This window comes from Bradyrhizobium sp. Cp5.3, from assembly GCF_000426265.1.
Lineage (GTDB): Bacteria > Pseudomonadota > Alphaproteobacteria > Rhizobiales > Xanthobacteraceae > Bradyrhizobium > Bradyrhizobium neotropicale.
Map to the genome: position 1 here is coordinate 1 of NZ_AUFA01000023.1, position 55,250 is coordinate 55,250.

Genomic DNA, 55,250 nt, shown 5'->3' on the forward strand with positions numbered 1-55,250 from the left:
GAATGGCCCTTGTTGGTCGACCATTCCGGACCCGGATTGATCGAGACCCCCGCGGCAAGCGCGGCCTGGTATAGTTTCAGCGTATCGACCTGATCGGGCAGTTTCACCCACAGGAAGATGCCGCCCTTCGGTTCCTCGAATTCCGCGGCCGTCCCGAACTGCTCGTTCAGGGCTTCCATCAGCGTATCGAGCTTGGTGCGCAGCGCTCTCGTCAGCGCCGGCACGTGGGTTGCGAAATGCGGCCTGCAATATTCGGCGAGCACCATCTGCTCCAGCGCGCCGGAGCCGGCATCCGTCTTCAACGACAGCATCCGCGACATCACCTCCCAGGGGGCGACGATGAAGCCGACGCGCAGCGCCGGTGCGATCGATTTCGAGAACGAGCCGATGTGGATCACCCCGCCCTTGGGGCTCATCGCGTAGATCGCCGGCGGGCGCTCTCCGGACCAGACGAGGTCGGCGTAGCAATCATCCTCGAAGATCGGCACGCCGTATTCGGCCGATAGCCGCAGCAGTTCGGCACGCCGGCTCTCCGGCATGATGCTGCCGGTCGGGTTCTGCACGGTCGGGATGGTGTAGATGTATTTCGGCCGGATGCCGCGGCTCTTCAAATCGGCCAACGTCGTCGCCAGCACGTCCATGCGCATGCCGTCTTCGTCGAGGGGGATGCCGATGGTGTTGACCCCGAGCCGGGTCAGGCGGTTGAGCGAGCCCTGATAAGTCTCCTGTTCGACGATCACGGTGTCATCACGTGCCAGCAGCGTGTGGTTGACGAGGTCGAGCGCCTGCAGCGAGCCGGAGACAATCAGGAGATCGTCGACAGTGCAAGCGATGCCGGCATCGCGCTTGAGTTTTGCGACGAGGAATTCGCGGAGCGGCAAATAGCCTTGCGGCCCGTGCGCCAGGCCGTAGGTCGCGAGCGTCCGGCCCTCGCGCCGCAACACCGCGTCGACCGCTTCGATCAGCCGATCGACGGGCACCTGCTCGGAATCATTGTTGCCGCCGACGAAGCTGTATTTGGCAAGGCCCGTCCAGCGCGTAGTGGGGGCCGGCAACCCCGGCGGAAACAGGGGCGCGAAATCGAAGCTGGACGTCATGGGCGTTCCTCGTTCTGTTCTTGTTGAGCCGGCCGGCATTGCACCGGCTGGCCGGTTACTTCTTGCCGGCCGTCCGAGTCGGACGGCCCTGGCTGATGAAAGCGTAATGCGCGTTGGCGACGCCGCCAACCATCAGGGCTTCGACCACCGGCTCGGCGATTTCGCCCGTGGCGGCCCAGTCGACGATGAAGTTGGCTCCGGTGCCGCCGCGCACATCGTCGGTCGGAATGAAGATCGAGACGGTGGCGAGCGGCTTCAGTGCGACCGGTGCCTTCAGATAGCTCTCCACCTGCTTGCCTGTAGTGTCGAAATAGGCGATGCGTCTGACGACTAGCGGCTGGGTCTCGGACGCGTTGTGGACGCTGAGTGTCACCGAGAAGTCGACGCGCAGCTTGCCCTGGCTCATCGCGACGCTGGAATAGGCCGGCACATAGAAGCCGCCGGAAACGGCAAGTTCCTCCTTCGGCAGCGTGGTGAGCGAATCGACAAAGCCCTGCTCGATATTGACCTTGGGCTGCGCGACCGCGGATGGCATCGAGGCCAGCGGACATAGCAGCATTGCAGCGGCAAGCGCCGCCTGCATGTGACGAATTGCTCGCTTGCCGCGCCGCAACCCGTCTCTAGGGTGCGGCAAAACGGACCAATTTGGCATGCACGAACTCATTCGCGACATCACTCTCTGTATTCTGTTTGCCTGGATGCTGGGCTTGTTCGCCCATTTCTCCCGGCAACCGTTGATCCTGGCCTACCTTATCGCCGGCTTCTGCATAGGTCCATTCGGCGCCGGCTGGGTCAAGTCGCAGGAATCGATCAGCGTCATCTCCGAGCTCGGCCTGATCTTCATGCTGTTCATGATCGGGCTCGAGATCGACCTGAAGAAGATCGTGCGGGCAGGGCGAGTGATCCTGTTCGCGGCCGGGGGCCAGCTCCTCGGCGGCTGCCTGCTCGGCATCCTGTTCTTCGTCGGCATCGGCCTGTCGCTCGGCGGCGGGCACTTCGATGCGCTCTATCTCTGCGTCGCCTGCGCGCTCTCCAGCACCGTCATCATCGTCAAGGTGCTCTACGAGAAGCGCGAGCTCGACACGCTGCCTGGCCGCATCACGCTCGGCGTTCTGGTGCTCCAGGACATCTTCGCCATCCTGTTCCTGGCGGTGCAGCCGAGCCTCGCCAATCTGCAGGTCAGCGTCATCCTGCTCTCGATCGGCCGCGTCGCGGTGCTGGTTGCAGCGGCGCTGCTGGTCAGCCGCTACGTGCTGCCGCGGCTGTTCCACCAGATCGCCCGCCGGCCCGAGCTGATCCTGCTCGGCGCGCTCGCCTGGTGCTTTCTGGTCGCCGAGACCGCCGAGCGGCTGTCGCTGTCAGCGAGATGGGCGCCCTGATCGCCGGCGTCTCGCTGTCGACCTTCCCCTATGCGCTCGACGTCACGGCCAAGGTCACGACCTTGCGCGACTTCTTCATCACGCTGTTCTTCGTCGCCCTCGGTATGACCATTCCGGTGCCGGGCCTCTCCGTCATTGGGCTCGCCCTGATGATTGCGGCCTTCACGGTGGTGAGCCGCGTCGTCACCACCTTCGCGCCCCTCTATCTGATGAAGCAGGGGCTGCGAGCCAGCTTGTTGCCGGCCATCAACCTCGCGCAGATCTCCGAGTTCTCGCTCGTGGTGATCCAGACCGGCGTCGCCGACCACCACATCGCGCCGCAGACGGCGAACGCGGCTTCCTTTGCCTTCGTGGTGCTGGCCGTGCTCTCGACTTTCGTGATGGTGCGCAGCGACGAGATCACGCGCTGGGCGATCGGGCCCCTCAAGCGGATCGGCCTGCGCGACCTCGACCATGGCAACGGCCATGCCGAGAAGGGGGACGAGGGCGGCCATGGCGAGGCCCGCCGCATCGTCATCCTCGGCTTTTTCCGTGCAGCGAGCGCGTTGCTGGCGGAGATCGAGCGACAGGCGCCCGTGTTGCTGGAGCAGATCACGGTCGTTGATTTCAACCCCAATGTGTATCAGACCCTGCTCTCGCGCGGCCTGCACGTGATCTATGGCGACATCAGCAATGTCGATACGCTGGTTCATGCCGGCGTCGGCAAGTCCGAGATGATCATCCTCAGCGTGCCGGATTCGCTCCTGAAGGGCGCCACCAACGAGAAGCTGGTTCGCCACGTCCGCGCGCTCAACCCGAATGCCCTGATCGTCGCGACGGCCGACCTGCTGGCTGATGTCGGCGAGCTCTACAAGGCGGGCGCCAGCTATGTCACGGTGACCCGGCTCGGCGACGCCCATGAGCTGTTCACGGTGATCGAGGCCGCCCAGGCCGGCCTGCTGGCCGACAAGCGCGCGGAGCTCGACCTGCGGCTGAGCGAGCGGCGCGAAGTGCTGCCCTGAGGGCAGCCGGGCATCTTCCGCCTGACCGGACCGCGCCTATATCGCTGGTATCTTCGGTGCAAGCCTGAAACCCCGTAAGCAGGCCAGCCGCCGGGCATATGTGGTTGCGTCCAGGACACTAGCGCGCCGGCCCAAGTCCGGCTAAGCCTCCGGCCATAACCGATAGAGATTGGGAAATGCCCGATACCGTTCAGGAAGTTTTGCAGGCCTTTGCCCGGGGTGAGCTCGTCGTCGTCACCGACGACGAAGACCGCGAGGGCGAGGGCGATCTCATCGTCGCGGCCTCGTTCTGCACGGCCGAGAAGATGGCGTTCATCATCCGCCACACCTCCGGCATCGTCTGTGCGCCGATCACCACCGAGGACGCGCGCCGCCTGCGGCTCGATCCGATGGTCGCCCACAACGACTCCGCCCACACCACCGCCTTCACGGTCTCGATCGACTACAAGCCTGACGGCGGCACCGGCATCTCGGCGGAGGAACGCGCCTCCTGCTGCCGCGCGCTCGCCAATTCCAATGTCGGCGCCGCCGACTTCGCCCGTCCGGGCCACATCTTCCCGCTGATCGCCAAGGACGGCGGCGTGCTCTTGCGCTCCGGCCACACCGAAGCGGCAGTCGATCTCTGCAAGCTTTCGGGGCTGCCGCCGGTCGGCGTGATCAGCGAATTGATGAACGATGACGGCAGCGTGATGAAGGGCGAGCAGGTCGCCCGCTTCGCCGCCCAGAACAAGCTCAAGCATGTCACGATCGCCGATCTGATCGCATATCGCCAGGCGCGCGAAAAACTGATCGAGCGGGTCGCGACCTTCGTCACCGAGAGCCCGATCGGCCCGCTCCAGGGTTATGCCTACCGCTCGCCCTTCGACTCCATCGCCCACGTCGCCTTCGTCTACAACGGGGTCGGCGACGGCAGGAACGTGCTGACGCGCTTCCACAAGCCGAACATCGTCAAGGACACCTTTACCGGCCACAAGCGCATGGCGGCCGTGCTCGAGCACTTCAAGAAATCCGGCCGTGGCGTGCTGGTGTACTTGCGTGACGGCGCGGCCGGCGTGCCGGTGTCGCCGCTGCCGGACGAGACGTCGACCGAGGCCGACCGCAACCGCCAGTGGCGCGAGGTCGGCGTCGGCGCGCAGATCCTGCGCGATCTCGGCGTCACCTCGATCCGGCATCTCACCTCGTCGGTGCACGACTACAAGGGATTGTCGGGTTTCGGCATCGAGATCGTCGCGAACGAACAGCTCGAGACCTGAGGCGTTGTCATTCCGGGATGGCGCAAAGCGCCAGCCCCGGAGCCTCGATGTTGGTTGACGTCGAAAGATGTCGGGGTCGCATTGCGCGTCCCGGAATGACCGAAACCAGGATGCAATTGCACTTGTTGCCCCGGCGCTTTAATTTGTCGGGCAATTTTTAGACGGAACCAGACGCGAAAGGACGTTTCATGAGCGTGCGCCCTCAGGCCAAGGACAAGCCGGCTGCGGCTTCTTTCCAGTGGGACGATCCGTTCCTGCTCGACGAACAGCTCACCGAAGACGAACGCATGGTGCGCGACACCGCGCGCGCCTATGCCCAGGACAAGCTGCTGCCGCGCGTCTCCAAGGCCTATCTGGAAGAGAAGACCGATCGCGAGATCTTCAACGAGATGGGCGAGCTCGGCCTGATCGGCATCACGCTGCCGGAGGAATATGGCTGCGCCAACGCGAGCTATGTCGCCTACGGCCTCGTCGCGCGCGAGATCGAGCGGGTCGATTCCGGCTATCGCTCGATGAATTCGGTGCAGTCCTCGCTGGTGATGTATCCGATCTACGCCTATGGCGACGAGAACCAGCGCAAGAAGTACCTGCCGAAGCTTGCCAGCGGCGAGTGGGTCGGCTGCTTCGGCCTTACCGAGCCCGACGCCGGCTCCGACCCGGCCGGCATGAAGACCCGCGCCGAGAAGGTCTCGGACGGCTATCGCCTGACCGGCAGCAAGATGTGGATCTCGAACGCCCCGATCGCCGACGTCTTCGTGGTCTGGGCCAAGTCGGCCGAGCACGACAACCAGATCCGTGGCTTCGTGCTGGAGAAGGGCATGAAGGGCCTGTCCGCGCCGAAGATCGGCGGCAAGCTGTCCTTGCGCGCCTCGATCACCGGCGAAGTCGTGATGGACGGTGTCGTGGTTCCGGAAGACGCGCTGCTGCCCAACGTTTCCGGCCTGAAAGGTCCGTTCGGCTGTCTCAACCGCGCCCGCTACGGCATCTCCTGGGGCGCGCTTGGCGCCGCCGAGGACTGCATGCACCGCGCTCGCCAGTACACGCTCGACCGCAAGCAGTTCGGCAAGCCGCTCGCCGCGACCCAGCTCGTGCAGAAGAAGCTCGCCGACATGGAGACCGAGATCGCGCTGGGCCTGCAGGCCTCGCTGCGCGTCGGCCGCCTGATGGACGAGGGCAAGTTCGCGCCCGAGATGATCTCGATCGTCAAGCGCAACAATTGCGGCAAGGCGCTCGATATCGCGCGCGTCGCGCGCGACATGCACGGCGGCAACGGCATCTCGATCGAGTACCATGTGATGCGCCACGTCCATAACCTCGAGACGGTCAACACCTATGAGGGCACCCACGACGTCCACGCCCTGATCCTTGGCCGCGCCATCACGGGCATCCAGGCGTTCTTCTAAGTACGTCTTCCGTCATTTCGGGGCGCGCAAAGCGCGCCCCCGGAATCTCGGGCCGCATCATCCTGTTCAATCGAGATTCCGGGTCTGGCCCTGACGGGCCGTCCCGGAATGACGTCAAAGAACAAAGAAGAAGCCATGTCCGACAACGACGACGTCCCGTTCAACCGCAATTTCCCGCTGAAGCCTGGAATCGTCGAGGAAGTCCGTCCCGGCGTGCGGCGCGTGCTGTGCGACAATCCGAGCCCGTTCACCTTCACCGGTACGGTCAGCTACATCGTCGGCAAGGGTAACGTCGCGATCGTCGATCCCGGTCCGGACAGCGGGGCGCATGCGGCCGCGCTGCTCGATGCCGTTCGCGGCGAGACCGTGAGCCACATCCTTGTCACCCATACCCACCGCGATCACTCGCCCAACACGGGGCGGATCAAGCAGGCGACCGGTGCGACCGTCTACGCCGAGGGGCCGCACCGCGCCTCGCGACCGCGCTTCGAGAGCGAGAAGCACAATCCGGAGTCCGGTGCCGACCGCGACTTCGCGCCCGACGTCAGGATCGCTGATGGCGACGTCATCGAAGGCGCCGGCTGGCGGCTCGAGGCCGTGGCGACGCCCGGCCATACCGCCAATCATCTGGCGTTCGCCTGGCCCGAGCGAAAGTTCAACTTCGTCGGCGATCACGTGATGGGCTGGTCGACCTCGATCGTGGCGCCGCCCGACGGCTCGATGATCGACTACATGGACTCGCTCGATCGGCTGGCTGCGCGCGAGGAGGATCTCTATTTTTCCGGCCATGGACCGGAGATCCCGGATGGGCCGCGCTTCGTGCGCTTTCTGATCCGCCACCGCAAGGCGCGCGAGGCGTCAATCCTGCACCGCCTCGCCAAGGGCGAGGCCGATATCCCTACCATGGTGCGGGCGATCTATATCGGCATCGATCCGCGGCTGACGACGGCCGCCGGCTATTCCGTGCTGGCGCATCTGGAGGATCTGGTCGCCCGCGGCGTGGTCGCGACGGACGGCGATCCCGTGATTTCCGGGACGTACAGGATGGCGAGCATCTAGCTCCACCCGTCATTCCGGGGCGATGCGCAGCATCGAGCCCGGAATCCATTCATCCACCAACCCTGCTGCCCGATGGATTCCGGGTTCGGTCCTGCGGACCGCCCCGGAATGACGCTAGCGCGTCACTTCTTCACCGTTTTCGCCGGCGCCTTCGGCGGGATGACCGGCGTCTTCTTCACCGGCTTCAGCGCGTCGGCATCGGCCGCGGTGTTGAGATCGTCGATGAACTTGGTGACGCGCGCGGCGTTGCTGCCGAGGTCGCTGTCGAAATAACGCGAGGCGGAGCGGATATCGACGCGGGAATCGTCGCCATCAGGCGCGACCCGGATCGAGACATCCTCGCGGAACCCCATGATCGGCGTGCGCGCCACCGCCTCGATGCGGCCGATGCGGCGCGGCGGCTGCGGCGCGCGCTCGTCGATAACGAGCCATTTGCGCTTGTTGACGAGCTGAAGCGCCAGCGCATAGGCGCGCTCGGCGGTGATTTCCAGCTCGATCGGCTCGATGTCGGGATAGAAGTGGCGCTGCTGCTCGGCCGAGTAGAGGCCGGCATACACCGCTGGGTTGGTGCCGTCGCCGGTGCGCAGGCGCGCCAGCGCGTCGAAGCGCGGCGGGTCGATCGGATCGGTGGTGATGTCGTGGATCGCCGGCAGCCTGCGGTATTGAAGGGCGAGATAGGCAGGATAAGCGAGGATCAGCGCGTTGATCAGGAAGGCGAGCAGGATGCGCCCCATCCCGCGCGAGCCGTTCTGCCAGATCGCCGCAAAGCCGGCGAGCCCGAACAGGAACGAGAGCCCGGCGATCGCGAGCCCGCCGAAGAAGGTGGCGAGCGCCGGCTTCGGCTCCAAGAAGCCGAAGCGGACGACGATGATCGACACCACCACCGCCACCACAGCGAACACAGCCAGATTGCGCGCCCAGCTCGCGAGGCTGGACACGGGCTCCGACTGATAGGGAGCGGAAAACCTGCGGGCCATCGACGAAAACTGCCGGGTTGGAGCTTGGCCCGCCGCCAGGGGGGCCAGTTGGAAACTGGCTGCTTGAGACCACGGCGGCCCGGCAATTTCAAGGTTTGCGGGCGATATGGCACAGAGAACAGGCGGGAATCTGCAACTTAATTGATTAACCATTCAATCGAAATGATCTTTAGTTGTAGATTGACTTGGTCGCAATTTCGCCTCAAGGCTCTACTGCAGGTTGTCGGAACCGCCGAAGCGAGGGACTGTCCCGGCGAGAGGGACATCAGCGAACGGCAGTCAAAAAGGAACAACGGCAGGAACAACGGCGGGCGTCAGCCGGAAACGTTGTAAGAGTGACCTCAGCTCCCGGTTGTGCAGCAAAAGGCTGACCGGATGTGCGCGGTTGCGCTCATGGGCTGCATGGATCGCAAACAGCGTAGCCGGTACCGACCAGCGCGGCTGGCGGCCAGCCCCATCAGGGCGAGTGTTCAGTATGAGTGGTGGACCGCACGAAGGCTATATCGATCCGCACGATCCGATGTACTACGCGCCGCGCAGCTTGCGCGAGCCGACGATGCAGACGGCGGCGCCGAGACGGTCCGCGGAGCATCCATCGTCGACTGCCGATGGTCCGCCCTTGCCATCGCCCGGCAACCCGCGACGTCGTGACCATTCGGACGTGTTCTCCAAAGCCGTCGCCCAAGCCATGCACGAGGCGATGGAGCCCATCGAGGTGCCGGCCGCCCTCCGTAACTCGGGAAGGCGCGCGCTGCTCAGCGTCGTGGTCAGGTTCGCGATCGCGGTAGCAGTTGCGGGGGGCATCGCGCTGATTCTCGTCATGGTCATTCCGGCGTCGCAAAGGCCCGGAGTTCAATCGAACGACGCCACATCGATCTCGTCGCTTTGGCAATCGGTGAAAGCCGCGATCGGTCCGGCACCGCAACGCAAGCAGGTCGCGAGCCTTGCGGTGGAGGACAGCAGCGGGCCTGCCAACGCTCCCTTGCCGCTCGGGATGCGCGTGGGTGCTCCCCCTTCCGGCGCTATCGTTGCCATCAACGGACTGCCAGGCGACGCGCGGTTGACGTCGGGCAAGCGCGTTGCCAACGAGTGGCGCGTGCCGGCGTCGGAAATTTCCGCCGTGTCGGTCATTCCGCCAGATGGTTTCGCCGGTCAGATGGTCGCGATGGCAGAATTGCGTGACAGCAACGGCGCCGTGCTCGTGGTTGGCTCGAGCCGGCTTTCCTGGAAACCCGCAGTCACAGTCGCTCCGCAACCGTCGGCCGCCGTCGCGGCCGTACCGCCGGCGCGCTCCGTGGTGGCCTCCCCACCGCCGCAGACGGACGCCGTGCGCAACCTGGATCCGAAGGAAATTTCTGGCCTCGTCAAACGTGGACAGGATTTGCTCACCAGCGGCGACGTTTCGGCGGCGAGGCTATTGCTGCTGCGCGCGGCCGAAGGAGGAGACGCGCGTGCCGCGCTGCTGGTGGCCAGGACGTACGATCCGACCGTGCTCAAGCAGTTGGGCGCCAGTGGACCGCTTGCGGACCTCGCGCAGGCCCGCAATTGGTACCAGAAAGCTAAAGAATGGGGCGACCCCGAAGCGCAGCGACAGCTTGATACGCTCATGCCCACCCGCTGATCCCGGCACCGTGCGTCGCGCGCCTGTCAATCTCGACCATCCGGAGCTTCACGACATGATCATCCGACGTTTGACCGACTTGGCATTCGGCTGCGCGGCCGGCGTCGGGCTGCTGCTGACGACGCCGGCCTTTTCCCAAGACAGGGGAGGAGAGGTCGATCCGGCCGCAGTGAGCGAGGGCCTGAAGGCGATCTTCAGCTATTCCAGCACCAGCAAGAGCACGCGTGAGCGGCTCAACGCCAACACCGTGACGCTGATGTCAGGCACGATCGGCGGAACCTATGTCCAGTTCGGCGCCGACCTTGCCTCCGCGCTGGATGACGGCGACCGGATGCGCGTGCTGCCGATCATCGGGAGGGGCTCGGTCCAGAGCATCGCGGACATCCTGTTCCTCAAGGGGGTCGATCTCGGCATCGTGCGCGCCGATACGCTCGATTACCTGGAAAGGAAGGGTTACACCGGCAACATCCGCAACCAGTTCGTCTACATCACGAAGCTCTACAATGAGGAGATGCACGTCGTCGCGCGGTCGTCGATCCGCAACCTTGTCGATCTGAACGGCCGGCGTGTTGCCGTCGACTTGCCGAACGGAGGCACTTTCGTCACCGCGATCACGATCTTCGAGAGGCTCGGCATCAAGCCGGTCTACGCCTATATCGAGCAGCGCATCGCCTATGAAAAACTGAAGAACGGCGAGCTCGACGCGGTGATCGCGGTGCAGGGAAGTCCCTCCAAGGCCGTGAGCCAGGTGACTGGAGACGGCCTGCATTTCGTGCCGATCCCGTATAGCGGGCCCTTGCAGAGCGACTATCTTCCATCTGTCCTCAAGGCGGAGGACTATCCTTCACTGATCCCGCCCGGCGGCCGCGTTGACACGATCGCTGTGCCCGCCATCCTTGCGGCCTACAACTGGCCCGCAAAGACCGAGCGATACGGCAAGGTGGAGCATTTCGTTCAGGTCTTCTTCGACAGCCTGAAAGACCTGCAGCGGCCGCCCTTCCATCCGAAGTGGAAGGAGGTGGTGTTGAGCGCGCCACTGAAGGGATGGAATCGCTTTCCGCCGGCGCAGGAGTGGCTGGACCAGCATTCCGGTCCGGCCTCCGACACACGCGCGAGATTCGACCAGTTCCTGGCAGCGCAGACCCGAGAAACCGGTCAGCAGGGCACGCGAACGCCGGAACAGGACGAGGCGCTCTACCAACAATTCCTGAAATGGCAGAAGAGCTCCGGCCAGGCAGAGGCAAAGCACTAGATCCGTCGAAGGTCGGACCAGATCATGATCATTCTGCCTGCCTGACCTCGATACGTCCGGAGGGCCCAGAGGGCGTCACGAGATTGGATCGAGTTGCGTTCGTGATGAGACCGATCTCCCCCGCAAGCGGGGGAGATGAAGCGAATTCGCAACCGCAGGACCGAACGGGTTTTTGGGCAAGCTATTCCGGTCCGCTCACGCCGCCGCGTTGGGGAAGCGGTAGTCCTTGAACTGGTCGCGCAGCGCCGTCTTCAGGATCTTGCCTGTTGCCGTATGCGGGATGCCGTCGACGAAGGCGACGTCGTCGGGCATCCACCATTTGGCGATCTTGCCGTCCATGAACTTCAGGATGTCCTCGCGCGTGGTCTGCTGGCCCTGCTTGAGCTGGACGATCAGGAGCGGTCGCTCGTCCCATTTGGGGTGGAAGATGCCGATCACGGCAGCCTCCGCCACGGCCGGGTGACCCACCGCGAGGTTTTCCAGGTCGATCGAGGAGATCCACTCGCCGCCGGACTTGATCACGTCCTTGGAGCGGTCGGTGATCCGCATGTAGCCGTCCTCGTCGATGGTCGAGACGTCACCGGTGTCGAAGAAGCCCTCCTCGTCGAGGATGTTGGCGTCGACCCGGTAATAGGCCTTGGCCACCGCAGGGCCCGAAACCTTCAGGCGGCCAAACGTCTTGCCGTCCCAAGGCAGTTCCTTGCCGGAATCGTCGGTGATCTTCATCTGCACGGCGAACGGCGCATAGCCCTGCATTTGAAGCACGTCGAGCCGCGCATCGCCGGTCGCGTCGCTGAACGGCGGCTTCAGCGCCGAGACGCTTCCGATCGGGCTCATCTCGGTCATGCCCCAGGCGTGACGCACGTTCGAGCCCATGTCGAGGAAGGCCTTGATCATCGAGCGCGGCATCGCCGAGCCACCGCAGATCACCATCTTCAAATCCGGCAGCTTCAGATTGTTGGCGGCCATGTGCTGGAGCAGCATCAGCCACACTGTCGGCACGCCGGCGGTGTGCGTCACCTTCTCGGTCGAGAGCAGCTCGTAGACCGAAGCGCCGTCGAGCTTGGCGCCTGGCATCACCAGCTTGGTGCCCTGTGAGGGCGCGGAGAAGGCGATGCCCCAGCTGTTGGCATGGAACAGCGGCACCACCGGCAACATTGTCTCGGAGGCGCTGGTGCCGAGCGCGTCGACATTGTTGGCCATCAGCGCGTGCAGCACGTTGGAGCGATGCGAATACAACACACCCTTGGGATCGCCCGTCGTGCCGGACGTGTAGCACATCGCGGCCGCTGTGTTCTCGTCAAAATCCTTCCATTTGAACTTGCCGTCGGCCTCCGCGATCCAGTCCTCGTAGGCGACCACATTCTTCAGCGTGGTCTCGGGCATATGCCCCTTGTCGGTGAGAATGACGTAGCGCTCCACGCTCGGGAGCTTGTCGGCGATCTTCTCCAGGACCGGAACGAAGGTGAGGTCGGTCATCACGATGCGGTCCTGCGCATGGTTGATGATCCAGGCGATCTGCTCGGGGAAAAGGCGGGGATTGACGGTATGGCAGATGGCGCCGATGCCCATGATGCCGTACCAGACTTCGAGGTGGCGCCAGGTGTTCCAGGCGATGGTGGCGATACGGTCACCGAGCTTGATGCCGTCGCGCTCCAGCATCTGCGAGACCTTGAGCGCGCGCTTGTGGATTTCGGCATAGTTGGTGCGATGGATCGGTCCCTCGATCGATCGCGTGACGACCTCCTGCTTGCCATGAATCCTGGCGGCGTGTTCGATGATCCGGTGGCAGAGCAGGGGCCAATCTTGCATCAAACCAAGCATTCCGACGTTCCTCCGAGAATTCGCTGGGCGGGTTATTGCTCTCAGCGCGGGCCAAAGAATTGTCATGAATTTTAGCCTGCAGGACTTTCGCCGCAAATGGTCTTGTCGCGGCTATATGTCCGCCGGTGCGGCAATGGTTACCGCCGCGCTCGGGATGTCGCTCGTTCTGGTGGGGACGGCGGAGGCGCGAAAATTTGCTGCCCCGCTGGATATCTTTGGCATTGGTACACCACGGCCGCGCGGAGCGGTGCATTCGGCTAAAAAAATCTCCCCGCAAATCCCCTTGCCGAGACCGCGTCCGGATGAGGCGCCAAGGGGGTCTGACAAGACCGAGCCGGAGATTCCGGCGGCCGAGGGCAAGCCTTCCCCTGACAAGGCTCCCGCCGAAAAGCCGAGCGAGCCCTCAACGGCGGAGCGCCAGCCGGCGGAGCCCAAGGTCTCGGCCTGCCGGCTCGCGCTGACCGAGGAGATCGCGATCGCGCCGTCCATTCCCGATATCCGCGGCCCCGGCGGCTGCGGCGGCGATGACCTGGTACGACTGGAGGCGATCGTGCTGCCGGACAAGCGCAAGGTGGCGGTGAAGCCGGCCGCGATCCTCCGCTGCACGATGGCGTCCGCGATCGCCGACTGGGTGCGCTCGGACATGGTACCGCTCGCCGCGAGCCTCGGATCCACGATCAGCGATCTCGATAATTTCGACTCCTTCGAGTGCCGTGGCCGCAATCGCATCGTCGGCGCGATGCTGTCCGAGCACGGCAAGGCGAATGCGCTCGACGTGCGTTCGCTCAAGCTCGCCAACGGCCAGTCGATCGGCCTGACCGACCGCGCCGTGTCGCGCGAGGTGCGCGAGCGCGTGCTGCATTCAGTCTGCTCGCGCTTCACCACCGTGCTCGGCCCGGGCTCGGACTGGTACCACGAGGACCACATCCACCTTGATCTCGCGCAGCGGCGCAACGACTACCGGATCTGCCAGTGGAACGTCTGGGATCCCCTGCCGCACGTCGCGCCGTTGCTCCCGGCCGAGCGCCCCGAGGAGGCACCGCCGCGCGAAGTCGCAGCGAAATCCGACAAGGCCAAGGACGGGGCAAAGGACGGGGTCAAGGACGGAGCTGAGAAGGATGGGGCTGAGGAGGGAGATGCGGCCGTAGCGGCGGACAAGCCGTCGCCTGACGCCAAACCCAGCCCGCCGCCGCGCAAGGGCGCAACAAAAAAGCGCCGGTGAAACCGGCGCTTTTGGATCTCAGAGATCAGGAGGCGATCAGTAGCTGCCGGCCTGGCCGGTTTGGCTGCTGCCGAGCGCCAGCCGCGAGTTGTACGGGGAGTCGCCGTGCTTCGGTTCGAGCACGACCACGATGGTGCCGACCTTCACGCGGTTGTAGAGATCGATCGCGTCCTCGTTGGTCAGGCGGATGCAGCCCGAGGAGATCGAGGCGCCGATATATTCCGGCTGGTTGGTGCCGTGGATGCGGAACAGCGTGTCCTTGCCGCCCGAGTAGAGATACATCGCGCGCGAGCCCATCGGATTGTCCGGGCCGGGGGCAACATAGGTCGGCACGCCCAGGCGCGAAATCTCGCCGGGGGTCGGGTGCCAGGCCGGCCACTCGGTCATGCTGCCGACCTTGGCGATGCCGGACCAGGCCATGGCTTCTTCGCCGACGGTGATGCCGTAACGGATCGCCTTGCCACCATCCATCACGTAGTAGAGGTAGTGATTGTCGGAATCGACCACGATCGAGCCCGGGGATTCCTTGCGGTGGTAATCGACGATGGCGCGCCGGAACGGTTCCGCAACGGGGGTGTTCTCGTACCGGACCTTGGCAAGGAGTTCCTTGTCCTTCGGCTTAAAGGCCTTGGTGTCGGTCGCCTCGAAATGTGTCGCCTGCATACAACCAGACAACATCAGACCGGCGGCCAAAATACCGAACTTAACTTTCAGCGACGACATGGTTTGGTTCTTCCAATCAAGCAATACCGCGCAGGACCTGAGCTTACCGCCACAGTTCCCTCGACTCCGTTAATCCCATTATCGTTGAAATCTGCCACAATTCCAGCATTTAGGGCGTTTTCCCGCGCTGCAAGGCCGAAGCTGTGGCTTTTTTGCCGCAAGTTTTGCGGGCTCGGGCGGATTTTTGGGCAAGGCGTGCCCAACTCTCGATCCCGTGTCACGGTTGGGCCACAGGGCGGCCACAAATGCAAAGGCCTCGTTAATGTGCTTGTCATCATGAACTTGTCAGAATCGCGCTAAGGGGGACTTGGTCGCTCTGAGGCCTCATCTGGAGTTGTTGATGTTTTCCGTGTTTGTTCCGTCCGAGTCCTCCCTGAAGAAGGCCGTCATCGACGATCTCTCGGCGCTGCCCGAGACCGCAGTGTGGATCGACCTGTTCAACCCGACCTCCGTCGAGGACAAGGCGGTGGAACGACTGGCGGGGATCGCGATCCCGACCCGGGAAGACATGCAGGAGATCGAGATCTCCAGCCGCCTCTATATCGAGAACGGCGCGCGCTACATGACCGCGACGCTGATGTGCCAGTCCGACACCGACATGCCCCGAACCACGGCGGTGACCTTCATCCTCGGCGACCATCGCCTGGTGACGGTGCGCTACGACCAGCCCAAGCCGTTCTTACTGGTGGAGGCCAAGCTCGCCCGGACCTGCACCCCGGCCATCACCGGCGAGATGGTGCTGATGGAACTCTTGGACGCCGTGATCGACCGCTGCGCCGACATTCTGGAACGCTGCGGCGCCGAGATCGACCAGGTCTCGCACGACATCTTCGAGCCCGAGAGCGAGCGCCACGGCCACGCCAAGCAGTATTCGCAGATCCTGATCGCGATCGGCCGCAAGGGCGATCTGACCTCCAAGGTCCGCGAGAGCCTGGTCTCGATCGGCCGCCTCGTCACCTTCCTCTCCGCGGTGGTCGAAGGCGTCAAATGGTCCAAGGACATGCGCGAGCAACTCAAGACCATGCAGCGCGACGTGGCGTCCCTGACCGATCACGCGTCCTATCTGTCCAACAAGATCACCTTCGTGCTCGACGCCATGCTCGGCGTCGTCAATCTCGAGCAGAACAACATCATCAAGCTGTTTTCGGTCATGGCCGTTGTCCTGATGCCGCCGACGCTGATCGCCTCGATCTACGGCATGAACTTCAAAGTGATGCCGGAGCTCGAATGGGTGCACGGCTATCCCATGGCGCTGGTGATGATGCTGATCGCGGCGATCGTTCCGTACTGGATCTTCAAGTTCAAGAAGTGGCTCTAGCGCACAATACGGACCCGAAGGGCCGTGCGCTGGCACAAAGTGCACAGCGGTTTTCCTTCGCGACAACGCGGAACGCGTTTGCGCGGTGATCATGCTCAAAAAGAGATACCTACCGAGACCTTACGCCGTTCGCAGAGAGGCGGCGCCTAGTGTCGCAGAATAGATCGAGATTCTGGCCGCGAAGTGATGTGTGCGCTCTGCCCCAATTCCTCCGGTAAAATTTGAGCGGTGGGCTGAACGTTTGGGCGAAACTTGTCTGCGATAAGACAGGGGTAGCCGCGAGGAACAGCCATGGTTGAAAAACGCATAACATCGCCCCGCAACGTCATCGATCTGGCGAGCTATCGTCAGGTCCTGGCGAGCGGCATGGTGATGTCGGCACGCCTGTGCCGGCACTGTGGTGCTCCGCTGCTCGATGGCGAAAACGATGACGACTGCTCGACCGCATTCAGCACGGCCGCTCCGCGGCTGCGCGAGAGGTCACGTCGGATTCGAGTCGATTGAGCAACGGAAGGTAAGGGCGATCCAGGTCTTGCGGCGGCCTTGTCTGGATCGCCTTGCTTCCGTCTACGCGCCAAAGATTTCCGCGACATCCTTGATCTGAGACGTCATTCCGGGTTCGTCCTTCGGGCGCCCCGGAATGCCCGCAAGCATCTACACGTGCTGGCCGCCGTTGATGTGGATCTCGGCGCCATTGACGTAGGACGAGGTGTCCGTGCACAGCACGTAGATGATCTTGGCGACCTCGTCCGGCGTGCCGAGCCGGTGCATCGGAATCTGCTGGTCGACGATCTTCTCGGTGCCCGGCGACAGGATAGAGGTGTCGATCTCGCCCGGCGCGATCGCGTTGACGCGCACGCCGACGCGGCCGAAGTCGGACGCCATCTCGCGCGTCAGCGCGGCGAGCGCGGCCTTCGAGGTGGCATAGGCGGCGCCCGCGAAGGGATGCACGCGCGAGCCCGCGATCGAGGTGACGTTCACCACCGATCCCTTGGCCGCCTTCAATTCCTCGATCAATCCGCGCGCCATCATGATCGGCGCGAAGAAGTTGACGTGGAAGACGTGGGTCCAGGTGTCGAGGTCGGTGTCGACCGAGCCGAGCCGGCTGCCGCCCGGGCCCTTCGGCGAGATCGCAGCGTTGTTGACGAGCGCGTGCAGCGTGCCGCCCTCGAGACGGCGGCGGATCTCGCTGATCGCGCGCGCGGTATCCTCGGGGTCGCCGAGGTCGACCTGGATGTGATCCTCAGGGCCTGCATCCCACGGGCAGTCCTCCGGAAACGGATGCCGCGAGCAGGTGATGACGCGCCAGCCCGCCGAGGAGAAGCGGATGACGGTGGCATGGCCGATGCCGCGGCTGGCGCCGGTGAGGAGCAGCGTACGTCGCGGCACGTTGGATGGATGCGGCATGGAGATCTTTCAGGTCAAGGATACATCCGCGTCTTGGACCACGGCTGGCCGACGGCGTCACGACGAAATTCGATGCGGTCGTGCAGGCGGAATGGGCGGTCGTGCCAGAACTCGATGCGCAACGGCGTGATGCGCCAGCCGCTCCAACCCGGCGGCCGCGGTACCTCGCCGATGACGTGTCTGGCGGCGACCTTGGCGATCGCCTGCTCGAAGGCGAAGCGGCTTTCCAGCGCTTCGGACTGTTTGCTGGCCCAGGCGCCGATCTGGGCCTGCTTGGGGCGGGTGGCGAAATAGGCGTCGGCTTCCGCATCGGTCACCGGCGTCACGTTGCCGCGGATGCGGACCTGGCGGCGCAGCGACTTCCAGTGAAAAAGTAACGCTGCTTTAGGGTTTGCGGCGAGTTCGCGGCCCTTCTGGCTCGCGATGTGGCTGTAGAAGACGAAACCGTCGGTATCGAAGCCCTTCATCAGCACCATGCGCACGTCCGGCAGGCCGTCCGGGTCGACGGTTGCGAGCGCCATTGCGTTGGGATCGTTGGGCTCGCTCTTGATCGCTTCGTTCAGCCAGGCCTCGAACAGCACGAACGGCTCGTCGGCGGCGGTGAAATCACCGGATGTTAAGGGTGTCTGGTGTTTCATCGAGGTCGTGTCGGTCATGTCCGGAGTCCGAGTTGCGTCCCGCGGCCCAAAGCGCGTTGTTGTCTGCTCTCGCCCTATATAGGGCATGGGGACCCGTTGGCCTATCGGCGATCCGCCCGTCCGGCCTCGTCATGACAATGATTCTGATCGGCCTCGGTGCCGGCGGCTGCAGCTTCTCCCGCAATGACAGCGGCGGTCCCTTCGCCAAGGCCGACGAAAGCGACCTCACCGGCTCGATCACGCGATCCGCGAAGGATGCCGCGCCGACCGAGACCGATCTCGCCTTTGCCCGCAATGCCGCTTCCGACGTGCTGAGCAAGGGTGACAAGGATTCCAGCCAGCATTGGGAGAATCCGGAGACCGGGGCGCGCGGCTCGGTGACGCCGATCGCGCAATCCTATGCTGCCGAGGATGGCCGCAAGTGCCGCGATTTCCTGGCCAGCTACGTCAACGGCAACACCGAAAGCTGGCTCCAGGGGGCCGGCTGCCAAAGCAGCCATGGTCGCTGGGAGATTCATACGCTAAAGCCGTGGCGGAGCTAGGAATCGTCTCGCGACCCTAGTTGCAAAAATGCCACTCGCCCTCCACATGAAGTGCAGGTGGGGCGGGGAGCCCTTTGAATACATTGATATCCCTTTGAAGGAGACGTGACGGATGCGCGACCCCTATGAGGTCTTGGGGGTGCCGCGGAGCGCCAACGCTGCCGCGATCAAGAGCGCCTATCGCAAGCTTGCGAAAAAGCATCATCCCGACAGCAACAAGGACGACCCCAAGGCCGCCGAGCGCTTCGCCGAGATCAACACCGCCAACGAGATCCTCGGCGATGAGGACAAGCGCAAGCAGTTCGACCGCGGCGAGATCGACGCCGACGGCAAGCCGCGCTTCCAAGGCTTTCCGGGCGGCGGCGGTCCGCGCGGGCGGGCGGGTCCCGGCGGCTTCGAGAGCTATACGTTCCGTAGCGGTGGCACTGGCGGCGGAGCCGGCGCGGGTGCGTTCGAGGATATCCTCAACAGCATGTTCGGCGGCGGAATGCGCGGTGCGCGGCCCGGCGCCGGCGGCGGTGCCCAATTCGAATTCGACACCGGCGGGATCGGGCTCGATCTGGACCTGAACGTCGCCATGACCGTCTCGCTGGAGGAGTCGGTGAAAGGCGGGGATAAGCGCGTCCGGCTGCCGAACGGCAAGGAACTCAACGTCAAGATTCCGGCCGGCGTCACCGAAGGCCAGCAGATTCGGCTGCGGGGGCAGGGCGAGACCGCGCAGGGCCATCCGCCCGGCGATCTCCTGATCACCATCAGCATCGCTCCGCACCCGTTCTTCAAGGTCGAGGGCGCCGACCTGCGGATCGATCTGCCGGTCACGCTCTACGAGGCCGTGCTCGGCGGCAAGGTCCGCGTGCCCACCCTCGGCAATGCCGTGGAGCTGTCGGTCCCGAAAAACACCTCCAGCGGCCGGACCTTCCGCCTCAAGGGCAAGGGCCTGCCGAAGGCGGCAGGAACCGGTGATCTCTTCGTCACCATCAGGATTATGCTACCGGACGGGAACGACGCCGAGCTTGAAGCATTGATGGAGAAGTGGCGGGATCAACACCCCTACAATCCGCGCAGCGGGCTCGGCTAGGGCGCTGGCCGAGACCGTCTTCACATCTCGGACACAATACGCCTGGAGCGCAGTAGCGCTTCGACGCTAAGCGTCCTCGGCGTGTCGGCTGCCCGGCGGGGCAGCCGCCAAAAAGGTGCGGCCTCGAGAGGGGGACCAGCGCGGTACCAAAAACCCCAATCGAGGCCGCCCGCGTCGATCGGCGGATCGAACGCTGCTCATTTTCGCGTGATCATCCGGTGCGATAATGAGACGCACGCATGTCTTGATTCCAAATTTTCAATGTCGGAATCGAGGCACGGCGGTCGTCAGCTGATTACGTGCCGTTTTTCTCGGTTTGGTCGTAGACCGCCTGCGCCACTTTGGTCAGCCGGTCACGGTCGCCGCCGCCGGTGACGACATAGCCGACGCCACCGTCGGCCCAGAACACCGCCCCGTCCCTGTCCGCCTTGGCATAGCGCATTTGCGTCGCGCCGCTCTCGGTTTTGGCGGTGTAGATCGTGAACCGCTCGCCCGAGGGGCTCTCATACATCAGGAATGACGCTGGGCCGTTCGGCCCCGGCAGCAGCCGGCCGCCGACCAGCTTGAGCCCGCTCGCTTCCAGGTTCGGCGCGAACACGGTCCAGCCGCAACGCTTGGTCAGCCAGGCCTGGAGATGGTCGCGCTCGTTGCCGGGGACCTCGACGGGGTGGCGGACCTCGACGACATAGAGGCGGTGAGCGTCGAGCGCGTCCTCCGTGAAGCTCTGGAAGGTCGAGGGCGATTTGGCGGCGCCATGGGCGATCCAGCCGGCCGTGCCGCCGGCAACGAACGCAACCAGGGTGGCCGCGGCGGCGCCAAAGAACCATCGCCTGGGGCGGCGCTCCAGCCGCTCGAGCTCCAGACGCGCCGGCACCGGCTCATGAGCGACGGCGTCGTAGCGGGCGTGCAGCAACTCGGCCATCGCGCGCCAGGATTGCACCCGCTCGGCATCCTCGGGGTTGGCGGCAAGCCAGGCCTCGACGTCGGCGCGGCGCTCGGCCGGCAGCTCGCCATCGACATAAGCGTGCAGTTCGTCCTCGGTCACTGAAGTCTTGCGGTCGTTCATATCGGTCGTCTCTGGCTCTGCGGCCCAAAATATCGTTCGCGACTTACTTGCGCCTTGCGCCTCTGCATGCGGAGGATGCGAGACACGCGATGCATCAATCCCGCCATCATTTCACCCGCCTGAGCGCCGGGCGCTCACCTTCCAGCGATGCTTTAACGTGAGCGCGGGCCCGCGCCAGCCGGGACATTACGGTGCCGATCGGTACGCCCTGGATGTCGGCGACCTCGCGGTAGCTGAGGCCCTCCAGCATCACCAGCAGCAGCACCGAGCGCTGCTCCTCGACGAGCGTTGTCAGCGCCTTCTCGATGTCGCGTCCTTCGGCTTCCGTGCCGCTGGCATCCGGGTTGTTCTCCGTCAGCTGCATGAACTGCGGCCGCCGCGCCAGCGAGCGGCGGCGATTCTTGTTGAGGTTCGTCAGGATGGTGTAGAGCCAGCTCCTGACGTCGCCTCCGAGGAACAGCCGCTCCGAGCGCAGCGCCCGCACCAAGGTGTCCTGCACGAGATCGTCGGCCGCATCCGCATCGCGCGTGAGCGCGCGGGCGTAACGGCGCAACGCCGGGATCATCGCTTCCACACTCTGGCGAAATGCACTCATGCCGTCTTGAAGTCCTGCCGATCGGCGCGAGCGCCTCAACGATCATAACACCCGAGCGGAACGGCTATTCCGGGCTTCGAAACAGCGTTAACGCCGCGGATTAGGACTGTACCGCGAGAGAGGGCTGGTGTACCTCCAGATGTCAACCCCGCTCGATGGAACGATAAGGAAATGGCGCAGAATTCAGGTCTGATGCAGGGCAAGCGCGGGGTGATCCTCGGCGTTGCCAACAACCGCTCGATCGCCTGGGGCATCGCCAAGGCATGCCACGCTGCCGGTGCCGAGCTCGCGTTCACCTATCAGGGCGACGCGCTGAAGAAACGCGTCGAGCCACTCGCTGCCGAGATCGGCGGCCTCGTGCTCGGCCATTGCGACGTCACCGACGCGGCGACCATCGACGCCGCGTTTGCGGTGCTGAAGGAGAAGTGGGGCAAGATCGACTTCCTGGTGCACGCGATCGCTTATGGCGAGCAGCTCGACGGCCGTTACGTCGACACCACCCAGGAGAATTTCAGCAAGTCGATGCTGATCTCCTGCTATTCGTTCACTGCGGTGGCGCAGCGCGCCGAGAAGCTGATGACCGACGGCGGCTCGCTCATCACGCTCAGCTACTACGGCGCCGAGAAGTGGATGCCGCACTACAATGTGATGGGCGTGGCGAAGGCGGCGCTGGAGGCCAGCGTGCGCTACCTCGCCGCCGATCTCGGCGAGAAGAACATCCGCGTCAACGCGATCTCGGCGGGACCGATCAAGACGCTCGCCGCCTCCGGCATCGGCGATTTCCGCTATATCCTGAAGTGGAACGAGTACAACGCGCCGATGCGGCGCAACGTGTCGACCGAGGACGTCGGTGGCAGTGCGCTGTATTTCCTCTCCGACCTGTCGCGCGGCGTCACAGGCGAGGTGCATCACGTCGATTCCGGCTATCACGTGCTTGGCATGAAGCGGCCCGACGCGCCCGACATCGCGCTGGGCGGGAAGGACTAACCTGCCGACCGCATGTCCGTGCCTACGATCTACTATCTTCGCCATGGCGAGACCGAGTGGAATGCGCTCGGGCGGCTGCAGGGCAACAAAGACGTTCCGCTGAATGCGCGCGGCCGTGGCCAGGCCGTGCAGGCCGCCGGCATCCTGGCTGATCTGTTCAAGCGCGATGGCCGCGACAAGGCGGCGCTGCCCTATGTGTCGAGCCCGCTCGGCCGCGCGCGCTCCACCATGGAGCTCGTGCGCGGCAAGCTCGAACTGCCGGCCATGGATTATTCGCTGGATGATCGCCTGCGTGAGATCGGCTATGGCAGCTGGGAAGGGCTGACTCTGGCCGAGAGCGAGGCCTTCGATCCCGAGGTCTATGCCCGCCGCCTTGCCGACAAATGGACGGTGGCCCCCGCGGGAGGCGAGACCTACGCGGCCGTGCAGCAGCGCATGCTCGACTGGTACGAGTCGCGGCTGGTCGACACCGTCGCGGTTGCCCATGGCGGCACCGCACGGGCCCTGATGGTCGCCCTCGGCATCGAGACCCCGGCCAGCGCCGCGGAGCTCTATATCGAGCAGGGCGCCGTCTACGTGTTTCGCGATGGGCGGCTGGAGAAGTATAGTTAACCCCGCACGCCGTCACTCGGGGCGCCCGAAGGGCGAACCTGGAATGACGGGAACAGGGTTGAACGCCGTGTCCCTGGGCGCTACCACAAGTCAGAACTGACTTACGAGCTAGAGACGGATGTCCTTCAACACCTTCGGCCACATGTTTCGCGTCACCACCTTTGGCGAGAGTCACGGGGTGGCGATCGGCTGCGTGGTCGACGGCTGTCCGCCGCTGATCCCGCTCACCGAGGCCGACATCCAGCGCGATCTCGATCGCCGCCGGCCCGGCCAGTCACGCTTCACGACCCAGCGCCAGGAGCCGGACCAGGTCAAGATCCTCTCCGGCGTGATGGCGCATCCGGAGACTGGCGTGCAGGTGACGACGGGCACGCCGATCGGCCTTCTGATCGAGAACACCGATCAGCGCTCGAAGGACTATTCCGAGATCAAGGACAAGTTCCGACCCGGTCACGCCGACTTCACCTATGAGGCCAAATACGGCCTGCGCGACTATCGCGGCGGCGGGCGCTCCTCGGCGCGCGAGACGGCGATGCGCGTGGCCGCGGGTGCAATCGCGCGCAAGGTGCTGCCCGGTATGACCGTGCGCGGCGCGCTGGTGCAGATCGGTCCGCACAAGATCGATCGCGAGAAATGGGATTGGGACGAGATTGCGAAGAATCCGTTCTTTTGCCCCGATAAGGACAAGGCCGCATTCTTCGAGACCTATCTCGACGGCATCCGCAAGAGCGGCTCTTCGATCGGCGCGGTCATCGAGGTCGTCGCTGAGGGCGTGCCGGCCGGCCTCGGCGCGCCGATCTACGCCAAGCTCGATTCCGACCTCGCGGGCGCGATGATGACCATCAATGCCGTGAAGGGCGTCGAGATCGGCGCCGGCTTTGGCGCGGCCGAGCTCACCGGCGAAGAGAACGCCGACGAGATGCGCACCGGCAATGACGGCACGCGCTTTCTGTCCAACCATGCCGGCGGCGTTCTGGGCGGTATCTCCACCGGCCAGCCGGTCGTGGTGCGCTTCGCGGTGAAGCCGACCTCGTCAATCCTGCAACCGCGTCTGACGGTCGATCGCAAGGGCGCCGACACCGAGATCATGACCAAGGGCCGCCACGACCCCTGCGTCGGCATCCGCGCCGTCCCCGTCGGCGAGGCCATGATGGCTTGTGTTCTGGCCGACCACTTCCTGCGCGACCGCGGTCAGGTCGGGCGCTAGCTCATCGCGCTCTAAGGTCGCGCCACCAGTCCTCCGAGCTGCTTGACGGGCCTGCAACTTCGTCCGCAAATGCGGCCATGGAAAGCTCCGAGCTGCAGCGGATCACCAACTGGCTGATCGACGGCGCGAGGTCGTCGGGCGGGCCGGCCGAGATGGTCGCCGATGTCTGCGAGCATCTGGTCGGGGCCGGCCTGCCGCTGTGGCGGTTCGGCATCTTCATCCGCACGCTGCATCCTGAAATCTTCGGTCGCAACTTCATCTGGCGGCAGGGCGGGGAGGTCGAGGTCGGCACCGTCGATTTCGATATCCTGGATTCACCCGAGTTCGCCCAGAGCCCGCTTCGGATCGTGTTCGAGCACGGGCTGGAGGTCAGGGGGCGCGCCGACGATCCCGACAGCAAGCGCTTTCCGATCATCAACGACATGCGCTCCGAAGGGGTGACCGACTACGTCGCGGTGCCGATGCCGTTTCTCGATGGATCGATCCACGCGACGAGCTGGATGACACGGCATCCCGGCGGTTTCAGCGATGACCACATCGCGACGATCCGGGCCATCATGGCGCCGCTTGCGCGCGTCAGCGAGATCGTCAGCCTCCGCCGCACCGCCGCGATGCTGCTCGACACCTATGTCGGCAACCGCGCCGGCGCGCGCATCCTCGGCGGCCAGATCCGCCGCGGCCACACCGACACCATGCAGGCGGTGATCTGGCTGTCGGATCTGCGCGGCTTCACGGCGCTGTCGGACCGGTTGCCGGCCGAGACGGTGGTCGAGATCCTCAACCAATATTTCGACTGCCAGGTGACCGCGATCCGGGGCCATGGCGGCGAAGTCCTGAAGTTCATGGGCGACGGCCTGCTCGCGGTGTTTCCAATCGACGAGTATGTCGGCGACGCCGCGCATGTCTGTGCGCGCGTGCTGGAAGCCGCGCGCGAATCCCGCGCCAGCGTCGATGCCCTCGCATTCCCCGTCGGCGAGATCATCGAGCGCTTCCGCTTCGGCGTCGCGCTGCATGTCGGCAACATCCTCTACGGCAATATCGGCGGCGGCAACCGGCTCGACTTCACCTGCATCGGCCCCGCGGTCAATCTCGCGGCGCGGCTGGAGAAGATCGCCGGCCGGTTGGGGCGCACCGTCGTCGCCTCGGAAGGCTTTGCAAATGTCTGTCACCACGGCTGGCGCGAGCTCGGCGAGTTTCCGATCGCCGGGTTCTCGAAGGCGCAGCGCGTGTACGGGCTCGCCGAAGAAGCGCCGGTGGTGATGGCTTAGGGCATGTTTCCAGGAGCGAAGTCCGCTCTCCGAGGCGAAGCAGACCGAAACGTCAGGCTCAGAGTAGGGCCGCAAGCATCTCGATCCGGCGCCGAGAGTTCGACAAGTGCGTCCGTATGGATCGGTTAAGTCCGGTTCGCCCCGACACATTGCCGCAACATTGGAAAAGGTATAGTGTTTGTCACTGCTCAGCCGGCTCGACATCCCGGCCTTTCGTTCGATCCCTGCATTGCGTCGCGAAAAGAGGAGCACAATCATGCCAATTACGACGCTGAAGGTATTGGCGAGCCTCATCCAATTGCATGGGCCAGGGGCAACCATTCAGAGCGACCATCAGGGTATCGACGCGTTGCTGAACGATCTGCGTGGACAGGGTGCGGAGCAAGGCGTTGTCTCCGACGAACCCGTGGCGACCCAGGCTGCTTTCAGGCGAGGCGGGTTCGCGAAAGGACCCAATGCAGGCGCCTTTCGTAGGGCGGCATACGCTCCGGGCGCAGGCGCGTTCCGCCGAGGGGGATTTGTTCGAGGGTACTAGGTACGTTTCCTCCAACTTGTCGCGGTATCGGCATGTCGGCTGAGGGGCCAGATTGCGTCGCCTTCCAGGATCAGCCGATCACGCAGCTGCTGGTCAAGGTCGCGACCAGATGCAACATCGACTGTTCGTATTGTTACTGGTTCCGCGACGCCTCCGTTTATAGCAAGCCAAAGCTGATGAGCCCTGATGTGCAGCATCGGTTGCTGCAACGCATCGAGGAGCACGTCATCAGATACGCCCTCGTCGATTTTCCCATCGTTCTGCACGGCGGCGAGCCGCTGCTGTGGGGCGTCGAGAACTTCCACCGTTTTGCCGAGGCTTGCGATGCCATCTCATCGCGGACGGGCTGCGAGATACCCATCGCGGTCACGACCAATGGCGTGCTGATCGATGACGAATGGCTCGCTTGCTTCGAGGCCCGCAACATTTCGGTTGCGATCAGCCTGGACGGGCCGGCCCATATTCACGACCTCCACCGCAGGACGTTTCAGGGGACGGGCACCCATTCCGCCGTGGAACGCGCCGCTCGCATGCTGGTATCGCGCAACATTGGCGTCATTGCCCTGGCCGTCTGCAATCCCGCTTACGCGCCGCAGCAATACGCCGATTTCTTCGCCGCGTGTGGAATCTCCAACTACGACATCATGATCCCTGACGCGACGGTGGATGAGAGGCCGCCATCCATTGCCGCCTTCTACAAGGGCCTGTTCGACCTGTGGCTGGAGGCAAATCGTACGACGCCGACGACCGATATCCGCATCATCTCCGACATGATCACCGCCCTGCTTGGCAACAATTCGCCGACCGAGGGCGTGGGTCACAAACCCGTTGAGCTTTGCACGGTGATGACCGATGGCACCGTGGAGGCCCACGATGTGCTGCGGATTGCAGGCGACGGTTTCACGAGCACCAGATTCAACATCTTCGATCACGCGATCGATGAGGTCAGGAATGAGCCTCGCTGGAAAGCCGCGCGCGATGCTTCAATCAATCTCTGTGCGAAGTGTCAGCAATGCAAGTTCATGAACGCCTGCGGGGGAGGATATCTTCCGCATCGTTTCTCCAAGAAAAACGGTTACGACAATCCCTCAGTCTATTGCGACGATCTTTATTCGATGTTTGAGAACATGCAATCCGTCTTGGAGAGCCATCTCTATGTCAGCAAGCCGGACGGGGGGCGCGTCAACGTGCGCGACACGCCGACGGGCGCCTAGTCGCGGCTGCTTCGTCGCAAGGCCTGCGCCGGTTTTACGGCATTGTCGATGATCTTTGGCGGGGATGCAAAGTCGGAAAACGCGCGCGACTATTCCTCCGGCTCCGTCGTGAACAGCAGCGGATAGCCCTTGGCGCGGCCGGCGTCGGTGGCGCGGGTGGCCTTGGTTTCGGCGACGTCCTTGGTGAACACGGCGACGACGCAGATGCCGAGCTTGTGCGCGGTGATCATGACCTTGTAGGCCTGATCCTCGGTCATGCGGAATTCGGCCTTGAGCACCATGGTGACGAATTCGCGCGGCGTGTAGTCATCATTGATCAGGATGACCTTGTGCAGCCGCGGCCGCTCGACCTTCGTCTTCGTCCTGGTTTTCGGCGTGGTGACGGTGTCGTTCATTCCGCCTCCTGAAACGGCGGGCCTTTCGGGTTCCTGCCGCGGCGACTTAGCCTGCGGCTTTCTCACCATATTGCAGGACCTGCACCTTCTCCAAGGTGATCAGGCCGCTCGACATCATGCCATCCAGGATGGGCAGGAATGCATTGATGTTGTCCTCGCTGTCGACGATCTCGATCACGAGCGGCAGGTCTTCCGAGAGTCGCAGGATCTTCGAGGTGTGGAGCCGGCTCGACTTGCCGAAACCCATCGGTCCGCGCAGCACGGTGGCGCCGGCAAGATGCCGCTCGCGCGCCGTCGTCACGATCGCTTCATAGAGCGCCTTGCCGTCGTAATGGTCGCTCTCGCCGATGAAGATCCGGAGCAAAACTGCCTGTCTGGGAATTTGCATGATCAGCTCCTTTTCAACCGATTATAGCGGCTCGCCATCATATGGCCGAGCCACACCGAGACCAGCCAGCAGATGACGGAGGACGCGATGTAGGCCAGCGCGGTGGCTTTCATGCCGCCGTGGAACAGGCGGAAGGTTTCCAGGCTGAAGGTCGAGAAAGTGGTGTAGCCGCCGCAGAACCCGGTCATGACGAACTGCCGGTGCTCGGGGCGCGCCAGCAGGCGACCGTCAGGCCCGGTCAGCGTGGCGTAGAAGCCGATGATCAGCGAGCCCGTGGCGTTGATGAACAGCGTCGCGAAGGGGAAGCCCGGTCCGGTGTCGAGCGCGAGACCGACGAGATAGCGTGCCAGGCCGCCGATGATGCTGCCGGCGGCAACCCAGGTATAGAGCCTCGCGCTGCGCCAGCGGTCGGCCGAGGTGGGGACGCTCATGTGCAGCTAACCCCCAAACCGATCCGCAAGGAAGAAGCCGCAACTGACGGCCGTAAGGCACAGGCCGACCGAGAACACGATATTGCCGAGCGCGGAGAGCTGCTCGCCGCTGCGCGCCAGCGTCAACGTTTGCAGACTGAAGGAGGACACCGTGGTGTAGCAGCCGAGGAAGCCGGTGACGGCGAACAGCCATGGGTTGGGCGAGGCGAAGACCGAGCCCGGATGTGTCGCCAGGGCGCCGAAAATGCCGATCAGAAACGCGCCGCTGACGTTGATGGTCATGGTGCCCCAGGGAAATGTCTCGCCCATCCGCCGGGCGATCGCGCCGGAGACGAAATAGCGCGCGCATCCTCCGAGCACGCTGCCGATCACGATTGCAACCAATCCGCTCAGCACGTCAGCCCCTCATCTGTCCTGGTGTTCATCATTACCCCTCTGATGTCGCGGCAGGCGCCGTGATGCCGCTGCCGATTGCAAGCAGGCCCGCCAGCGAGACCAGCGCGAAGCCGAGCCCGGCAAGGAACGTGCCGGCCGGGCCGTAAGCGTCCCACAGCGCGCCGGCGATGATGCTGGCCGCCAGCATCGCCAGCCCGGTAAACAGGTTGAAATAGCCGAACGCGGTGCCGCGCAGGCTTGGCGGCGCGGCGTCGGCGACGAGGGCCGAGAACAGTCCCTGCGTCAGCCCCATGTGCAGGCCCCACAGTGCGACGCCGAGCGAAAGGCCGGCGAGGCTCGGCAGCAAGGCGAGCGCGAGATCGGCGGCGGCGAGGAGCACGAGGCCAAACGCGAGCAGACCAGTCCGGTTGATCCGGTCGGACAGCACGCCGGCGGGATAGGCGGAGAGCGCGTAAGTGATGTTCATCAGCACCAGCACGGCCGGCACCCACATCGCGTTGAGCCCGATGCTCTGCGCCCGCAGGATCAGGAAGGCCTCGCTGAAGCGCGCGAGCGTGAAGACGACGCCGACCGCCACCACGCGCCAATACACCGCGCCAAGCTGCCGCATCGCAGCGAGGTTGAGCGGATTTTTTGCCGGCTCGCGGCTTGCGTCCGGCGTCGGCTCGTTCACCGCGAGCGCGATCAATCCGAAGGACAGGAAGCCCGGCACAATGGCCACCCAGAACACCGCGGTGAAATTGTCGGCGGTCGACCACATCAGCCCGATCGCCGCCAGCGGCCCGACGAAGGCGCCGATGGTGTCGAGCGACTGGCGCAGGCCGAAGCTCGCGCCGCGCAGACCCGGCGGCGCGAGATCGGCGATCAGGGCATCGCGCGGCGCGCCGCGAATCCCTTTGCCGACGCGGTCGATGAAGCGCGCCGCGACCAGCCATCCGGCGCTCGGCGCCAGCGGGAACAGCGGCTTGGTGAAGGCGGCGAGCCCATAGCCGAGGGCCGCGAGCAGCTTGCGTCGCCCGAGCCAGTCCGACAGCGCGCCCGAGAAGATCTTCGTGATCGAGGCGGTCGCCTCGGCGATGCCCTCGATGAAACCGACGGTGAGCGTCGAGGCACCGAGCACGGTGACGAGATAAACCGGCAGAAGCGCGTGGATCATCTCGGAGGAGATATCCATCAGCATCGAAACGAAGCCGAGGACCCAGACCCCCTTCGGGACCCGGCCGAGTGCTGGATTTGGCGTCGTCGTCACGTCTTGCCTTTCGTCGTCAGGCAACAAAAAACCCGCCATCGGCGGGTTTGTCCATGCTCCCGCCAAAGGCAGGGCTCCGCATTGCCCCACCTCGAGCAGGAGTCATCAGCCCATCACGGTCGTCGTCCGGCGGGCGGTTATCGGGGGACTCCATCCCCATCTGTCGTGCAAGCCTAGCATGGAAACCGCGGCGGACAATAGTGGCGGCCTCGTCCGTCATTCCGGGTTCGGCTCTTCGAGCCGTCCCGGAATGACTGCGCGTGAGCGATTGCGCAAGCGCGGCGGCGCGACGATGGCAGAGCTGCGGCAGCTTTGCGCAACGGCGCAAATCCCTCATTCGCAAAGGCTAACTCGAATGTGAAGCCGAGCCGATCTTCGCGCTTTGCGGCAGCGCGATTGCATGTCACCATCGCTTCATACGACGGGAGGGCGCGATGCGCTTGCTATTCTCGATCGGGGCTGTGCTGGTTGCCGGCGTGCTCGCCGGTGGGGATGTCGCGAGCGTCGCGGCTCCGGGATCCGGATATCAGCCGCAGCGGCAAGCTGCCGCCGACAAGGATGCCCAGTCGGTCGATGTCGAGCTGATCCTCGCGGTCGACGTCTCCTACTCCATGGACATGGACGAGCTCGCGATCCAGCGCGAAGGCTACGCGCAGGCGATCCAGTCGAAGGAGTTCTTGCAGGCGCTCAAATTGGGACCCAACGGACGGATCGCGGTGACCTATTTCGAGTGGGCCGCTTCCACCGACCAGAAGATCATCATTCCCTGGCGGGTGATCGACGGACCCGAAACGGCCGATGCGGTCGCCGCCGAAATCTTGAAGACGCCGATCCGGCGCGCCTCGCGCACCTCGATCTCCGGCGCAATCGGTTTCGCGATGCCGCTGTTCGACGAGGATCCCTATCACGGGCTTCGCCGCGTGATCGACATCTCCGGCGACGGGCCCAACAATAATGGCGGCCCGGTCACGGTCGCGCGCGATGCGGCGCTCGAGAAGGGCATCGTCATCAACGGCCTGCCGATCATGGTCAAGGAGCCGTCCTACTCGACCATGGATATCGACAATCTCGACTACTACTACGAGGACTGCGTCGTCGGCGGCCCCGGCTCCTTCGTGATCGCGATCAAGGACCGCGAGAAATTCAAGGAGGCGATCCGCACCAAGCTGCTGATGGAGGTCGCCGGCCGTACGCCCGAGCGTCCGGTGAGGCGCGTCGCAGACAAGGAGCCGCGCGTGAACTGCCTGATCGGCGAGAAGATCTGGCAGGACCGCTGGGGACGCTGACGCGCATCTCGAATGAGACTATTTGTCTCACCTCGCCCTACGGTTGAATTTAACCGCTCGTTAGTTACGGCGGCGCCTAATCCAATCGTGTCCAATTGTTTCCATTTGTGTCTGGACATTGCCAGTATCCCGAGCGGCATCGGTTTTGTCGAACTTGTCCGTCGCGCAATCCAATGGCCATCGTCACGCAAAGCACCAGCCAGATCTCGCCCGCGATGGAGCGGATGTATCACCAGAGCAATCTGCTTGGTGAATGGAAAGGCAATTGGGCGGGAAACAACCAGGCCGTCAGCTTCAAGGTCGTGAACATTCGCGGCGCCCGGGCGCAGGTCGAATACACCCATAACGGACGCACCGAACGCGGCTTCGGCCAGGTCGACGGCGCGACCATCAGCTTCGGCTCGGTCTCGATCGGAACCAAGGACGGCAAGGGTGCGGCGCTCGTGTTCTCCGCGGGTGGCGGCAAGGCGAGCGCCTACCTGAAAAAGCAGGCGCCACCAGCGGACGACAACCGTCTCATCGGAAGCTGGGGCGGTTATTCGGCCGACAACGGCAAGAGCGCAAGTTTTCGCGTGCTCTCCATCAACGGCAAGGAAGCGTTGGTCAGCGTCACGACTGACGGCATCACCCGCCAGGGCACCGGCATGGTCTACAAGAATGTCATCATGTTCGGCCAGGCGCAGATCGCGACGGATGATGGCAAGAACGGCAAGATCATCTACCAGGTCGGCAGCAAGTTCTACACGGTGGGCGTGACGAAGTATCCGCCGGCCGGTTCATCATCCTCGGTGGACAAAACGGCATAGCCGCTCACGGCGCGATCCGCGCAGGATTGGTCTACGCACTCAATTGCCGGTCGGTTTCCCGAAAGTTGCGGCACGCATCCAACCACGTCGTCATTCGAGTGCCGCATGTGACTGCGGCAGCGGCATGGCGATCGGCGGGACCGTCGGGTGGAGCGCCCGCCTGGCGGAATTGGCTGGCATGCCCACGGGCGCGGCGTCGGATCAACGCGTTTCGAGCGTTACCAGCGTCCGCTCGATCGCGCGGAGGTTCGAAAGTGCCGTCCCGAATGCGTGGTTTCCGATGCGTCGCCAGATCGCCGACGTCTGCTCCATCAGGTCCGGAATCGTCAGCGGAAACTCCGCCGCCTGCTGCAACGCCGCCTTCTCGTTGATGAGATATTCCCCGTTCAACGCAAACAGGACCTGCGCGACGCAGGTGAGCGCGCGGTAGGCGCAGCCCGCGACATGGATCTGATCCTCGCGCAGCGCGGCAAGCTCGGCATTCTCGATGCTGAACAGGATCTCCCACCGGAAGCGCCGGATCAGCGCGTCGCGCAGCGGCTTCGGATAGGGTAGTGCGATCGACTTCAGTTCCGCGATCACCGCGCGCTCGTCGCGCAGCGCCTGACAGCAGGCGATCTCGCCCATCCAGATCGCCGAACAGAAACCGTGCGGATGTCCGGGCTGATAGTCCATGCTGATCTGTCCCGCCCGGCAGGCCTCCATCGTGCGCCGGACCGCATCGATGTTCCGGTAGAGCAGATCGACCTTCTGTCCCTCGATCGTCAGCCAGGCGCCGCCGACGATCCACGGTCCCCATTCCCCGACCGAGGTGACCGTCGTCGCCTCCGGATCGTCGGCGAACTGCCGTGCGGCCTGTTGCAGGCGATCTGTGTCGAGCTTGCGGTTGTCAGAGAAATACAGCCCGATATCGTAGTCGGAGTTTTCGTGCGACGTCCCTCGCGCCCGCGAGCCACCGAGCACGATGGCCTCGACGCCTGCGACGCCGCCAAGCATGGACACGACCCGCTCGATGAGCGGATCGCGGTGGATGTCCGTCTGCTCTGCCATCGGGTGAAGCCTTGCACGGTGCCGTGTGCGTCCGCTGCGGGTATGGTCCTCTTGCGGAGGATGGTCAACTCCGGACGGTGATTGATGGTTCGCATTGCCAACGGGGCTGGCAGCAGGCAAGACTGCCTCATCGTCCTGGCTGGGTGAAATCGATGGCGAACGCCAGACTTGCGCAAACGTCGGATCTTGCCGGGTTGCTCGCGCTGTTCCGCGCCTCCGACGTCAGCGCGAGCGCGGAGTCTCGAGAAAAGACCGAAGAAATCTGGCTAGAGACCCTGGCGCGCGACGATCTTGCGGTGTTCGTCTCGGATGCCGAGGACAGGATCGTCGCCACCTGCATGCTCATCACCGCGCCCAACCTGTTGCGCGGCGGCCGGCGTCACGGCTTTCTCGAGAATGTCGTGACCCATCCCGACTATCAGGGGCGCGGCCACGGACGCGCCGTCGTCGCGGCGGCGCTGACCGAGGCCTGGGCGAAGGGCTGTCATCAGGTCCTGATGCAGAGCGGCCGCAAGGACTCGCGCGTGCATCGGTTCTATGAGGCTTGCGGCTTCGTGCCGGGCTTGCGGGTCGGCTATGTCGCGCGACGGCCCGCGCACCCGGCATGAGGCAGATCAGATCCGCGCCTCCAGGATCAGGTTGAAGGGCGTTTCGGCGGCTCGGCGGAAGTGCGTCAAGCCACCTTCGCGCGCGACCTTGCGCAGCCTTGCCTCGCCGGCTTGCGCACCGAGCGCGAGGCCGACCTCCTGATCGAGCGATGCCGGCGTGCAGATCATGGTCGAGGCCGCGTAATAAACCCGCCCGACCGGGTTGAGGTTGTCCTCGAGGCGGTCGCCCGCGAACGGCTCGACCAGCATGCAGGTGCCGTCCTTGGCCATGGATTCGCGTACGTGACTGAGGGCGCCGACAGGGTCGCCCATGTCGTGCAGGCAATCGAAGAAGCAGACGAGATCATAGCCTTCGGCCGGATAGGTCTTGGCCGAATGAACCGCGAAGCTGACCCGATCGCCCAGCTTGGCCTCAGCGGCCGATTTCCGCGCGGCCTCGATCGAGCCCTCGTGATAGTCGAAGCCGTAGAAGCGGGAATTCGGGAATGCCTCTGCCATCAGCCGCGTCGAGACGCCGTGCCCGCAGCCGACATCGGCGACCTTTGCGCCGCGCTTCAGCTTCTCCACGACGCCTTCGAGCGCGGGCAGCCATTCCTGCACCAGATGGTGCTTGTAGCCGGTGCGGAAGAAGCGCGCAGTGCCGCAGAACAGGCATTCGCTGCGCCGGTTCCAGCCGACACCCTTGCCGGACTTGAATGCGTCCGTAACCTTCGGCTCGTCGAGATACGTCGAGGCAATGACGCTGCCGAACGCGCCGAGGAAGACCGGGCTGTCCTCGTCGGCAAGCGCCATCGCCTGCTCCGGCAGCATCGAGAACTTGCCCGAAGCGGAATCGTATTCGATGTAACCGGACGCCGCCTGGCTCGCCAGCCATTCGCGGACATAGCGCTCCGTGGTTCCGGTGGCGCTGGCGAGCTCGGAAGAGTTCATCGGTCCCTTGGCGGCGAGGGTGCGGTAGAGACCGAGCTTGTCCCCGAGCAGGACCAGCGATGCGTTCATCGCCGCGCCGAACTCGGTGACCAACTTACCCATAAAGGCATTTAACCTGTCGGAATTGACCTCCATCACAGCCTCCATGCAATCTCGGGGCATTTACAGGTCTTGCGCAGTGCCGAACCGCGGCATGGCTGCTCACTTGCGCGAGAGGTGTCTCCGCGTGTCCTCTCTATGGGTCAAGCCGGCGCGCGGCAGGTTCAACGCGTCAGGACGGACGACCGCGCCCGATCGCTTGGTGTGGGCATGAAATCGCCTGCAAGACGCCTCCTTGGAACTGGATGAAGCATGACGGGCACCGCCTCGCTGGTATTCACGATGCCCGGAGAGTATAATTCTTGAGCTTTTCGACGGTAGCTTGAATGTCCAGCCTTGCAGGTTCTTGCGGTCTCGCAACTCTAGTCGCGGTGCTTTGCTTCGGCGGCGCGCCGGTCCACGCGCAAGTTGCGCCCCTGAGGTATTGGATACCGGGCGGCGCTTTCGGCTTCGGCGACAGTGCCGGCCAGACCTCCGATACCTACGGCAATTTTCCAAGCTTCAATGCCGGCGATACAGGCGGGCGCTACAATTTTGCGAACGGCTTCTTTGTCGGAAGCCAGCGCGGCAACATTGGTTGGAACGGCCTCAGCCAGGCGCAATCATCCGGAAATTTTGCTGCGCTCTCTTATGAGGGCACGCAGTTCGGTTACAACTACAAGACCGCGGGCGGCATGCCCGTCACGTTCTTCGCCGGTCTCGACACGCTGAAATACGGCAACGGCCTTGGCAGCTCGCTTGCGCCGCTCACCTCCAGCGCCACACCTGGCTATAGCGCGTTCGCGGGTGTCGAATTCAAGCCGACCTCCAACCTCAGCCTGTCGTTCGGGGCCGGCTACACGCAGCAGCAGTCGGGGCGCATGGACAGCGACATCAACTCCTCCATGCTGCCCGGCGAGTCGCCGGTTTTCGGCGGCCTTCGCCGTTAAGACATTATCGCGTAAACCTCGCCACCAATTCCACATGCGGCGTGTGCCGGAATTGGTCGACGGGCACCACTTTGTCGATCTTGTAGCCGCCGTCGATCAGCAGCCGCGCGTCGCGGGCGAAGGTCGCGACGTTGCAGGACACCGCGATCACGACCGGCACCTTGCTCGCTGCGAGCTTGATTGCCTGCGCCTGCGCGCCCTGCCGCGGCGGATCGAACACGACGGCATCGAAGTCGCGGAGCTCCTGCGGCATCAGCGGGCGACGGAACAGGTCGCGCGGCTCGCACCTGATCGGCTTCAGTCCCGGCGTGCGCGCGGCCTTCGCCAGCGCCGCGATCGCGGGGGCGTCACTGTCATAAGCGGCGATGCGCGCCTTTTCCGCGAGCCGGAGCGCGAACGGACCAACGCCGCAGAAGAGGTCGGCGACTTCCTTGGCCTTGCCGAGACGCATCGCAACCAGCGCCGCAAGCGTCTCCTCGCCCGCCACGGTGGCTTGCAGGAACGAGCCCGGCGGCAGCGTCACTTCGGCGCGGCCCATCTGCACTGTCGGTGGCAGGCGTTGCAGCACCAGTTCACCGTGCCGCGACAGCCGCGCCAAGCGATGCTGCTCGGCAACGCGTGACAGCGCCGTCACCATCACTGTCGGCAAGGGGCCGGAGCCGCGCACGTCGACATCGAGGCCGTTTTTGGTCGCCGTGACCTGGATGTCGAGCGGCTTCGTCACCGGCATCCTGGACGTCAGGGGCTCGGCGAGCGCCCAGGCCGCATCGAGCGCGCCGTCGAGCGCGGGATCGAGGATCGGGCAGCGATGGATCGGAATGACGTCGTGCGAGCTTGCGGCGGCAAAGCCCACCTTGAGGATGTCGTGCGTGCCGAACCGGCCATGCAGCGTGACGCGGCGGCGGCCGGCGCCATGGGCATCGACCAGCGGCGCCACCTCGCATTCGATGCCGGCCTGCGCCAGCGTCTCGACCACGAGGCCGCGCTTCCAGGCGTGATAGGGCTCGGCCGCCCAATGCTGGATCGCGCAGCCGCCGCAGACGCCGAAATGTGGACAGAACGGCTCGATGCGCTCGGGGCTCGCGACGTCGACCGCGAGGAGCTTGCGGCGATCGGGATGATTGCCGGCGACATGCTCGACCTCGACGGTCTCGCCGCCGAGCGCATAGGGTACATAGACCGCCTCGCGCGTGTCGAGGCAGACGCCGTCGCCGCGATGGCCGACGTGATCGATTATCAAGCGCTCAACCACGGCGCGCGCCCAGGAAGAATTCGATATTGCCGTCGCCGCCCTTGATCGGGGAGGCAAACACCTCGATGTTGGTGCAGCCGAGCGAGGCGGCGAAGGCCGCGATGTCGTCGCAGATCTCCTGGTGCACGGCGGCGTCGCGGATGACGCCCTTCTTGTTGTGTTTCCGGTCCGCCTCGAACTGCGGCTTGATCAGCGCGAGCAGGCTCATCGGCGCTGCCGCGAGCGACAGTGCCACCGGCAGCACGGTTTTCAATGAGATGAAGCTGACGTCAATGACGACGATGTCGGGCCGTGCCGGAAGCCGCTTGCCCTCATAGCTGCGGATGTCAGTCTCCTCCATCGACACGATCTTGGGATGGCCGCGCAGCGAGGGATGCAACTGCTCGCGTCCGACATCGACCGCGAAGACGAGGCTCGCGCCGTTCGCGAGCAGCACCTCGGTAAAGCCGCCGGTGGAGGCGCCGACGTCGAGGCAGACATGGTCCTCGATGTCGATGGGATAGCGCTCCAGCGCGCCCGCGAGCTTGACGCCGCCGCGCGAGACGAAGGGATGCGCCGGCTCGGCCTGGATCACCGCGTCCTCTGCGATGGTCTCGGAGGGCTTCGCCACCAGTTTGTCGTCAGCGGTGACAAGGCCGGCCTCGATCGCCGCGCGCGCCCGCGCCCGGCTCTCGAACAGGCCGCGCTCGACCAGCAGTACATCCGCGCGCTTGCGGGGAGGGGACATCACGCTCTCCGAAGGACCAGCGCTTATTTAGCAATAAGTCGCGCGGCCGCCATCCGGACGCAAGCCTCGAACGCTGCAAGATCATGCCAGACGTCGACAGGCATCTCGGCCGGCGTCACCAGCGGACAGCCGTGCAGCTCCAGCGCATGGACCATCATGAGGTTGTCGACGAGGCCAAAATCCTCGACGGTCAGGCCCTGCGCATCGACCAGCCGCCCGTTTTCGGACGTCATGTCGATGAAGCGGCCGACGCGGTCGGCGTAGACGGCGCCGTCATTGGAGTAGGCGAGACAGAACTTGCCGCGGCCGGCCATGTAGCCGAGTTCGTAGACGGTTCCGGGATCGGCACCTGCGCCGCGGAACGGCGTGAGATTGGCGATGATGGCATCGGCTGCGTCCATCATGGCCTGGTTGCCGCAGAAGATCTGGCGCGAGGCGTCGGGCGCGGTGAGGTCGGCCTCGTTATCGAGGGGATAGAGACCGGTGAGCCCGTGTGCAGCGCAGATCGCAGCCTTGCGTTGGCCGACCTCCACCGCATCCGGCAGGAACACGTCGGGGCCTGCCAGATAGATTTTCATGGAGTGACTGCTCTGAAGAAATCAGACGAGCTACAAGCCGCGGCGAAAACTGCGCTCCCTCCCCCGCTTGCGGGGGAGGACTGGGGAGAGGGGGTCTCCGCAAGCGAGGACCCTCAAGACGATAAAGCCCTCACCCGCCCCTTCGGCATAGCCGAGGCAAGCCTCGGCGTTCTTAGAGGACGGCCGCGGCCTATGCTCTCCCGCAAGCGGGAGAGGTGAAGGAGGCTCGCCGTCAGGCGAGCTTGACCGTCTCGGTCTTGACGTCCTTGCCGAGCGCCTCGAACACCTTGGCGACGATGCCCTTGGCGTCGAGACCGGCGCGGGCGTACATCGCGTTCGGCGTGTCGTGGTCCTGGAACACGTCGGGCAGCACCATCGTGCGGAACTTGACCATGCCGCCGTCGAGCACGCCCTGGTCGGTCAGGAACTGTGCGACATGCGAGCCGAAGCCGCCGATCGAGCCTTCCTCGATCGTGATCAGGATCTCGTGGTCGCGGGCGAGCTTGAGCACGAGGTCGGTGTCCAGCGGCTTCATGAAGCGCGCATCAGCGATCGTGGTCGAGAGGCCATGCGCGGCGAGCTCGTCGGCTGCCTTCTCGCATTCGGCCAGACGTGTGCCGAAGGAGAGCAGGGCGATCTTGTTGCCCTGGCGGATCACGCGGCCCTTGCCGATTTCGAGGGGAACGCCGACGTCGGGCATCTCGACGCCGCGGCCTTCGCCGCGCGGATAGCGCAGCGAGCTCGGACGGTCGTTGATCGCGACCTGGGTCGCGACCATGTGCACGAGCTCGGCTTCGTCGGCCGCTGCCATGATCACCATGTTGGGCAGACAGCCGAGATAGGCGTTGTCGAACGAGCCGGCATGCGTCGCACCGTCGGCGCCGACGAGGCCGGCGCGGTCGATGGCGAAGCGGACAGGCAGATTCTGGATCGCGACGTCGTGCACGATCTGGTCGTAGCCGCGCTGCAGGAAGGTTGAGTAGATCGCGCAGAACGGCTTGTAGCCCTCGGTCGCAAGACCGGCGGCAAACGTCACCGCGTGCTGCTCGGCGATACCCACGTCGAAAGTGCGGTCCGGGAACGCCTTGTTGAAGATATCGACGCCGGTGCCTGACGGCATGGCCGCGGTGATGGCGACGATCTTCTCGTCCTTCTCGGCTTCCTTGACGAGGCTCTGGCCGAACACGTTCTGATAGGCCGGCGCATTGGGCTTGGCCTTGACTTGCGTGCCGGTCGCGACGTCGAACTTGACGACGGCGTGGTACTTGTCGGCGGAGGCCTCCGCCGGGCCGTAGCCCTTGCCCTTCTGCGTCACGACGTGGACCAGGATCGGGCCGGTCTCCATGTCGCGCACGTTCTTCAGCACGGGCAGCAGATGGTCGAGATTGTGACCGTCGATCGGGCCGACATAGTAGAAGCCGAGCTCCTCGAACAGCGTGCCGCCGTCCATCATGAAGCCGCGGGAATATTCCTCGACGCGGTTGGCGCGGTTGGCGATGATCTTGGGCAGGCGCTGGTTGATCTGCTTCGCCGCCTCGCGGAGCGTGCGGTAGGTCTTGCCGGAATAGAGCCGCGACAGATAGGCGCTCATGGCGCCGACCGGCGGGGCGATCGACATGTCGTTGTCGTTGAGGATGACGATCAGGCGCGAGTTCATTGCGCCCGCATTGTTCATGGCTTCATAGGCCATGCCGGCCGACATCGCGCCGTCACCGATGACTGCAATAACGTTGTTCTTGCCGCCGGAGAGGTCGCGCGCCACCGCCATGCCGAGACCGGCGGAGATCGAGGTCGAGGAATGCGCGGCGCCGAACGGATCGTAGTCGCTCTCGCTGCGTTTGGTGAAACCGGACAGGCCGCCGCCGGTGCGCAGCGTGCGGATGCGGTCACGCCGGCCGGTGAGGATCTTGTGCGGGTAGGCCTGGTGGCCGACGTCCCAGATCAGCCGGTCGCGCGGCGTATCGAAGATGTAGTGGATCGCGGTGGTGAGCTCGACGACACCAAGACCCGCGCCGAAGTGGCCCCCGGTCACGGAAACGGCGTCGATGGTCTCCTGCCGCAACTCGTCGGCGACCTGGCGGACCTGCTCAATCTTGAGCTTGCGAAGGTCATCCGGTGTCCGGATGGTGTCGAGAAGCGGCGTTTTACTGTATGCGTTCACGGCGATTTCCAATTTGTCAGCGCCGGAAGGTCATTCCGGCGCGCGATGGGTTTGCACAATATCGGCGCAGCGCGAGTCCTCAACCGTCGGAGCCACCTGCGCGGGGCAAAGCCCCGTCTTCAAGCTTAAGTGAGCTTAAGTGCGTTCCGGTTCAGTCTCTGTGATCCCTGTCACGAAGATCGGCTTCGCCCGTCCCAGCCAATTTCATTAGCGATTTGAAGCGCTTGTCGCCAGCAAACGGTGCTTACGAAAGGCTTGCAAAAAGCCACAGTGGACGAAGCTTTACACCAAAGCTTCGTCCAAAGCCAACCCGCTGGGCCAATTAGGGGTATGCACGCGCAACCGGCAGGCCGGCTTGGTTAACCACGGCCCCGGGCGGAACGTTCCTCGCGCCCGGTTCCCTAAAGGGCTTTTGGGGGCGAAATCGAGGAAATTTTTGGCCTCCGGCGCTCCGGAAAGGCTCGCAAGGTTCCAGATGGCTCTTAGGGCATCCGAAAGGATGCCGGATTCACTGCACGTCGAGGGGGGCAGTTCCGGCGGCCTGACCACTGGCATCCGTGGTGATCTTGTCGACGCGCGCCTCGGCCTGGCGCAGAAGTTCCTCGCAGCGGCGCTTCAGGGCCTCGCCGCGCTCGTAGATCGTGACGGATTCCTCGAGCGGCACCTTGCCGTCCTCGAGCCGCTTCACGATCGTTTCGAGTTCCTCGATCGCGCGCTCGAAGGTGAGCCTGGAGACGTCGATTTGGGTATTTTCGGCCATATCCGTTTCCGATTGCCCGATTCACTTACCCCACTGAAAAAGCAGAGTTTTGCGGGCGTAATGTGGCGGGTGTCTTCAGGCGCCCATCAGGGCGCCGACATGCGCCGTAACAGATTCTTTCAACCCTTGCAGATCATAGCCACCCTCGAGCACCGAGACAATTCGGCTACCTGCGGTCTTGTCGGCAAGGTCCATCAGCTTCCGCGTGACCCAGGCGTAGTCCTCCGCGCGCAGGTTCAGCGAAGCCAGCGGATCGCGATAATGCGCATCGAAGCCGGCCGAGATGATGAGGAGCTCGGGGCTGAACTTGGTCAGCTGTGGCAGGATCAGGCTCTCGAACGCATTGCGGAATTCTGGCCCACCGTCCTCCGAGGCGAGCGGAGCGTTGACGATGGTGTCGTGATCGCCGCGCTCGGAGCGGGCGCCGGTGCCCGGAAACAGCGGCATCTGGTGGGTCGAGCAGTACATCACGGTCGGATCCGACCAGAAGATATCCTGCGTGCCGTTGCCGTGATGCACGTCGAAATCGACGATGCCGACACGCTCGACGCCGAATTTGCGCTGCGCGTGGCGTGCCGCGATCGCGACATTGTCGAAGAAGCAGAAGCCCATCGGCTTGCCGATCTCGGCGTGATGGCCGGGCGGGCGCACCGCGACGAAGGCGTTGCGATGCTCGCCCGCCATCACCGCTTCGGTGGCGGCGACGGCGCCGCCGACCCCGCGCATCACCGCTTCCCAGGTACCAGGGGACATCGAAGTGTCGCCGTCGATATAGACCTGGCCGCTGGTCGGCGCGATGTGGCGCAGCTCGGTGACGTAATGCTCGTTGTGGCAGAGCGTGACGAGGTCGAGATCGCCCTCGGGCGCCTGGTCGCGCGCCAGAAACTGGAAACGCTCGTGCGACAGCGCTTCCTCCACCGCGCGCAGACGGTCCGGCCGCTCGGGATGTCCCGGCGGCGTGACGTGGTCGAGGCAGGCCTTGTGGGAGAGGAGAAGCGTGCTCATCAGGTCGTGCTCACGAATACGGGCTCTCGATGTCGCTTGGCGCATCCGGCGCCAAAACGCAATGCAAAACCCAATCTATGCGTTTGGCCGGGAATGGCAAACACTGGTCCCGGTTCGGCCCGTTTGATCCGGATCAATTCATGCGCAGGATGCGGGTCGGCGGCAGCGGACCGATCGGCCCGTGCGCCCTGAAGAACGCAAACAGCACATCGGCATCGTAACCGCCGTATTGCGGTGATGTTCCCTGCTTGGCGACGGTGAAGCCGTCGCCGCCGACGGCGAGGTAGTCGTTGAGGGTGACGTGGTAGCCTTGCGTCGGCTCGATCGGCTTGCCGTCGAGCGTCATCTTGTCTGCAACCACGCGCTCGCCGAACGGCTTTGATGCGTCCCAGGTGTAGCTGAACCCGTTCGAGACCTGGAGGATCCGCGGCCGCTTCGGATCGAGCCATTGCTGCTCGAGCAGGTCCTTGAGCTGGCCGCCTGTGAGCGTCATGGTGACGAGGCGGTTGCGGAACGGCTGGCTCGAGAACACGTCGCCGAAGGTCACCGCGCCGTTCTCCTTCGGCACGATGTCGGTGCGGATGCCGCCGGGATTGGTGACGGCCATGACGGCGCCGCCGTCCTTGGCATCGCGGGTCGCAAACAACTGTGCATCCGCGATGACGTCGCCGAGCGCGCTTTCGCCGGCCTCGTTCGGCACGCGCGACAGCGTCTGCGTCACCGACCCCGCGGGACGGTTGGCGATCGGCGCCGAAACCTTGTCGTAGGCCTCGATCAGCGCGGTCTGCTCGGGGTCCTTTGCCAGCGAGGCGTTCGCGACGATGACGTTCTCGGCCTTGGCGCCGACGATGTCGCGCGTGGCGGGATCGAGCGTGAGATCGATCGCGGTGACCAGCGTGCCGTACTTGTCACCGCTGGTGACGAGCCGCCCGTCGATTTGGCAAACGTAAGCACGATGCGTGTGGCCGCTGACGACGACGTCAACGGCGCGGTCGAATTTCCTTGCGATCTCGACGATCGGTCCCGCAATGCCTGGGCATTCGTTGTAGTCGCCGGTCGGCTCGCCGCCCTGGTGGATCAGCACCACGATCGCCTCGACGCCGCGCGCCTTCAGTTGCGGCACCAGCGCGTTCACCGTCTCGGCCTCGTCACGGAATTCGAGCCCGGCAATGCCTTTGGGCGAGACGATGCCGGCGGTCTCTTTCAAGGTCAGCCCGATGAACGCGACAGGGATGCCGTCGAACTCCCTGATCTCGTAGGGCGGCAGGATGCTCTTGCCGGTCGCGGTCTCGATGGTGGAGGCGGCGAGATAGTGGAATTTCGCACCGGTGAAGGGATGCGGCCCCTGACATCCGTCCTCCGGATGACAGCCGCCATTCTGCATCCGCAGCAGCTCGGCCGTGCCTTCGTCGAATTCGTGATTGCCGACCGAGGTGATCGCAAGCCCCATCATCGAGAGCGACTCGATCGACGGCTCGTCGTGAAACATCGCCGACAGGAACGGGCTCGCCCCAATCAGGTCGCCGGCGGCGACGAAGATCGTGTTCTTGTGGCCCTCGCGCAATTGCTTGACCAGCGTCGCCATGTACTCGGCACCACCGGCCGCGACCGGCACCTTCTTGGCCTTGTCCTCGGGATCGCCGATGCGGATGCCGCCCGGCGGCGGCCTCAGGTTGCCGTGAAAGTCGTTGATCGCGAGAATGCGCAGCTCGACGGGCGCAGCCGTCTGTGCAGCAGCGGGCAGGGCGGAAGCGAGCGCCAGTGTGAGGGCGGTAACGATGAGTCGGAACGCGTGTCGCATGGAACCAGACTAGACGTTCGCCGCGAAGATTTCACGAAGCATTGTTGCCCCGCCGTCTTTCCGGGGCGCGCGAAGCGCGAGCCCGGAATCCATGCATCCACCAACGCCGCGGTCCAATGGATTCCGGGTTCGCAACTTCGTCGCGCCCCGGAACGACAATCGGATGGTTGACGCCCGCCTACCGCCTCTTCCTGTTTGCAAACGCGTTGAACGAAGCCACGGCCTCGGGCGACTTCAACCGCTCGCCAAACAGGTGGCCTTCCTGGTCGATGCGGCGGGTGAGCTCTTCCGGCGGCATGCGCAGCAATTTGCGCGAGGTCGCGACCGCGTCGGCCGGCAGCCGGCAGATCTCCCGCGCCACCTTGCGCGCTTCAACCTCGGTGTGTCCCGGCGAGACCACGGTGTTGACGAAGCCGGCGGCTTCCGCCTCCGCGGCGGTGAAGGTCCGTCCCATCACCAGCATGGCAAAGGCGCGCTGGTAGCCCATGGTGTTCGGCATCAAGAGGCTGGATGCGCCGACCGGAACCAGCCCGAGATGGATATAGGGCGCGGAAAAAGTAGCGGCCGTCGACGCGAGCACATAGTCGCAATGGAACAGCAGGACGGTGCCTATGCCGATCGCGACGCCGTCCACCGCGGCGATGATCGGCTTGGTGTTGAGAGCGAGCGAATAGAGGAACTTGGCGCCGTTCGTCAGCATCTCCGGGCTCGACGAGTCCGCCGCGAGGAAGTCGTCGATGTCGTCGCCGGCGGTGAACACGCCGGAGCCGCCGGTGATGATCATGCAGCGGATGTCGGGATTGTTCTGCGCGGTGTCGATCGCGTGGCTCATCTCGCGATACATATCCTGCGTGATCGCGTTCTTCTTGCTCGGCCGGCGCAAGGTGATGACGCGCGTTGCGCGTTCCTCCGTCACGATGATGTTGCCGTTCGCCATAAGGATCCCCCGGGCGCCATTGCCGAGTCTCGACGTCTCAGCCTACATGATCTCACAGGCGTGCCAATCCCGCCTCTCAACCTTTTCGACGGTGATCCCTTGCTCTTGGCGCATGACGATGGGCCGGGGTGTGTTCGCACGGGAAAGCCGCGCAGGACTGCTGTGGCGCTACCCCATAAGCGCAATTGCGCATTGCAACAATCGGCTACAATGTTTCATTTGAAAAACCGCTGGTTGTGCGGCACGATCGGCGCCGTCCCTCCGATTTGGCGGAGTGCGCGATTGAAGATTGCCGCAGAGAGCATCGACGAATCCTCACCGCATTATCGCGGCTGGCGCGTCGTGCTTGCCTGCTTTCTGATGGCCTTCTTCATGTTCGGCTTCGGCCTCTACGGGCAGGGCGTCTATCTTTCGGAACTTCAGCGCGCGCATGGTTGGCCGGGCACGCTGGTGTCCGCCGCCAGCACGTTCTCGTTCCTCTTGACCTCCGTCCTCGTCATCTTCACCGACGATCTGCTCGCCCGCGTCGGGCTGCGCTCGCTGATCCTGGGCGGCCTGTCGGCGCTCGGCGCATCGACCATCCTGCTGGCGCTGATGGCGGCGCCATGGCAGCTCTATCTCGCCTACGCGCTGATGTCGCTCGGCTGGACTGGAATGGGCACCGTGGTGATCGCCACCGTGCTCAATTCCTGGTTCGAGCGGCGCCGCGGCCTCGCGCTCAGTCTCGCCTTCAACGGCGCGACCTGCGGCGGCATCGTGCTCGTGCCCGTGCTGCTCACGCTGACCGGCAGCATCGGCTTCCGTTCCGCGATGCTGGCGGCCACCACCGCAATGGTGGTGCTGCTGTTGCCTGTCATCGTGGCCTTCGTCGGCTGGCCGGCCGATGTGTCGCAGGCTTCCCGCGGTGGCGGGTCCGCCGGCGGCAGGCCCGCGGCGCATTCCCGCAAGGCGCTGCTCGGCAACCCGGCGTTCTGGACCATGGTGCTGCCTTTCGCGATCGCGCTGCTGGCGCAGATGGGCTTCATCGTTCACCAGGTGACGTTCCTCGAACCGATCATCGGCCGCTCCGCCGCAGGCTTCGCGGTGACCATCATGGCGACGATGGCCGTCGTCGGTCGCCTGTCGCTCGGCCTGTTCGTCGACCGGCTCGATCCGCGGCTTGCAAGCTCAGCGTCGATGACGAGCCAGGCGGCGGCGCTGTTCGTGCTCCTGCAAAGCACGAGCCCGACGGTGCTGCTCGTCTGCTGCGCTGTCTACGGCTTTTCGATCGGCAACATGATCACGTTCCCGCCGCTGATCATCCAGCGTGAGATCGGCCGCGACGCCTTCGCGGCCGCGATGGGACTGGGCACGTCGATCAGCGGCATCGTCAGCGCGTTCGGCCCCGGCATCATCGGCCTCGCGCGCAGCCTCACCGGCAACTACACGATGGCGTTCGCACTCTGCGTCGTGCTCGATCTGGTTGCCGCGGGGATCGTGCTGTGGCGACCGGGGCATAGCGGGGAGGGATCGTAGGTCCGTAGTCCGGATGGAGCGAAGCGCAATCCGGGACCGCTACATCCGATCTTGAGGCCTTCCCGGATTTCGCTTCGCTCCATCCGGGCTACGATCTCGACGGGCAGCGCGCCCGTTACCCCAACAAGACCGCATCCGCCGCAGCAACGGACTCCGCACTCTCCGTCACGGTGCGTTCGAGCGAAGGGGCCTGCACCGTGATGTTCTCGGCGAAGAAGCGGGCGAGCGAGACGTAGCGCGGCGCTTCGGCATTGCCGTCGCCCTTGGCGGCGAGCGCCTCGGCCGCCAGGACGCAGCCGCCGAGCGTGGCGCCGAACTGCTGCAGATAAGGCGTCGCGCCGGCGAGCGCGTCGTTGGGCGCGGAGGCAACGCGCTCGAGCAGCCACTTGCTCGTCCGCGTCAGCGCCGCAAGCGCCTCGCGCAGCTTCACGGGCGTGGTGCCGAAGGCCGGATCGTTGGAAGCTTCGACCTGCTTAACGATGGTGGAAAGCTCGTCGAGCAGCGCCCACACCGCGGCGCCGCCGTTCGCCGCGAGCTTGCGCGTGACGAGGTCGATCGCCTGGATGCCGTTGGTGCCCTCGTAGATCGCGGTGATGCGCGCATCGCGGTAGTGCTGGGCGGCGCCGGTCTCCTCGATGAAGCCCATGCCGCCGTGAACCTGCACGCCGAGATAGGCGACTTCGTTGCCGATATCAGTGGAATAGCCCTTCGCGATCGGCGTCAGCAGCGCCGCGCGCGCGGCGGCATCGGCCCGTACTTTCGGATCCCTGGCGCGCGTGGAGACGTCGATCGCAACCGCCGTGGCGTAGCAGATGGTGCGTGCGGCCGCGGTCTGCGCCCGCATCCGCATCAGCATGCGCTTGACGTCGGGATGGACGAAAATCGCGTCGGAGCCGTCGCCCTTCTTGCCGACGGCGCGGCCCTGCTTGCGCTCCTGCGCGTAGGCGAGCGCCTGCTGATAGGCGCGATCGGCGATGCCGACGCCTTCGAGGCCGACGCCGAGGCGCGCCTGGTTCATCATCGTGAACATGCAGCGCATGCCCTGGTTCTCTTCGCCGATCAGAAAGCCGATCGCGCCGCCATGGTCGCCCATCGTCATGGTGCAGGTGGGGGAGGCATGCATACCGAGCTTATGCTCGACGCCGCTCGCAAAAATATCGTTGCGTGCGCCGAGCGATCCGTCGGCGTTGACCATGAACTTGGGAACGAGAAAGAGAGAAATGCCCTTGGTGCCGGCGGGCGCGTCCGGCAGGCGCGCCAGCACGAAATGCACGATATTGTCGGTCATGTCGTGCTCACCATAGGTGATGAAGATCTTCGTTCCCTTGATGCGATAGGTGCCGTCCGCCTGCCGCTCGGCGCGGGTGCGGAGCGCGCCGACATCGGAGCCGGCCTGCGACTCGGTGAGCTGCATGGTGCCGGTCCACTCGCCGGTGACGAGCTTCTCCAGATAAACCGTCTTCAGTTCCTCGCTGCCATGCGCCTCCAGCGCCTCGATCGCGGAGGCCGTGAGCAGCGGGCAGAGGCCGAAGGCGATGTTGGAGGCGCTCCAGACCTCGGTGCAGGCGGCGTTGATCGCGAGCGGCAGGCCCTGGCCGCCGAAGGCTTCCGGCCCGGACACCGCGTTCCAGCCGCCGTCGGTCCAGCGCTTGTAGGCATCCGGCCAGCCCGGCGCGGTCGTGACCTTGCCGGCGTCGAGCTTGATGCCGTGCTCGTCGCCGACGCGGTTGAGCGGCGCCAGCACGTCGGTTGCGAACTTGCCGGCTTCCTCCAGCACGGCGGCGACGATTTCGGCGTCGAAATCGCCGTAATGACCGGCCTCCACGGCGGCCTTCAGGCCCGCGCCGTGGTTGAGCGACAGCAGCATGTCATTGATCGGCGCGCGGTAGGTCATGGCTCACTCCCGTGGACATCGTTGGCGTCGTATTCCCATGAAACGGGGGAGGTCTCAACTGCCGGGACCGCGCAGCCGGTGATCAGGCGGCCAAGCCCGCCGGGAACGGGTCAATCGTCGCGACCATAATGATCATAGAGTGTGGCGCAGCGCCCAGGGGCCTGTGGTATTTTGCCCTCCAGGCGGTTGAAAAGCCGCCCCGCTCCCTATAGACCGGCACGGCCTGAGGGATTCTGCGGTAGCCTGCTCTTCCGCTGTTCCTTCTGTCGCCAGTTGGGGCGTAGCCAAGCGGTAAGGCAGCGGATTTTGATTCCGCCATTCGGAGGTTCGATCCCTCCCGCCCCAGCCAGATCTCCCGCTTCGCCTGAAATCACTCACGAAACCGGCTTGGCTGGGGAGCTGCTGCGGCGTCGTCGACAGACATCTGACGAAGCTCGAGCGGGTCACGCAGGCCGCCAAGAACTCGCCCGCGTTCGACTTCGAGCGGGAACGGCTGGGCGACAAGCAGGCGCTTTGGACCGGCGCCGCGCGGCGAGGGCGAGCTGGTCGCCCAGGTTAGACGAAGAAGCGAACAACTTCTGCGTCGAGTCAACGCGAGCCAGCGCTATCCGTACAAGCAACGGTTTCGCGGGGAGATGTTCGCCCCGCTTCTTGCGGCGGAACAAATACCGCCAAGTATCCGCCATCGCCTGCGAGCTGGTACGTGGCGATCTCGCCATAGCCCACGGCGGATAGTTCGCAACGCAACAGCTCGATCGGCGTGCCGTGCTTTGAGGTCGCTCGCTCGAAGTCGACAATTCCGATCCGCGCGCCCGGCTTCAAGGCAGGCGCGAGATTATAGAGGAAAGCATAGGGTTGGGTTATCTCGTGATACATGTGCCCGAGAATGGCGGCATCCAGCGAGGAAGCGGGCAGGCGCGGGTCGTGTGGTTCGCTCACCGCGAATTTGACGTTTGTCAGCCCCAGTCGCGCCGTTCGCCTGCCGAGTTCGATGAGGTGATCTCGCGTAACGTCCTGGGCGATGACGGAGCCTCTCGGGCTAACGAGGTGTGAGAGACGGATCGTAGCCGCTGCCTGCCCCGATATCGCCGACCATCATGCCTGGCTTCAGCCCAAGAAGACGTGCCACCTCACCGGCCTCGTCCAGGGAGTCGCGGTGCTCTTCGGCGGAGCGACTTAGGCTAGCGATCGGCGCAACCGGACGCCGAGGTGAGGGAAACTCTTTTGCCGAGAGTCCTGGCGGGGCCAGGTAACCAATGTCAGCGGTCAATGCGCGAGTTGTACCTAGCGCAACTACAAGCGTCACTGCACGGACCAGCGCGATCGAGGGGCCTCCAGGTATGAGCCGCGGTCGTCCATTCAGCGAAAGACGTGGGCCCAACGTCATCTGTCCAACCGCAAGCCGGAAGTTTGGGAACGGTCCCGGCAGCATAGCTAGTCAATCGATTTGCTACGATCCTGTATTCCCGAAGCAGCAGCAAGACATCCTGCAGATGGGCGTGACTTCGCGTCACTGTGATCTGACCGATAGGTCAGCTTTGAGACCAGGTCAGACTCCCCTGACAGATCGCGTCAGCTCTTGGACGTCGGGTTCTTCAGGGCTTCCCATGCGGCCTTGTTGGCCTGATCAAACGCCTTGCGCGATTCTGCCAGCGCCGCGCTCAGTACCGACCAAGACTGGCTGCCTGCCTGCTTCAGTTTCTGGAGGCGCGCCTCCGCCTCGGACGCGTCGGCCTTCATCTGCTTCAGTGCGGCGTCGAAGTCGCCGGTATGGGCCGCTGCCACTTTTCCCGCCGCTTCCCGGAACCTGTCCGTCGCTTCGTGCCAGGCCTTGGTCTGCGCCGCTGCAAGGTCCCTGAACATGGCTTGTTGCTGCTCGATCTGCTTGCCGGCGGTCTCGAAATAGCCCTTCATCTGCGCTTCGAAGCCGTTCCATTGTTTCTCCAGATCGGTCTTGGTGCGCGCCCAGGCGGCTTCGCCGGCTTCTGCTTGCGTCTTCAAGAGCGCCTGGAATTCGTCGCGGCGATTCTTCAGATCGGCGACGACTTGCTCGGCCTTGACCATGGAGTCGGCCTTGGCCTCGCCGGCTTTGACCTCGAACGAGGCGAGCGCGGCATTCATCTCGTCGATGCGCTCCTTGGCCCAATTCAGGTAATAATGCATGCTGCTTTGCTGTGACATTGCCGTCTCCCTTGGCTGCCGTGTTGATGATCGTCGAGCTTGGCGCTGGCCGTGTTGACGTGGGTCAAATGCTGTTTGCGACTGGAAGCGGAGTTCCAATGCATATGCAGCATCTTGTAACGAGGCGTGCCCGTCCTATGTCGCCGTCCAGCCTCCGTCCATGGAGAGATTGGCACCGGTGATCTGGGCGGCGGTGTCGCTGCACAGGAACAGCGCCAGCGCAGCGACCTGCTCGACCGTGACGAATTCCTTGGTGGGTTGGGCGGCCAGCAGCACGTCGCTGATGACCTCATCTCGTCTCATCCGGCGCGCCGCCATCGTGTTCGGGATCTGCTTTTCCACCAGCGGCGTCCAGACGTAGCCTGGGCTGATGCAGTTGCAGGTGATCTTCGATCTGGCGAGCTCCAGCGCCACCGTCTTGGTGAGGCCTGCGATGCCATGCTTGGCCGCGACATAGGCGGATTTGAACGGCGAGGCGACAAGCGAGTGCGCCGAGGCCGTGGTGACGATGCGGCCCCAGCCGCGCTTCTTCATGCCCGGCACGGCGGCGCGGATGGCGTGAAAGGCGGCGGAGAGGTTGATCGCGATGATCGCGTCCCACTTCTCGACCGGGAAGTCCTCGATCGGCGAGACGTGCTGAATGCCGGCATTGTTGACGAGCACGTCCACACTGCCGAAAGTTGTCTCCGCGAGCGCGATGAGCCCGGCAATCTCGCTCGGCTTCGTCATGTCGGCGGGCGAATAGATCGCCTTGACGGCGAATTCGCGCTCAATCGCTGCTCGCTCTTTCTCGACCTCGGCCGGCGCACCCATGCCGTTGAGCACGATGTCGGCGCCCCCGCCGGCGAATGCGCGAGCGCACGCCAAGCCTATGCCGCTCGTTGAACCGGTCACCACGGCCGTCTTGCCCTTCAGAATTGCCATTTCATCTACCTTCGTCTGTTCTCCCGAGGAGAGAATCGAGAATTTGCGAGCCGCGAGGCGACGTCGCGCTCAGAACACCAAGGCTTTTTCGTTGGTCCGAAGCGGGCGCCGAACCACCGGTTGCAGATAGTCGTGCACCACCTTGCCGAGGCCGAGGGTCAGGTCGGCACGGACGTGGACGGCCGAGATGATCTCCAGCACTGGAAGCTCGGCGACAGGTGCCAGAGCATGGGGCGTCAAGGCGAGAGCCGCCGGTCCGGTCCAGGCTCCCCTCAACACGATGTCCTCGAGGTGGTACTCGACGAGCTCGCAGATGCGCGGGCTGCCGTCGACGTGCGGAATGATTTTGAGCAGGAAGTTCGGCTCGTGCAGGGCCGCCTTCACCTGTGCCAGATCGGCCTCGCTGTGCTTGTAGCCCATCGTGCCAGTCGCCACGCGCAGCGGACCGTAGTCGAGCGTGCCGATCAGGGTGTCGATCTCCGTCCGCAAGGTCGGCTCTGCGAGCTTCTTCGGAAAGCCCCACAGCTCGCGTCCGCCGGCAATCGGCCCCTCGTCGTTGAGGAACATGCAATGTGTATAGCCGCCCTTTCGCCCGCGGAAAGAGACGGGGATCACCTGCCCACTTTCCGTGTAGTCGCCAAAGCCGTTCGAGTCCGGCATGCGGATGAACTCGTATTTGACCAGCGCCTCGCGCGGGTCGATTTCTAGCGGTTCGGGCACGACGGCGCGGAGCTTTGCCGGATCGGTGCGATAGGTGATGATCAGATATTCGCGGTCGACGAACCGGTAAGGGCCCGGCGGGTAGGCCGGATTGGTGAGGGGCATGGCAAAGGCCCGCCGTTTCACATCAGTCTCGCGCATTCGCGTTCTCCATTTGGTTGTTGCGGCCGCTTACTCGCGGCCATCATGCTCGAGATCGAAGGTGAAGACGCCGTCCGGGCTGGAGGGGCGAGCGAGCACCTCGGGGTGGCGCAATGTGCGCAGCGCGTCGTGATAGCCGGCGCGCCAATGATCCTGCATCGACAGCCGAGAAAACTCGTAGTCCTTCGAGTGTCCCTCGTGATTGCGCGCGCGATAGATCAGGTGGACGATGTTGTAGACATGATCGGACGAGGCGGTGTTGAGCAGTTTAACGTCCTCGTGCTCGCGAAGATCTTCGGGTAGGCGTTGCAACAGAGCGGCGAGGGCACGCTGCAGGCGATGAACACGTTTGAACTGGTCCGTGCTCGCGCGCGTACGGCTCGAATACTGAACCTCCTTTTGCCTCGTCGCGACTTCGGCCATGTTGCGCGGAACCTGACCTCGTGCGCTCCAGAGGTCGACTTGGAAGGCAAGCATGTCCTGCGGGACACCCCATTCGATCGCCCATTGCAGCGGCGTGTTGGAAACCAGGCCGCCATCCCAATAGTGCTCGCCCTCGATCTCCACGGCAGGAAAACCCGGCGGTAGCGCGCCGCTTGCCATGATGTGCTCGGGACGGATCTTGTGGGTCGTGTTATCGAAGTAGACGAAATTTCCCGTCCGTACATTCACTGCGCCAGCGCTGAAGCGCGTCATTCCGGCATTGATGCGATCGAAGTCGACTAGGCGCTCCAGCGTGGTCTTGAGCGCCGCGGTGTCGTAGAAGCTCGTGGCATCGCCAGTGCCGCCGGCCTGCAGCCATGGCAGCATTGGGCGCGTGGAAAAGAAGCCGCTGGCGCCGCAGGCCGCGGCGAAGCCCGCGCTCATCTGGTTGACGAGATTGCGCGTGGTGTCACTCCGCGTCCAGTCGAACAGGGAATTGCCGGACCAGTCCCAAGGGCCGGTCGAAGTCACCTGTGTCCAGAAATCGCGGAGGCGCTCGACACGGTCTTCGGGTGCGTTGCCGGCAATGATGGCGGCGTTGATGGCGCCGATCGAGATGCCGGCGACCCAATCCGGATGAATGTCGGCTTCGGCCAGCGCTTCATAAACACCCGCCTGATAGGCGCCGAGGGCGCCGCCGCCTTGCAGCAGCAGGGCGATGCAATCGAAGGGCAGCCGCCGCTGCGCGGCTGTGGATTGTAGGCGAGGTTGGAAGTTCATGATCAGATATGCTTTCGTGTGACTTGCAGTTGCGATTAGTGGCGGGCGGATCCCTGCTTTCCGACCTCGGGCGGCTCGAGCATGACTTCTTTGAGGTGGTCCCCGCTGGCGACGACAACCACGAAGCTGAGCTTGCCGTCCTGTCTGATCAATCCTCCAGCCACCGCGCTGCCGGCCGCGGCTCGCTCGGCGACCTGAACTGCATCCGACAATTCCTGCTTGATCCATTTCAGGGCAACGATCTTGGCGAGGTCCTCGCGATCGAGCTCCTTCAGGGAGGAGGCGACTTCTTTGCCGGTGATGCTGCCGGTGTTGGCGTCAATGACGTTCTCCCAGACATGCTCATTCTTGATCGTGCGCACGCGATAGATGGGCGGGCCGGATATTTCGAAGTTGACATCCGCGGCTCTGGAGCCGTCATGAAGACGCTCAGCGGTCGCCACGGCCTGGCTGAGTGGAACGCGCGTGGTACGGAATTGCTCGAGCACGCGCTGGATCGCCGCCTCTTCGCTATCCTTTTGTGCTGCCGCGCTAACGGGATCGGCGTCTGCCGACCTTTGAGAGACATCGGCGACTGCGCCCGTTGCGGCCAGTGTGGCAGACCACAGCATCAGGGCAAACAACTGCTTCTTCATTTTGTAGATCCCAGAATTCAAAACGGCCGGTCGTCCGGTCGGGTTGCAAATCGCTGCAGCTTGGTACGCCGCGCACGAGAGGACGTGCGGTGCGATTCGGTCGTGGCGCTCTGATGCGCCTCGCTCGGATCGGCGGGGGCCTGCGCAAGGCTTTCGCGCAGGCGTATCTTCCTCGGTGTTTTCGGGCGATCGTCGTTATCGCTCACGGCTCCGAGTGAAACGCGGTCCTGGACAGCATCGGCGGTACTGGGGCCGTCGCCCAGCGCGCCGGCTACGATCGTGTCCTCGGCCAGTGCTCGTTGGGGCTGATTGGTGTCGATGACGACCCGTTCGGGCACCTTCACGTCGGAGTGGATGCGGATCAGCGGCATTGCGGAATCCGCTGCCCGGGATCGGCTCGGCAGGGGCGCAGGCAGCACCCAATCGGCCGCGAGCAGCAGCACGAGCAATGCGCCGCCGATCGATAGAAAGTAACTTCGCAGCGGTAGGCCGTAATCGGCGGATCGGCTCGCCCGCGCCGACAGAACGGATCGACGGCTCACGTGACCTTGCTCCCGGCCAAGATGTGGATCAGTCTCATCTTCAGATGCCCCACGGGCGCGGATGCTTGCGGGCAAGCTCGGCGTCGACATAACCGCGCTCATCCAGCCATTGCCTTGGGCAATAGGCGAGCGCCTTCGGGTCGATGGTGTAGCCGTCGCGCCTGAGCGCCGTTCGCGTGCCCGTAAGCCCGCTCCACACCGCATGTCCGGTGGTTGGATCGATCTCGAACACATCGAAGACCTCAGCGAAATTCAGCATGTCGGGAGCACCAGTCATGACGATGCGGTTGCTGGCAGGACGACCGGATCGGCACATTCAGGCGAAATTCCTCGGCGCTCGAGTTCGGATTCGATCAGGTCGAACACGTATTCGACCGGCGCGATCCAGATGTTGACCCAGTAGATGATGCAATCGCGGGAAAGCAGCAG

General features: G+C 64.4%; 54 protein-coding genes, 1 tRNA gene, 1 pseudogene and 1 riboswitch (1 of these 57 running past the window's edge). Of the genes and pseudogenes, 22 read left to right on the forward strand and 34 right to left on the reverse strand.

All coding sequences use genetic code 11. The features are described from left to right. A partial coding sequence (locus K289_RS0126335; RefSeq protein ID WP_027554275.1) for a PLP-dependent aminotransferase family protein occupies positions 1-1,097 on the reverse strand: 1,097 nt, incomplete at its 3' end. 55 nt (positions 1,098-1,152) lie between these two features. Next, entirely contained in the window at positions 1,153-1,680 is a 528-nt protein-coding gene (locus K289_RS0126340; protein ID WP_027554276.1) for a DUF3124 domain-containing protein, read from the reverse strand. 67 nt (positions 1,681-1,747) lie between these two features. On the opposite strand from K289_RS0126340, the pseudogene K289_RS45130 reads away from it, so the two are divergent. From K289_RS45130 to K289_RS0126360, 4 genes and pseudogenes are all read left to right on the forward strand, one after another. Further along, positions 1,748-3,477: pseudogene (locus tag K289_RS45130) on the forward strand (cation:proton antiporter). A 176-nt stretch (positions 3,478-3,653) separates the two neighbouring features. Then, positions 3,654-4,730: a 3,4-dihydroxy-2-butanone-4-phosphate synthase gene (gene ribB, locus K289_RS0126350; RefSeq protein WP_027554277.1), complete on the forward strand. Its 1,077-nt coding sequence runs from the start codon at positions 3,654-3,656 to the stop codon at positions 4,728-4,730. Between the two features lie 188 nt (positions 4,731-4,918). Continuing rightward, positions 4,919-6,133, forward strand: coding sequence for an acyl-CoA dehydrogenase (locus tag K289_RS0126355; protein WP_027554278.1), 1,215 nt, complete (start codon positions 4,919-4,921; stop codon positions 6,131-6,133). Between the two features lie 135 nt (positions 6,134-6,268). Continuing rightward, positions 6,269-7,192 carry an MBL fold metallo-hydrolase gene (locus tag K289_RS0126360; RefSeq protein WP_027554279.1) on the forward strand — a complete coding sequence of 308 codons (924 nt, stop codon included), beginning with the start codon at positions 6,269-6,271 and terminating at the stop codon, positions 7,190-7,192. Positions 7,193-7,314: 122 nt separating this feature from the next. On the opposite strand, the gene K289_RS0126365 is transcribed toward K289_RS0126360, so the two are convergent. Beyond that, positions 7,315-8,169, reverse strand: coding sequence for a DUF1499 domain-containing protein (locus K289_RS0126365; protein WP_027554280.1), 855 nt, complete (start codon positions 8,167-8,169; stop codon positions 7,315-7,317). A 475-nt stretch (positions 8,170-8,644) separates the two neighbouring features. Here K289_RS0126365 and K289_RS0126375 point away from each other — a divergent pair, with 475 nt between their 5' ends. Together K289_RS0126375 and K289_RS0126380 are read left to right on the forward strand one after the other, a co-directional pair. Next, on the forward strand, positions 8,645-9,790 hold the full coding sequence (locus K289_RS0126375; protein ID WP_245284003.1) for a hypothetical protein: 1,146 nt from the start codon (positions 8,645-8,647) through the stop codon (positions 9,788-9,790). 55 nt (positions 9,791-9,845) lie between these two features. Further along, complete coding sequence (locus K289_RS0126380; protein WP_051310825.1) at positions 9,846-11,042, forward strand: TAXI family TRAP transporter solute-binding subunit; 1,197 nt, start codon at positions 9,846-9,848, stop codon at positions 11,040-11,042. A 195-nt stretch (positions 11,043-11,237) separates the two neighbouring features. On the opposite strand, the gene K289_RS0126385 is transcribed toward K289_RS0126380, so the two are convergent. Continuing rightward, complete coding sequence (locus K289_RS0126385) at positions 11,238-12,866, reverse strand: fatty-acid--CoA ligase (RefSeq protein ID WP_027554283.1); 1,629 nt, start codon at positions 12,864-12,866, stop codon at positions 11,238-11,240. A 64-nt stretch (positions 12,867-12,930) separates the two neighbouring features. Here K289_RS0126385 and K289_RS0126390 point away from each other — a divergent pair, with 64 nt between their 5' ends. Next, the gene (locus K289_RS0126390; RefSeq protein ID WP_027554284.1) at positions 12,931-14,088 is read left to right on the forward strand and encodes an extensin family protein; all 1,158 of its coding nucleotides are present in this window, start codon (positions 12,931-12,933) and stop codon (positions 14,086-14,088) included. Positions 14,089-14,124: 36 nt separating this feature from the next. Here K289_RS0126390 and K289_RS0126395 read toward each other — a convergent pair whose 3' ends face one another. Next, a complete protein-coding gene (locus K289_RS0126395) occupies positions 14,125-14,811 on the reverse strand; it encodes a L,D-transpeptidase (RefSeq protein ID WP_027554285.1) in 687 nt (228 codons plus the stop codon). A 340-nt stretch (positions 14,812-15,151) separates the two neighbouring features. Between K289_RS0126395 and K289_RS0126400 the strand changes: the two genes are divergently transcribed. Both K289_RS0126400 and K289_RS48925 read left to right on the forward strand, forming a co-directional pair. Next, entirely contained in the window at positions 15,152-16,129 is a 978-nt protein-coding gene (locus tag K289_RS0126400) for a magnesium transporter CorA family protein (RefSeq protein ID WP_027554286.1), read from the forward strand. A 291-nt stretch (positions 16,130-16,420) separates the two neighbouring features. Continuing rightward, entirely contained in the window at positions 16,421-16,633 is a 213-nt protein-coding gene (locus tag K289_RS48925; protein ID WP_084788716.1) for a hypothetical protein, read from the forward strand. 150 nt (positions 16,634-16,783) lie between these two features. Here the strand turns inward: K289_RS48925 and K289_RS0126410 are convergent, their stop codons facing one another. Together K289_RS0126410 and pdxH are read right to left on the reverse strand one after the other, a co-directional pair. Then, entirely contained in the window at positions 16,784-17,536 is a 753-nt protein-coding gene (locus tag K289_RS0126410) for an SDR family NAD(P)-dependent oxidoreductase (protein ID WP_027554287.1), read from the reverse strand. A 14-nt stretch (positions 17,537-17,550) separates the two neighbouring features. Then, positions 17,551-18,192, reverse strand: coding sequence for a pyridoxamine 5'-phosphate oxidase (gene pdxH, locus K289_RS0126415; protein ID WP_027554288.1), 642 nt, complete (start codon positions 18,190-18,192; stop codon positions 17,551-17,553). Between the two features lie 113 nt (positions 18,193-18,305). On the opposite strand from pdxH, the gene K289_RS0126420 reads away from it, so the two are divergent. Both K289_RS0126420 and K289_RS0126425 read left to right on the forward strand, forming a co-directional pair. After that, the gene (locus K289_RS0126420) at positions 18,306-18,716 is read left to right on the forward strand and encodes an RT0821/Lpp0805 family surface protein (RefSeq protein WP_027554289.1); all 411 of its coding nucleotides are present in this window, start codon (positions 18,306-18,308) and stop codon (positions 18,714-18,716) included. A 112-nt stretch (positions 18,717-18,828) separates the two neighbouring features. Then, positions 18,829-19,794 (forward strand): DnaJ C-terminal domain-containing protein, encoded by a 966-nt coding sequence (locus tag K289_RS0126425; RefSeq protein WP_027554290.1) that lies wholly within the window; start codon positions 18,829-18,831, stop codon positions 19,792-19,794. Between the two features lie 295 nt (positions 19,795-20,089). On the opposite strand, the gene K289_RS0126430 is transcribed toward K289_RS0126425, so the two are convergent. After that, on the reverse strand, positions 20,090-20,860 hold the full coding sequence (locus K289_RS0126430; RefSeq protein WP_027554291.1) for an anti-sigma factor: 771 nt from the start codon (positions 20,858-20,860) through the stop codon (positions 20,090-20,092). A 106-nt stretch (positions 20,861-20,966) separates the two neighbouring features. Further along, positions 20,967-21,455: a sigma-70 family RNA polymerase sigma factor gene (locus tag K289_RS0126435; RefSeq protein ID WP_027554292.1), complete on the reverse strand. Its 489-nt coding sequence runs from the start codon at positions 21,453-21,455 to the stop codon at positions 20,967-20,969. Between the two features lie 171 nt (positions 21,456-21,626). Here K289_RS0126435 and fabI point away from each other — a divergent pair, with 171 nt between their 5' ends. The 5 genes from fabI to K289_RS0126465 all read left to right on the forward strand — a co-directional run bounded on the left by fabI (position 21,627) and on the right by K289_RS0126465 (position 27,278). Further along, a complete protein-coding gene (fabI, locus tag K289_RS0126440; RefSeq protein WP_027554293.1) occupies positions 21,627-22,442 on the forward strand; it encodes an enoyl-ACP reductase FabI in 816 nt (271 codons plus the stop codon). A gap of 12 nt (positions 22,443-22,454) precedes the next feature. Next, positions 22,455-23,054 carry a histidine phosphatase family protein gene (locus K289_RS0126445; RefSeq protein WP_027554294.1) on the forward strand — a complete coding sequence of 200 codons (600 nt, stop codon included), beginning with the start codon at positions 22,455-22,457 and terminating at the stop codon, positions 23,052-23,054. A gap of 118 nt (positions 23,055-23,172) precedes the next feature. Next, positions 23,173-24,261, forward strand: a complete 1,089-nt coding sequence (gene aroC, locus K289_RS0126450; protein WP_027554295.1) for a chorismate synthase — start codon at positions 23,173-23,175, stop codon at positions 24,259-24,261. A gap of 77 nt (positions 24,262-24,338) precedes the next feature. Then, on the forward strand, positions 24,339-25,529 hold the full coding sequence (locus tag K289_RS0126455; RefSeq protein WP_027554296.1) for an adenylate/guanylate cyclase domain-containing protein: 1,191 nt from the start codon (positions 24,339-24,341) through the stop codon (positions 25,527-25,529). Positions 25,530-26,096: 567 nt separating this feature from the next. After that, positions 26,097-27,278 (forward strand): radical SAM protein, encoded by a 1,182-nt coding sequence (locus K289_RS0126465; RefSeq protein WP_027554298.1) that lies wholly within the window; start codon positions 26,097-26,099, stop codon positions 27,276-27,278. Positions 27,279-27,367: 89 nt separating this feature from the next. Here the strand turns inward: K289_RS0126465 and clpS are convergent, their stop codons facing one another. Genes clpS through K289_RS0126490 form a run of 5 tightly spaced genes read right to left on the reverse strand, consistent with a single transcriptional unit; the run spans position 27,368 to position 30,068 of the window. Continuing rightward, positions 27,368-27,673, reverse strand: coding sequence for an ATP-dependent Clp protease adapter ClpS (clpS, locus tag K289_RS0126470; protein WP_027554299.1), 306 nt, complete (start codon positions 27,671-27,673; stop codon positions 27,368-27,370). A 46-nt stretch (positions 27,674-27,719) separates the two neighbouring features. Continuing rightward, positions 27,720-28,061 carry a DUF190 domain-containing protein gene (locus tag K289_RS0126475; protein WP_027554300.1) on the reverse strand — a complete coding sequence of 114 codons (342 nt, stop codon included), beginning with the start codon at positions 28,059-28,061 and terminating at the stop codon, positions 27,720-27,722. Between the two features lie 2 nt (positions 28,062-28,063). Beyond that, on the reverse strand, positions 28,064-28,492 hold the full coding sequence (crcB, locus tag K289_RS0126480) for a fluoride efflux transporter CrcB (RefSeq protein WP_027554301.1): 429 nt from the start codon (positions 28,490-28,492) through the stop codon (positions 28,064-28,066). A 6-nt stretch (positions 28,493-28,498) separates the two neighbouring features. Next, the gene (gene crcB, locus K289_RS0126485; RefSeq protein ID WP_027554302.1) at positions 28,499-28,888 is read right to left on the reverse strand and encodes a fluoride efflux transporter CrcB; all 390 of its coding nucleotides are present in this window, start codon (positions 28,886-28,888) and stop codon (positions 28,499-28,501) included. 31 nt (positions 28,889-28,919) lie between these two features. Then, complete coding sequence (locus tag K289_RS0126490) at positions 28,920-30,068, reverse strand: MFS transporter (protein WP_371260856.1); 1,149 nt, start codon at positions 30,066-30,068, stop codon at positions 28,920-28,922. 158 nt (positions 30,069-30,226) lie between these two features. Next, a riboswitch (Fluoride riboswitch) is annotated at positions 30,227-30,304 on the reverse strand. Positions 30,305-30,571: 267 nt separating this feature from the next. Here K289_RS0126490 and K289_RS0126495 point away from each other — a divergent pair. Together K289_RS0126495 and K289_RS0126500 are read left to right on the forward strand one after the other, a co-directional pair. Then, complete coding sequence (locus K289_RS0126495; RefSeq protein ID WP_027554304.1) at positions 30,572-31,423, forward strand: DUF1194 domain-containing protein; 852 nt, start codon at positions 30,572-30,574, stop codon at positions 31,421-31,423. Positions 31,424-31,596: 173 nt separating this feature from the next. Further along, on the forward strand, positions 31,597-32,229 hold the full coding sequence (locus K289_RS0126500; RefSeq protein ID WP_027554305.1) for a hypothetical protein: 633 nt from the start codon (positions 31,597-31,599) through the stop codon (positions 32,227-32,229). 201 nt (positions 32,230-32,430) lie between these two features. On the opposite strand, the gene K289_RS0126505 is transcribed toward K289_RS0126500, so the two are convergent. Then, positions 32,431-33,279: a nucleotidyltransferase domain-containing protein gene (locus K289_RS0126505; RefSeq protein WP_051310828.1), complete on the reverse strand. Its 849-nt coding sequence runs from the start codon at positions 33,277-33,279 to the stop codon at positions 32,431-32,433. Positions 33,280-33,431: 152 nt separating this feature from the next. Between K289_RS0126505 and K289_RS0126510 the strand changes: the two genes are divergently transcribed. Next, a complete protein-coding gene (locus K289_RS0126510) occupies positions 33,432-33,887 on the forward strand; it encodes a GNAT family N-acetyltransferase (protein WP_027554307.1) in 456 nt (151 codons plus the stop codon). Positions 33,888-33,893: 6 nt separating this feature from the next. Here K289_RS0126510 and K289_RS0126515 read toward each other — a convergent pair whose 3' ends face one another. Further along, positions 33,894-34,952 (reverse strand): class I SAM-dependent methyltransferase, encoded by a 1,059-nt coding sequence (locus K289_RS0126515; protein WP_035685873.1) that lies wholly within the window; start codon positions 34,950-34,952, stop codon positions 33,894-33,896. A 290-nt stretch (positions 34,953-35,242) separates the two neighbouring features. Between K289_RS0126515 and K289_RS0126520 the strand changes: the two genes are divergently transcribed. Then, complete coding sequence (locus tag K289_RS0126520) at positions 35,243-35,845, forward strand: hypothetical protein (protein ID WP_027554309.1); 603 nt, start codon at positions 35,243-35,245, stop codon at positions 35,843-35,845. Positions 35,846-35,849: 4 nt separating this feature from the next. On the opposite strand, the gene K289_RS0126525 is transcribed toward K289_RS0126520, so the two are convergent. The 8 genes from K289_RS0126525 to K289_RS0126565 form a co-directional block, all read right to left on the reverse strand. Then, entirely contained in the window at positions 35,850-37,097 is a 1,248-nt protein-coding gene (locus K289_RS0126525) for a class I SAM-dependent RNA methyltransferase (RefSeq protein WP_027554310.1), read from the reverse strand. Beyond that, on the reverse strand, positions 37,090-37,824 hold the full coding sequence (locus K289_RS0126530; RefSeq protein ID WP_027554311.1) for a TlyA family RNA methyltransferase: 735 nt from the start codon (positions 37,822-37,824) through the stop codon (positions 37,090-37,092). The genes K289_RS0126525 and K289_RS0126530 overlap by 8 nt, the downstream gene beginning before the upstream one ends. Before the next feature lie 23 nt (positions 37,825-37,847). Beyond that, the gene (locus tag K289_RS0126535) at positions 37,848-38,402 is read right to left on the reverse strand and encodes a nucleoside 2-deoxyribosyltransferase (RefSeq protein WP_027554312.1); all 555 of its coding nucleotides are present in this window, start codon (positions 38,400-38,402) and stop codon (positions 37,848-37,850) included. Between the two features lie 232 nt (positions 38,403-38,634). After that, the gene (gene dxs, locus K289_RS0126545) at positions 38,635-40,563 is read right to left on the reverse strand and encodes a 1-deoxy-D-xylulose-5-phosphate synthase (RefSeq protein WP_027554314.1); all 1,929 of its coding nucleotides are present in this window, start codon (positions 40,561-40,563) and stop codon (positions 38,635-38,637) included. Positions 40,564-41,071: 508 nt separating this feature from the next. After that, on the reverse strand, positions 41,072-41,323 hold the full coding sequence (locus K289_RS0126550) for an exodeoxyribonuclease VII small subunit (RefSeq protein WP_027554315.1): 252 nt from the start codon (positions 41,321-41,323) through the stop codon (positions 41,072-41,074). A 75-nt stretch (positions 41,324-41,398) separates the two neighbouring features. Continuing rightward, entirely contained in the window at positions 41,399-42,328 is a 930-nt protein-coding gene (locus K289_RS0126555) for a histone deacetylase family protein (protein ID WP_027554316.1), read from the reverse strand. Between the two features lie 133 nt (positions 42,329-42,461). Next, positions 42,462-44,129: a bifunctional UDP-sugar hydrolase/5'-nucleotidase gene (locus K289_RS0126560; protein WP_027554317.1), complete on the reverse strand. Its 1,668-nt coding sequence runs from the start codon at positions 44,127-44,129 to the stop codon at positions 42,462-42,464. Between the two features lie 178 nt (positions 44,130-44,307). Further along, entirely contained in the window at positions 44,308-45,066 is a 759-nt protein-coding gene (locus K289_RS0126565; protein WP_027554318.1) for an enoyl-CoA hydratase-related protein, read from the reverse strand. A gap of 282 nt (positions 45,067-45,348) precedes the next feature. Between K289_RS0126565 and K289_RS0126570 the strand changes: the two genes are divergently transcribed. Further along, the gene (locus K289_RS0126570) at positions 45,349-46,581 is read left to right on the forward strand and encodes an MFS transporter (protein ID WP_035685876.1); all 1,233 of its coding nucleotides are present in this window, start codon (positions 45,349-45,351) and stop codon (positions 46,579-46,581) included. A 115-nt stretch (positions 46,582-46,696) separates the two neighbouring features. Here K289_RS0126570 and K289_RS0126575 read toward each other — a convergent pair whose 3' ends face one another. Next, complete coding sequence (locus tag K289_RS0126575) at positions 46,697-48,475, reverse strand: acyl-CoA dehydrogenase (protein ID WP_027554320.1); 1,779 nt, start codon at positions 48,473-48,475, stop codon at positions 46,697-46,699. Positions 48,476-48,749: 274 nt separating this feature from the next. Here K289_RS0126575 and K289_RS0126580 point away from each other — a divergent pair. Continuing rightward, positions 48,750-48,824 (forward strand) — tRNA-Gln (locus tag K289_RS0126580). A 239-nt stretch (positions 48,825-49,063) separates the two neighbouring features. Here the strand turns inward: K289_RS0126580 and K289_RS52420 are convergent. The 9 genes from K289_RS52420 to K289_RS51720 all read right to left on the reverse strand — a co-directional run. Next, positions 49,064-49,561, reverse strand: a complete 498-nt coding sequence (locus tag K289_RS52420; RefSeq protein WP_371260857.1) for a class I SAM-dependent methyltransferase — start codon at positions 49,559-49,561, stop codon at positions 49,064-49,066. A gap of 486 nt (positions 49,562-50,047) precedes the next feature. Further along, entirely contained in the window at positions 50,048-50,656 is a 609-nt protein-coding gene (locus tag K289_RS0126590; protein ID WP_027554321.1) for a hypothetical protein, read from the reverse strand. Between the two features lie 135 nt (positions 50,657-50,791). Then, positions 50,792-51,580 carry a 3-hydroxybutyrate dehydrogenase gene (locus K289_RS0126595; protein ID WP_027554322.1) on the reverse strand — a complete coding sequence of 263 codons (789 nt, stop codon included), beginning with the start codon at positions 51,578-51,580 and terminating at the stop codon, positions 50,792-50,794. 69 nt (positions 51,581-51,649) lie between these two features. After that, on the reverse strand, positions 51,650-52,441 hold the full coding sequence (locus tag K289_RS0126600) for an acetoacetate decarboxylase (protein WP_027554323.1): 792 nt from the start codon (positions 52,439-52,441) through the stop codon (positions 51,650-51,652). Between the two features lie 30 nt (positions 52,442-52,471). Continuing rightward, complete coding sequence (locus K289_RS0126605) at positions 52,472-53,644, reverse strand: DUF3734 domain-containing protein (protein ID WP_027554324.1); 1,173 nt, start codon at positions 53,642-53,644, stop codon at positions 52,472-52,474. Positions 53,645-53,679: 35 nt separating this feature from the next. Next, the gene (locus tag K289_RS0126610; protein WP_035685850.1) at positions 53,680-54,279 is read right to left on the reverse strand and encodes a PepSY domain-containing protein; all 600 of its coding nucleotides are present in this window, start codon (positions 54,277-54,279) and stop codon (positions 53,680-53,682) included. Positions 54,280-54,296: 17 nt separating this feature from the next. Beyond that, positions 54,297-54,821 (reverse strand): hypothetical protein, encoded by a 525-nt coding sequence (locus K289_RS47825; protein ID WP_156918194.1) that lies wholly within the window; start codon positions 54,819-54,821, stop codon positions 54,297-54,299. A 40-nt stretch (positions 54,822-54,861) separates the two neighbouring features. Further along, a complete protein-coding gene (locus K289_RS0126620; protein ID WP_027554327.1) occupies positions 54,862-55,080 on the reverse strand; it encodes a hypothetical protein in 219 nt (72 codons plus the stop codon). A gap of 14 nt (positions 55,081-55,094) precedes the next feature. Continuing rightward, positions 55,095-55,250, reverse strand: partial view of a hypothetical protein gene (locus K289_RS51720; RefSeq protein ID WP_198024772.1) — the 3' portion only. Its footprint extends 12 nt past the window's final position; the window shows 156 of its 168 coding nt (coding positions 13-168); the start codon falls outside the window, past its right edge; its stop codon occupies positions 55,095-55,097.

What these genes read in the sequence shown, in the direction of transcription:
- K289_RS0126340 (WP_027554276.1), bottom strand. Translation starts at nt 1,680, where the DNA reads ATGCAGGCGGCGCTTGCCGCTGCAATGCTGCTATGTCCGCTGGCCTCG.
- ribB (WP_027554277.1), top strand. Translation starts at nt 3,654, where the DNA reads ATGCCCGATACCGTTCAGGAAGTTTTGCAGGCCTTTGCCCGGGGTGAG.
- K289_RS0126355 (WP_027554278.1), top strand. Translation starts at nt 4,919, where the DNA reads ATGAGCGTGCGCCCTCAGGCCAAGGACAAGCCGGCTGCGGCTTCTTTC.
- K289_RS0126360 (WP_027554279.1), top strand. Translation starts at nt 6,269, where the DNA reads ATGTCCGACAACGACGACGTCCCGTTCAACCGCAATTTCCCGCTGAAG.
- K289_RS0126365 (WP_027554280.1), bottom strand. Translation starts at nt 8,169, where the DNA reads ATGGCCCGCAGGTTTTCCGCTCCCTATCAGTCGGAGCCCGTGTCCAGC.
- K289_RS0126375 (WP_245284003.1), top strand. Translation starts at nt 8,645, where the DNA reads ATGAGTGGTGGACCGCACGAAGGCTATATCGATCCGCACGATCCGATG.
- K289_RS0126380 (WP_051310825.1), top strand. Translation starts at nt 9,846, where the DNA reads ATGATCATCCGACGTTTGACCGACTTGGCATTCGGCTGCGCGGCCGGC.
- K289_RS0126385 (WP_027554283.1), bottom strand. Translation starts at nt 12,866, where the DNA reads ATGCTTGGTTTGATGCAAGATTGGCCCCTGCTCTGCCACCGGATCATC.
- K289_RS0126390 (WP_027554284.1), top strand. Translation starts at nt 12,931, where the DNA reads ATGAATTTTAGCCTGCAGGACTTTCGCCGCAAATGGTCTTGTCGCGGC.
- K289_RS0126395 (WP_027554285.1), bottom strand. Translation starts at nt 14,811, where the DNA reads ATGTCGTCGCTGAAAGTTAAGTTCGGTATTTTGGCCGCCGGTCTGATG.
- K289_RS0126400 (WP_027554286.1), top strand. Translation starts at nt 15,152, where the DNA reads ATGTTTTCCGTGTTTGTTCCGTCCGAGTCCTCCCTGAAGAAGGCCGTC.
- K289_RS48925 (WP_084788716.1), top strand. Translation starts at nt 16,421, where the DNA reads ATGGTTGAAAAACGCATAACATCGCCCCGCAACGTCATCGATCTGGCG.
- K289_RS0126410 (WP_027554287.1), bottom strand. Translation starts at nt 17,536, where the DNA reads ATGCCGCATCCATCCAACGTGCCGCGACGTACGCTGCTCCTCACCGGC.
- pdxH (WP_027554288.1), bottom strand. Translation starts at nt 18,192, where the DNA reads ATGACCGACACGACCTCGATGAAACACCAGACACCCTTAACATCCGGT.
- K289_RS0126420 (WP_027554289.1), top strand. Translation starts at nt 18,306, where the DNA reads ATGACAATGATTCTGATCGGCCTCGGTGCCGGCGGCTGCAGCTTCTCC.
- K289_RS0126425 (WP_027554290.1), top strand. Translation starts at nt 18,829, where the DNA reads ATGCGCGACCCCTATGAGGTCTTGGGGGTGCCGCGGAGCGCCAACGCT.
- K289_RS0126430 (WP_027554291.1), bottom strand. Translation starts at nt 20,860, where the DNA reads ATGAACGACCGCAAGACTTCAGTGACCGAGGACGAACTGCACGCTTAT.
- K289_RS0126435 (WP_027554292.1), bottom strand. Translation starts at nt 21,455, where the DNA reads ATGAGTGCATTTCGCCAGAGTGTGGAAGCGATGATCCCGGCGTTGCGC.
- fabI (WP_027554293.1), top strand. Translation starts at nt 21,627, where the DNA reads ATGGCGCAGAATTCAGGTCTGATGCAGGGCAAGCGCGGGGTGATCCTC.
- K289_RS0126445 (WP_027554294.1), top strand. Translation starts at nt 22,455, where the DNA reads ATGTCCGTGCCTACGATCTACTATCTTCGCCATGGCGAGACCGAGTGG.
- aroC (WP_027554295.1), top strand. Translation starts at nt 23,173, where the DNA reads ATGTCCTTCAACACCTTCGGCCACATGTTTCGCGTCACCACCTTTGGC.
- K289_RS0126455 (WP_027554296.1), top strand. Translation starts at nt 24,339, where the DNA reads ATGGAAAGCTCCGAGCTGCAGCGGATCACCAACTGGCTGATCGACGGC.
- K289_RS0126465 (WP_027554298.1), top strand. Translation starts at nt 26,097, where the DNA reads ATGTCGGCTGAGGGGCCAGATTGCGTCGCCTTCCAGGATCAGCCGATC.
- clpS (WP_027554299.1), bottom strand. Translation starts at nt 27,673, where the DNA reads ATGAACGACACCGTCACCACGCCGAAAACCAGGACGAAGACGAAGGTC.
- K289_RS0126475 (WP_027554300.1), bottom strand. Translation starts at nt 28,061, where the DNA reads ATGCAAATTCCCAGACAGGCAGTTTTGCTCCGGATCTTCATCGGCGAG.
- crcB (WP_027554301.1), bottom strand. Translation starts at nt 28,492, where the DNA reads ATGAGCGTCCCCACCTCGGCCGACCGCTGGCGCAGCGCGAGGCTCTAT.
- K289_RS0126490 (WP_371260856.1), bottom strand. Translation starts at nt 30,068, where the DNA reads ATGCTGATGGATATCTCCTCCGAGATGATCCACGCGCTTCTGCCGGTT.
- K289_RS0126495 (WP_027554304.1), top strand. Translation starts at nt 30,572, where the DNA reads ATGCGCTTGCTATTCTCGATCGGGGCTGTGCTGGTTGCCGGCGTGCTC.
- K289_RS0126500 (WP_027554305.1), top strand. Translation starts at nt 31,597, where the DNA reads ATGGCCATCGTCACGCAAAGCACCAGCCAGATCTCGCCCGCGATGGAG.
- K289_RS0126505 (WP_051310828.1), bottom strand. Translation starts at nt 33,279, where the DNA reads ATGGCAGAGCAGACGGACATCCACCGCGATCCGCTCATCGAGCGGGTC.
- K289_RS0126510 (WP_027554307.1), top strand. Translation starts at nt 33,432, where the DNA reads ATGGCGAACGCCAGACTTGCGCAAACGTCGGATCTTGCCGGGTTGCTC.
- K289_RS0126515 (WP_035685873.1), bottom strand. Translation starts at nt 34,952, where the DNA reads ATGGAGGTCAATTCCGACAGGTTAAATGCCTTTATGGGTAAGTTGGTC.
- K289_RS0126520 (WP_027554309.1), top strand. Translation starts at nt 35,243, where the DNA reads ATGTCCAGCCTTGCAGGTTCTTGCGGTCTCGCAACTCTAGTCGCGGTG.
- K289_RS0126530 (WP_027554311.1), bottom strand. Translation starts at nt 37,824, where the DNA reads ATGTCCCCTCCCCGCAAGCGCGCGGATGTACTGCTGGTCGAGCGCGGC.
- K289_RS0126535 (WP_027554312.1), bottom strand. Translation starts at nt 38,402, where the DNA reads ATGAAAATCTATCTGGCAGGCCCCGACGTGTTCCTGCCGGATGCGGTG.
- K289_RS0126550 (WP_027554315.1), bottom strand. Translation starts at nt 41,323, where the DNA reads ATGGCCGAAAATACCCAAATCGACGTCTCCAGGCTCACCTTCGAGCGC.
- K289_RS0126555 (WP_027554316.1), bottom strand. Translation starts at nt 42,328, where the DNA reads ATGAGCACGCTTCTCCTCTCCCACAAGGCCTGCCTCGACCACGTCACG.
- K289_RS0126560 (WP_027554317.1), bottom strand. Translation starts at nt 44,129, where the DNA reads ATGCGACACGCGTTCCGACTCATCGTTACCGCCCTCACACTGGCGCTC.
- K289_RS0126565 (WP_027554318.1), bottom strand. Translation starts at nt 45,066, where the DNA reads ATGGCGAACGGCAACATCATCGTGACGGAGGAACGCGCAACGCGCGTC.
- K289_RS0126575 (WP_027554320.1), bottom strand. Translation starts at nt 48,475, where the DNA reads ATGACCTACCGCGCGCCGATCAATGACATGCTGCTGTCGCTCAACCAC.
- K289_RS0126590 (WP_027554321.1), bottom strand. Translation starts at nt 50,656, where the DNA reads ATGTCACAGCAAAGCAGCATGCATTATTACCTGAATTGGGCCAAGGAG.
- K289_RS0126595 (WP_027554322.1), bottom strand. Translation starts at nt 51,580, where the DNA reads ATGGCAATTCTGAAGGGCAAGACGGCCGTGGTGACCGGTTCAACGAGC.
- K289_RS0126600 (WP_027554323.1), bottom strand. Translation starts at nt 52,441, where the DNA reads ATGCGCGAGACTGATGTGAAACGGCGGGCCTTTGCCATGCCCCTCACC.
- K289_RS0126605 (WP_027554324.1), bottom strand. Translation starts at nt 53,644, where the DNA reads ATGAACTTCCAACCTCGCCTACAATCCACAGCCGCGCAGCGGCGGCTG.
- K289_RS0126610 (WP_035685850.1), bottom strand. Translation starts at nt 54,279, where the DNA reads ATGAAGAAGCAGTTGTTTGCCCTGATGCTGTGGTCTGCCACACTGGCC.
- K289_RS0126620 (WP_027554327.1), bottom strand. Translation starts at nt 55,080, where the DNA reads ATGCTGAATTTCGCTGAGGTCTTCGATGTGTTCGAGATCGATCCAACC.